This is a genomic window from Lachnotalea glycerini (assembly GCF_003201285.1).
In the GTDB taxonomy this organism is placed as follows: domain Bacteria; phylum Bacillota; class Clostridia; order Lachnospirales; family Lachnospiraceae; genus Lachnotalea; species Lachnotalea glycerini.
Genome location: NZ_QICS01000005.1, coordinates 57,473 through 115,143 on the forward strand (window position 1 = coordinate 57,473; position 57,671 = coordinate 115,143).

A 57,671-nucleotide genomic window follows, 5' to 3' on the forward strand; every position below is an offset into this window, starting at 1 on the left:
AGAGGTACTAATTCTTCATCATTTTCAATTTTTATCGTGTCATTTTGATGCGATAAATCAAAAGTAATTGAATCATTTGCATGAAAAATAGCACTTTGATTATAGCCAAAGCACTCAATTAAGAAAGCTATTAATATAATAGCTGTTACAACAATACCATTTCTCTTCCAATTCGTATTCCTTCTATTCATAATGCTTAATCACTTTCTGCTTCTTCTTACTTTCCAATGTGAAAAATACACTAACAAAAATTGCCAGCATTACTTTTAAGTCAAAAACAAGCGGATAGGTATGATAAAAATAAATATAGCTAGACTTTAAATTTCCCTCAATTCTTTTACCGTTCACGCTCGTACTGGCATATTCATCCTTTATTTCTACTTCCTTGTTAGCAATCAAAGCCGGATATGCATTCTCGCTTCCCGTGAAATAGAATTTTATTGTCAAAACGCCATTGCATTCCGACATATTGGTAAATGGCAAGTATACATATTGGGGATCATCGACATCCTTTAATAATTGCTCTCCTGTTCCCAATAAAGTTCCATTACTGTCATATACCTCATATATCACCTTACCATCCGTAAACTCAGCACCTTGTTTAGATATCCATACCTGTATTCCATTTAAAGGCTTTGTACCTGAGTTGCATTGATATTCAACAAAGCTGTTTGGCGGTAATGGAATGGAAAATTCTGAGCCTTCTATTACATTAATATCAGTTGTATTGATTACTGTATTAGGAAATACATAGCTGACAGCAAGCCCTAATGCTGCAATCACAATGCCTGATATAACTATTAATTTCCCATAGCTTTCTAATAACCCAATTATTCTATCTTTCATATTTTTTCCTAATCTCTTAGTTCATTTCAACATTTATTGCATTAAGCCATTATTCTCCTAAGCCACTTTCCACTGCTTCCACTAAGGCCTTTAATGCTTCTTCTTCATCTTCACCGTCGCAATTAATTTCTATTTCATCACCACATTTCACACATGCTCCAAGCACGCTTAGAACACTTTTCGCATTTGCTGTATTCCCCCAATAGCTAAATGTAATAAGTGATTTAAACTGCATCGCTTCCTTGCATAAAATTCCAGCCGGTCTTAAATGTAATCCTGTTGGATTCTTAATAACCACTTTTTGACTTACCATTATGCCTTACCTCCATAATAAGATGTTTTAACACAATTCTCTCTTAGATATCTTATTCTTATAACATAGTTTTAGTTATCAATTCAGCCAATTTATGAGCCTCTTTTTCAATTACTTTTTGATTCTTACCCTCAATCATAACTCGAACCAATGGCTCGGTTCCAGAAGGTCTTATTAATACTCTTCCCTCACCAGCAAACATTTTCTCAATTTCTTGTATTTCTTCTGCAATTTCAGCATATTCCATATACTTATCTTTTTTATGATTCGGAACTTTTGCATTAACTAGAGCTTGAGGCATTACTTCCATTATTTGAGCAAGCTCAGACAACGGTTTCTTCGTTTTCACAACTACCTCTAATAAATGCAAGGCACTAATTAATCCATCTCCCGTTGTATTTTCATCCAGAAATATTATATGGCCTGATTGTTCGCCACCAAGATTTGCCCCAATTTCTATCATTCTCTCTAAAACGTAGCGATCTCCCACTTTAGTCTGTTCAATCCGAAGACCATTCTTCGTTCCCATAAGCATAAATCCAAGATTGCTCATAACAGTAGCAACAATGGTATCTTTTTTCAGTCTTCTATTTTCTTTCAAATAATATCCACATATTGCCATCAACTCGTCGCCATCCACTAATTTACCGTTTTCATCCACTGCTAGCAAACGATCCGCATCTCCATCAAATGCAAGACCTAGCGCCGCCTTTTCATAGACAACTCTTGCCATTAATTCCTCCATATGCGTAGAACCACAATTTGAATTAATGTTAGTTCCATCCGGGTTGGTATGTATCGCTACTACGTCAGCTCCCAATTCAGTTAGAGTCCTTATCGCAGTATAATAGGCAGCACCCTCTGCGCAGTCAGCTACAATTCGAACACCTGTCAAATCCACATCAACTACTGACTTTACAAATTTCACATAATCTTCTTTTGCATCCGTTTTATACTCTATTTTTCCAATTTCTGCACCAATTGGCATATTAACGTTATTCATATTATTATGAATCAACTCTTCAATTTCATCTTCTAAGGCATCAGATAGTTTATAGCCTTCTGCATTAAAAAATTTAATTCCATTGAATTCCATTGGATTATGTGATGCCGATATAACAACTCCTGCGTCCACTTTGTATTTTCTTGTTAGATAAGCAACAGCAGGTGTCGGAAGTACACCAAGATAAATTGCATTTGCTCCAACCGAACAAATACCTGCCATCAAAGCATTTGCAAGCATACCACCTGAAATTCTGGTATCACAACCTACTATAATAGTTGGCTTATGTGCATTTTCTTTCGTTAGTACATAGGCTCCTGCCTGTCCAAGCTTCATAGCAAGCTCTATCGTGAGCTCACTATTTGCAATACCCCTTACTCCATCAGTTCCGAATAATCTACCCATTTTATCTCCATCCATTTCTTCCTCTAAGATTTTGCTCCACTGGCATTTGTTGCACTTTTTGTTACAACAATATTTACTGTTACCTCTCCAACCACTGATGCTTCAATTCCGTCTGTTAATGAAACGGCAACAGTAACTACTTTTGTACCTGTTTCTTTAAGTCCTGATAAATCCAAGCTGGCTGTAATATTGCCTGCCGTAATATCATTTAAAACCTCCGCTAAACCTTTTATCGTTACTACTATATTGTCATTATTTGCATAATTAACGCTATACTTCGACGGAATGTTTTGCAGCGCAATGCTACTTTTTGCCACTTCAATACTCTTCGTCTCTAATTTCTCCATGATTGCAGTAACTAAAACTGAAGCCTCACTGGAATCTACCAATCGAACTGCACTAGGCAGATAACCTGTTATATCGATAATCTGCTGTACGTTGTCAGTTGCATCGCTGATATCTATCAGATCATTATTTATATCTAACTCATTAAGATCCGCCAGATCCTCATCCTCACCAGCAACGGTAATCTTATCAGGTGAGCATACTAATCCTACACATTGATAATCATCTCCCGGTGTCCCCTTTGTCAAAAAATTAAGTTCAATTTCTTTCGTCTTTAACAAATCAACTGTTACTGCTATATCATCACTCTTATATTCCAGACTAGTAGACTCTATCACATCTCCGTCACTGTCATAAAATTTAGGAGTATAGGATGCATTAATTGTCGTTGTCATATCTTCTACATCTACGGTAATTGCAACCTTACTAATCTTATTTACTACAGATGCTGCTCCTGTTACCTTTAATACACTTGGATTACAAGTAATATCACCGACTGCATACCCATCTCCGGGTGTTCCACTGATTATTGTATTAATTGCAAATTGCTTTGTGGCAGAATCCTCAATACTGATTTTTAACGTTCTTGTTTTTGGTGAAATATCCTGAATTTTATCATTGTATTTAGAAGCAGTTACATCGATAGGAACCGAATCTTTAACTATCATTTCTTTCATGTCAGCAATTGCAACAAGGTCGGTAGATTTTAATGCTTCCAAAGCCGATCTTCTTCCCTTTACACTTACACTTATAGTATCACTATTATCCGTAATATCATATACTTTTCCCTGATCCTTAATAACGGATTCATTTTCAACCGTAACATGAACATTATTAAATGTTTTTGTTTCAACAGGATCAACAATATTAACTACAATAAGCCATAAAACGATTGCAAATAGGACCGAAATGATTTTAAGACCCCAATTATGAGTTAACTTTTTTCTCATTCTTTACCCTGCCTTTCGTTTTTCTGAATCTGCCTGATTCTGGACTCTTATTTTGTAGTTCATAAAGCTTACTTCTCAAATAGTCAGAATCCACATTACGAGTTAATTCTCCTCCTGTAGCAACGGAAACCTTGCCAGTCTCCTCCGAAACAATAATAGTCAATGAGTCTGATACTTCACTGATACCAACCCCGGCTCTATGTCTCGTCCCAAGTTCCTTACTAAGTCCCATATTATCGGACAATGGCAAATAACAGGTTGCTGCTGCCACACGATTGCCGCGTACTATAATTGCTCCATCATGTAACGGAGTGTTGTGTTCAAATATATTAATCAATAATTGACTTGATATCAATGAATCTACTTCTATGCCAGTATTTTCATAATCGGTCAGACTAATATCTCTCTCAATTACGATAAGAGCACCCGTTCTTACACTACCCATTTCAAATACTGCTCTAGTTATTTCATTTACTGTCTTATCACTAAATCTCTCTTCTCCAAAGCGTTGACTGTCAATCGGAAACAAAGTGGTAAGTATGTTTTTTCTTCCTAACTGCTCAAGCGCCTTTCTAAGTTCCGGCTGGAATATAATAATAACCGCAATGATTCCAACATTGATTGTTTTACTTGCTATCCAAAGTATTGTATTCATTTCAAAAATAGATGCAAATAATATGAATGCAAGTAAAAATAAAATACCTTTAAAAAGCATCCATGCTCTTGTATTTTTAACCCATAGCATAATCTGGTAAATGATAAATGCTATAATGATAATTTCCACCAAATCTGTAATTTTTATATTTGGAAGGGATAAGCCAAACAAATAACTCGTTAAAAAGTTTTCTATATTACTCATCTCATCACACCCTTTCCATGATTGGTCTTTACTTCAAATTTTTTAACTCATTTTCTAAATCAATTTCTTCCGTCATTGACAATGGAGTTTTTCTTGTCATTTTTTTCTGTGGATTAATTCTCTTTACTTTCTTCTCTCTGGTCGTAATGCTTACTTTAGGTATCGCTTTTACGTAGTAATAATATTCGTCATCCTCGAATTGAACATGCTCTGCTCTTGTATAATCTAGATTAAAGCTCATAAATTGAACAAAAAAGGCAATTGCAACTGAAATTATCATACCGATTAAGAGTCCTATAATTTGAAATGACACATTAAACATGTAGTCGCTGATTAACATAATAAGTAAGTTAGTTAAGGCTCCTAATATAATTGCTATACTCCATGAATGATCCACGGACATTCTTCTTATTAAATATACTACTAAAATTGTTGCCGAAAATGCCAGAATGCAAACAAACATATCCTTATTATTTATTACATTATCAATTAAATAGGTATAAGTCTGAAGCATATTACTTGCTTCAGAATTATTGATAACAGATGAATTTAGTTTAACAGAGTACATCAAGTAATATAAAATAATCCCAAAAACTACCGGTACTGTGGATAGTGGTGTTCCAACCAGTCCGGCTACAATTGGCACTACATATGGAATTTTTAATATAAATGCAATTGGTGTCAATAAAACCAGATAACTTTCCTTTGGGGAAAACCGATAATACATTAAAAACATAAGCACAATCAAAACCAATGCTACCAAAGCTACAGGCAATGAAACCGCGTAAAAATGCAAAACCATATAAAGTGCAGCTAAAACTAAAGTTGCATTTAACGGTAAAAAAGTGGATGCAAGTGCAAATATGACCACTAATGCCGGATTTTTAAGCTTAGTCATAAAACCAATATTTGAATTTATTATGGAAAGCGTTAAAAATGCCATAATACATTTTGTAAATGGTCTAATATAAATTTCATATTTTCCATAAAACATTTTCAGCTTCTCTCTAAATTCTAGTAATATGGTCATTATCTGTTCTACCTCCTAAGCTTTTTCTGCTGCTATTCTTATTGTCATCTTTTTCATAGAGCTTACTAAGCCTTTTAAGCTGTCCGTAGTACCTTTTAACTCCATGCCTTGCATGGCTATATTTAATCATATACACAAAATATGCTAAAATCATATAGACTAGCATAAAAATTGCATAATATTTAAAAAAAGACTTTCCTAATAAAATTAAATTTATTTTGTGAATATTCTCCATAAAATATTCGGCTTTATATACTCCCCACATTCCCACAAACAAGCAAAATGCTATCGTAATACTTACAGCTGTTTTTAGCATGTGGTATGTAATATAATCAATACGATAATACTTGGAAATTGGTATTTCTTTCTTTCCCTGTTTCATCTCATAAGCCGCCATTTTAGTCATTAATTTAATTCTATCCTCATTTAACATATGTCACCTCTTATAACGTTTCTTATAAGCATCAGCTTGATTATATCATATCTAACACTTTATGGAAAGTTTTTTATTCCATGTACAAATCTCCTTGTAGAACAAAACTACTTGTCATAGAACCCTATGTTCCCACTTTCCAGATACATAATTGTCCTTTATATAAATTGCACCAATACATATCCTAAAAATATAAATAGACAAATGTCCCCACAATTATAAAATAATTGCAGGGACGATTTTATAGCTTATCTAAAAAGCGCATTCTTTCTTTTTCACGAGTTGGTTTCTTATCTTTAGCCAATATTGCTGTTGGCTTTTTGATTGCCTCATTCATATTATTTGCTATCTTATCCTTACATTGTTTACAATATCTGCCGGTTCTTATCATCGTACCACAATTTTCACATTCAATTGCAACCGGTGAATCATCCGTAAAGGATAATCTTTCTTCTCTTATCCATTGCTTGATTTGTTGAACACTAACCTCATTATCCTCTGCAATCATTACCATGGTCGCCTTTGGATTTTCTCTCAAATAAACCTTCACCTTTTGAAATTCGTCTTCCAAATCTGCTAAACATGAGGGACAGATTGGTTGTCCGCCTATGTAATTAAATAATTTTCTACATTTTTTACAATTTCTAACATCCATAATTTGTTCCTCCTATAACCCATCACCAGTACTTACAGTAACAAAATATGTATCGGAGACGCCAGTCTCCCTAAGTACTTCTGCTACACCATCCATTGTTACTCCCGTAGTATAAATATCGTCTATCAATAATACTTTATTTAATTTTACATCAAAATTAACTATTTTAAAAGCATTTTTAAGATTATTTATTCTTTGTTTATTATTAAGACCCTTTTGAGGTAAAGTTTTTCTAATTCTCTTAACACAGTTAGTATAAACCGGAGCACCAATATAAGTTGACAACTCCTTTGCCAAAATCTCTGCCTGATTATATCCTCTGCTTCTTAATTTGGATTTATGAAGTGGTACAGGGATTATTGCATCTACATTCCAACTCATGATCTTTTCTCCATATTTATGCATGATTTCATTAGCATATACTTTTGCATACTCACGCTTATTATTATATTTAAAGCGATAAAGTGAGCCTTTTATCCTATCATCATAAACCCATAAAGCAATTCCTTTATTAAATAAATGTTCCTTTTTGCTACAATCATAGCAATACTCTTGCTCCTCAAGCATTAATGGCTTTCCGCACTTTTTACACATTGGTTCACCTATATATGGAAGACTCTTCTTACATGTATCACAAATCTGAATATAATTAACTTTTAAGACTTCCTGACATACCGGACATGTCAATGGAAAAATAATATTTATAACTTCCTCTGTAAACTTTTTTAACTTTCTCGTATTACTCCGCACAAAAATTCTTTCTCCCCAAATCTCTCCAACGTAACTGCACCTAAATCAAGTGATCCAATTCTAAAATTCTATCCGCCAAACCAGAATATCTTTTTTGTTCGCTTTCATTTTCTATCATCATTTGAAATGTTTCTTCGTTTCCTACAATTGTTACACATTTTTTGGCTCTTGTAACCGCTGTATATAATAAATTACGGTTCATCAGCATTCTAGGTCCTGTGAGAAGTGGGATTACCACCGCAGGATATTCACTTCCCTGTGACTTGTGTATTGTAATAGCATAGGAAAGCTCTAATTCATCTAGTTGCTTAAAGGAATAGCTTACCGTTTTCCCTTCGTCAAATTCAACTACCAGCTCTTCTGTAAAATGATTAATTTCTTTAATCACACCCATATCACCATTAAATACGCCCATCCCCTTATTTAGCATGATTCCGTATCGGTTTCTAACCTCCCATTCGATCTGGTAATTATTTTTAATCTGCATGACCTTATCGCCTTCACGAAACAAACCTTGACCATATTCCTTTTCCTGCTTTGAGGCTGCCTTAGGATTTAGATATTCCTGTAAGACCTCATTTAATCTTTCTACCCCCAGATTTCCCTTTCTCATAGGTGTAAGAACCTGAATATCATAAGAACTCGCATCAACATAAGGAGGAAGCTTTTTTTGAATCAAAGTCAACAAAACACGAATAATTACATTAGAATCTTCTCTTTTTAGCAAAAAAAAGTCTTTGCTTTTATTATCTGCATTCACCCGCTCACCCTTGTTTATCTTATGGGCATTCAAAATTATGTCACTTTGCACAGCCTGTCTGAATATTTTATTTAACATGACGACTTTAAATTTCTCTGAATGAATTATATCCTTTAATACACTCCCCGGTCCGACAGACGGAAGCTGATCCACATCCCCTACCAAAATAAGACGGGTTCCGACCACAATTGCCTTTAGCAAAGCATTTATCAAATAAATATCTACCATCGACATTTCATCAATAATAACAACATCAGCATCTAGTGGATTTTCTTCATTTCTGTCAAATCCTCCTGTCGTTTCACTATCCGGTACACCTGAGACTTCCAATAATCTATGGATCGTCTGTGCTTCATATCCAGTTGCTTCCGTCATTCTTTTCGCCGCACGACCCGTTGGTGCTGCCAGTTGTATACTTAATTCCTCTGATTCAAAATATTTAATAATTGCATTTATAGTTGTTGTTTTTCCTGTTCCAGGACCACCTGTTATTATAAGAAGTCCATTCCTAACCGCCTCGATAATAGCCTGTTGTTGCAGCTCATCCAGTTCGATTTCCGAATTTAGCTCAATCCTTTTTAATTTTTGATAAATTTCTTTTTGATCTACATCGCATTGTATATTCAGGTCATGAAGCATTTTTGCGGTATTTAGTTCCATATAATAATAACGTGCCGCATAGATATTTTTTATTTCTTCTTGTGCTTTTACAATCAGCTTTTTATCTATCACCATATCCATAATGTGTTTTTGAATATTTAACTGTTCTACTTTTAACAAATCCTCTGCTCTACATAGAAGCAATGCTTCCGGCAAATAAGTATGTCCTTCATTAATAGCTTGTAAAAGTACGTATAATATACCACTTTTAATGCGAAAATCAGAATCAGTATGTATACCAACTCTGCTTGCAATCTCATCTGCTATTTTAAAACCTATTCCGCTTATATCATCTGCCAGTCGATAGGGATTTTCTTTTATTATATTATAAATATTTTGACCATATTGGTTATATATTTTTACCGCCAGCGTAGTTGATATTCCGTATTGTTGTAAAAAAATCATGGCTTTACGAAGATCCTTTTTATCCTCTAGCTGATCAGATATTTCTCTGGCTTTTTTCTCACTGATACCCTTAACTTCCACGAGTCGCTCGGGCTCTTCTTCAATAATTCGAAATGTATCCTCTTTAAATCTTCTTACAATTCGAGAAGCAAGTGCAACTCCAAGCCCCTTAATAGCTCCGGAACCCAGATATCTTTCAATTGCGATCATGTCCTGTGGTGCTTTTATCTTATATTGTTTAATCTGAAATTGCTTTCCATAATTAGGATGATCTATATAATTACCTTCCGCTTCGATTAACTCTCCCTCTCCAATATAGTGAAACATGCCGACACAAGTAATTTCTTCTCCATCGCTTATGATGTTTAGTACTGTATAACCATTATCATCATTACGATAAATAATATGTTCAATATATCCTTCTATCACTTCCACCCTTTCACCTCCTCAAGCTTATTTCCTCATTACTTAAGTAAATCGAACGGATATATCTGGGAAATAAAAATGATCTCCCAGAATATATCCGTCCAAATACGAAACCTGTATTAAGTTATTGATACTGATGCTTCGCTCTATGTTTAATTTCTATAAATTATAATTTATTTTCATTTGGTCATACAGTGTCTGGGCAATACCAAGTTCATTCTTTTCTGTTACCATAGAGGCATATTCCTGTGTCAGAGTATCCTCAAAATAATCCAGAGTACTTACCCCACTCGTGGAATCATCTTCCTCTTCCGGAATCATTTTTTTCATCTCTTTAAAAACCTGTTCTACAAAATATTGCTCAAACTGCTTGCACACATTCATCAATTCATCATCCGACGAAGTAGAATAATCTTTTGAAAGACTATCCTCAACTTTATCTGAGGCCGTCGTATTATTTAGATATTGCGCACCATATATAGAAGAAATTCCATCCATTCTTATTAACCCCTTTCAAGATATACTTATTATACTTATCTTAAATTGTTAGCCTGTTGCATCATATCATCTGCCGCTTGAACTGCTTTTGAATTCATTTCATATGCTCTTTGTGCAACTATTAGATTAACCATCTCGTCTGCAACCTGCACATTAGACGCTTCTAAATAGCCCTGATAAATTTTGCTTTTTGTTACTGCAGTATTTGTTGATTCATTGATAGCAGCTCCAGAAGCATCACTGACTGCATATAAGCTGTCAGACTGCTTCAATAAGCCAGCCGGGTTATTAAATTGGTACATACCTATTGTCTTTCCAAGCGCCGTCGTAGTTCCATCGGCATTTGTATAATAAAGCTGACCAGATGAGTTTACCGTTACATTGGAAGAATTGTATGTCGTTGGAATGGTAATTTGATTACCGCTTGTATCAAGCACCGGATATCCTTCACTCGTAGCCAGAACCAAACCATTCGTTCCTGCCGTAAACTGAAAAACTCCATTACGCGTATAATAAGTTTTGCCATCTTCTGCCTTAACAGCAAAAAAACCATTTCCACTGACTGCAAAATTTGTATAAATTCCTGTTTCTGTCAAAGTACCCTGTGTGTAATGAGAGGTAATAGAAGAGTTTCTAACACCTAAACCAACCTGAGCACCAATAGGCTTATTTTCTCCATTTTTTGATGTAGTCTTTGTCTGTAATGTCTGATAGAGCAAAGACTTAAATTCTGCCGTTTCATTTTTATAGCCTGTTGTATTAACATTTGCAAGATTATTTGCAATTGTATCAACTGCAGTTTGCTGCGCGATCATACCACTGGCTGCTGTCCATAATGTTCTTACCATTCCTTATACACCTCTCTATTCCTCTTAAGCATCATCAATTATAATTTACCCACTGTATTGACAGCTTTATCTAATGTGCCGTCAATCGTTGTGATTACTTTTTGATTCGTTTCATATGCTCGTGTTGTCTGAATCATATTAACCATCTCTGATACTACATTTACATTTGAATACTCTATGTAACCTTGCTGAACCCTTGCAGTAGACGCCTGTGTGGTGCCTCCATCAACCAGATTGTACATGTTCTCACCGTATTTTTCCAAGTAATCATAATTGGTAACATCGGTTATTGCCAACTTATTAACTAAGGTTCCATCCTGATATATATTACCTAACGTGTCAATTTTAACGGTTGTATTTGTGTCGATCTTAATTGGAGAGTTTCCGTTCCCCAGAACATAATCTCCGTCCTTAGTAACTAAATAGCCTTGCGTGTTTACTGTAAACGAACCATCACGAGTATACTTGGTAGATGTCTGTCCTGCTTTATTAGTAAAAGAAATACTAAAAAAGCCTTTTCCATCCAAAGCTAAATCATATGTATTTGAGGTCTCCTTAAAAGACCCCTGTGAATAATCAGTATAGGTTTCTCCTATTTGAGCACCCATACTCATTGTTCCTAATCTTTTATTTACATAGTATTCTGATGCATCCTTGATTTTAACTGCATATACATCTGCAAAAGACTGCGCCGTTGCGCCCTCAGCCTTATATCCATAGGTAGATGCATTAGCCATGTTATTCGTAATTACATCCATTCTGTTTTGTTCATTAATCATGCCTGTATAGGCTGTGTATAACCCCTTTACCATATACTTGCCTCCTTAACTAATTGTCTCTTTTCCCACTAAGGAATTCAACAAATTTACCTGTGCCAATTGCTACAGCTGTCATCGGATCCTCAGCGGTCATTGTATTAATTCCGGTTTTTTCTTCAATTAATTCCTCTAAACCTCTTAAAAGACTTCCGCCTCCTGTTAAAACGATACCTCGATCAGCAACATCTGCTGCCAATTCCGGTGGTGTCTTTTCCAATACGCTGTGAACAGCTTCCACAATCTGTGCTGTTGTTTCCTTTAGTGCCTCTTCGGTTTCTTCCGACGTTACTGTAACCGTCTTAGGAAGTCCTGTCACAAGATTACGTCCTCTTACATCCATCGAGTCCACTTCTGCCCTTCTATAAGCAGAGCCTATCTTAATCTTTATGTCCTCAGCAGTTCTTTCACCGATTAGAAGATTATGCTTTTTACGCATATATCGAACAATCGCCTCATCGAAATCATCGCCTGCAATCTTAATAGACGTACTAACTACAGTACCTCCAAGTGAAATAACTGCGATATCAGAAGTTCCACCGCCAATATCAACTATCATATTACCACAAGGTCTGGAAATATCAATGCCTGCTCCAATTGCTGCTGCAATTGGTTCTTCTATAATAGAAACTTCCCTTGCTCCTGCCTGATAAGTAGCATCCTCTACGGCTTTTTTCTCAACCTCTGTCACACCACTAGGTACACAGACACTTATTCGCGGCTTACGAAAAGTTTTCTTTCCCAATGCCTTTTGAATAAAATATTTAAGCATTTTCTCTGTTACCGTATAATCCGAAATAACACCTTGTCTAAGAGGTCTTACTGCCACTATATTTCCTGGTGTTCTTCCAAGCATTAATCTTGCTTCTTCGCCAATCGCTTTAATCTTGTTTGTATCACGGTCAAACGCAACTACAGATGGCTCTTTTAAAACAACACCTTTTCCTTTTATATATACCAATATACTTGCGGTTCCTAAATCAATACCAATATCCGTACCTAACATAATTTTCCCCTTTCGAATAAGCTATATCTATTTCAAAATAAACAAAAATTATTTTGTCTGCTAAATATAATGTAATATTTATAAATAAGTGAAACATTGAAGAATATACTTACTCATCAATATCCATAGTATTTCACATACTCGTTTACATTATAAACAATAATTTCAATTTTTTAAAGTCTTTTCTTATATTTTTCCTATTTTTCTATTCTAGCTTAAATTTATGAAAGTTTTTTGTTCATATTTATTTCATTTTTATTAAGATGATTCAATAAATACTATTTTTCACCTTTTTTTTAATGTTTCGTCAAGAAATGAACACATTTCATGTTTATACTGATATTGTATTAGCAAATAGCTAATATGATTTTTCATAACTCATGCACTGCAGTTGCCGGTAAATTACTGCAGTGCACTCCCTCAGAAAACACACATAATGTGTGTTATTTTTATTTATAAGAATAAAGGAGAAAAGTTAAACACGCAGTTGATTTTTATAAATACAATAACTTGATAAACTGCAAAACATATTTCTCATATTTAAGTAAAAAAGCTTATTCGGGAAATGGAAATTTATAAATATCCTTTATATTATATCGACTTAATTTATTTTTTTATTAGTCTTTTACGATAAATATTTTTTAATGTACTTTCCTGTATAAGACTTCTTATTATGCGCTATGTCCTCCGGCGTTCCTGTTGCTACAACTATTCCGCCTCCATCTCCGCCTTCTGGTCCAATATCAATAATATAATCTGCCGTTTTAATGACATCTAAATTGTGCTCTATGACTAAAACAGAATTACCTCCTTCAGAAAGTCTTCTTAAAATTTCAATCAACTTATGAACATCTGCAAAGTGAAGACCCGTTGTCGGCTCATCTAAAATATAGATAGTTTTTCCAGTACTTCTTTTGCTAAGCTCTGTTGCAAGTTTGATCCTTTGTGCCTCCCCGCCTGATAAAGTCGTAGATGGTTGTCCTAATCGAATATAGGAAAGCCCTACATCATTTAAGGTTTCAATTTTTCTGCGAATGGAGGGAACATTTTCAAAAAATTGGAGAGCTTCCTCCACCGTCATATTAAGTATATCATAAATATTCTTGCCTTTATATTTTACCTCAAGAGTCTCTCGATTATACCTCTTACCCTGACATACCTCACAAGGAACATAAACATCCGGTAAAAAATGCATCTCAATCTTAATAATTCCATCACCGCCACAGGCTTCACAGCGTCCGCCTTTCACATTAAAGCTAAAACGTCCCTTTTGATATCCCCTTGCTTTTGCATCCTGTGTTGTCGCAAACAAATCACGTATCTGGTCAAAGACTCCTGTATAAGTTGCCGGATTAGATCGTGGTGTTCTTCCAATCGGAGACTGATCAATATCAATTACCTTATCAAGCTGTTCAATGCCTTCTATTTTTTTATGCTTTCCCGCAATGGTTCTGGCACGGTTTAGCTTTCTTGCCAACTCTTTATAAAGTATTTCATTTACTAATGAACTTTTTCCTGAGCCTGAAACGCCTGTTACGCAAGTCATAATTCCAAGTGGGATTTCAACATTGATATTCTTTAAGTTATTTTCTTGGGCTCCTATTATCTTCAGACAACCAGTCGGTACCCTTCTTTCCTTTGGCACAGGAATTTTAATTCTGCCACTTAGATAAGCTCCAGTTATCGATTTCATATTCTCCATAATTTCCTTGGCTGTACCCTGGGCAACCAACTCACCACCGTGCTCTCCCGCACCTGGTCCGATATCTACAATATGGTCTGCTGCCAACATTGTATCTTCATCATGCTCTACCACTAAAAGAGTGTTTCCTAATTCCTTGAGATGTATTAGAGTCTTGAGCAATTTGTCGTTATCTCTTTGATGAAGTCCAATACTTGGTTCATCCAAAATGTAAGCTACTCCTACCAATCCCGATCCTATTTGAGTAGCAAGACGAATTCTTTGAGCCTCTCCACCTGATAACGTGCCAGTTGCTCTGGCCAATGTCAAATAATCAAGTCCAACATCAATCAGGAAACCAACTCTAGCCTTGATTTCTTTTAATACCTGCTGACCAATCAGCTCCTGTGTCTTAGTTAACTGCATATTGTCCATAAACTCTTTTAGCTTCTTAATAGACATTGATGTAACTTCATGAATATTTTTATCACAAATAGTGACTGCTAAAGATTCTTTTTTTAATCTCTGTCCATTGCATTCCTTACAAGGCGTGATTCTCATAAATGTCTCATATTCCTGCTTCATGGCATCAGAAGAAGTTTCACGGTATCGTCTCTCGACATTTTTAATAATACCCTCAAAGGAAACATCGTATACTCCTTCTCCTCTTTGTCCCTTATAATAAACTTTTACTTCTCTTCCCTTGGTACCATGAACTAATATATCCTGTACTTCATCTGACAATTTCTCAAAGGGCATTTCTAAATCAAATTTGTATTCCTTTGCTAATGCATCCAATATAGCTCGTGTATAGCTTGTTTTATCTGTGCTCGACTGCCATCCCATTACAGTAATAGCGCCTTGTGCAATACTAAGACTTTTATCCGGTATAATTAAGTCTATGTTAAATTCCATCTTGTAGCCAAGACCATAACAGTCCGGGCATGCTCCAAAGGGATTGTTAAAAGAAAAACTCCTGGGTTCTATTTCATCAACGCTGATTCCACAGTCCGGACAAGAGAAGCTCTGACTGAAATTGATTGGATTAGCATCGGCTACATCTACAATTAATAGTCCCTCAGCTAACTCCAAAACTGTTTCTATTGAATCTGTAAGTCTCTTTTCAATACCCTGTTTCACCACAAGGCGGTCAACAATAATTTCAATATTATGCTTTTTATTCTTATCCAGCTTAATATCCTCAGCCAGCTCATATAGATTACCATCTACTCTCACTCGAACATAGCCACTTTTTTTTGCCTGTTCAAATAATTTATTATGCTCACCTTTTCTTCCTCTCACAACTGGGGCTAAAAGCTGTATCTTGGTTCTCTCTGGAAGAAGCATAATCTGATCAACCATTTGATCGACTGTTTGTCTTTTTATTTCTTTACCACAACTCGGGCAATGAGGTATACCAATTCTTGCATATAGCAAACGAAAATAATCATATATCTCTGTTACCGTTCCTACGGTTGATCTGGGATTTCGATTGGTTGATTTTTGATCAATCGATATGGCCGGACTTAACCCCTCTATACTTTCTACATTTGGTTTTTCCATCTGTCCTAGAAATTGCCTTGCATAAGAAGACAGTGATTCCATATATCGCCTTTGTCCTTCTGCATATATCGTATCAAACGCAAGGGAGGACTTTCCTGATCCGCTAAGACCTGTTAATACAACGAATTCGTTACGTGGAATATCCACGTCTATATTTTTTAGATTATGCTCATTTGCTCCTCTAATTTTAATATATTGTCTGTTTTTTTTTGTCATTTTGCACCTCTTAAGTTTTCATCTGCCCAAAGTACCTGATATAACATTGTTCGTCATTTTTATTACTGCTATGCTATAATATCAAAAAACTTTCTGATATTCTTTTGATAAGTTATATTATATCATTTATTATTCTTTTTGCAAACATTTGTTCTATTATTTTATAAAATAGTCTTAAGAGTTCTTGTTTTTATATTTTAATCACTGTCGAGACAGTTTTTTTACCTTTATTACCGTTTTTAAAAAGTATATAAGAGCAAATAAAATAGCAGCCATAATAAGAAGAAGTAAGAGCATAGCAAGTATCAAACGAAGCATTTTATATGGATAAACATAATTAGAATATACTCCATTTACACCCATAAATCGTAATTCTAATACACTTTTTCTGCTATCAATTGTATGTACAAAAACTGTTATTCCGTTTTTCTTTAGTTTTTTACATATTTCTTTGGTTATGTATTTTTGGGGAATCGTTAACACCTTTATATTTTTTTCTACACAAAAGTCTAAAATATTGTCAATACCATTTTCTCTAAGCTCACTTTTCATATGATACAACGTAAATATGTAATTTTCAAAGGAAAATCTTTCCCTTATCTGCTCGTAATTTTCATAATTATAAAACTGAATAACAAATTGCCTTTTATAATCAGTATAGCCTATTTTTTCAGCTGCTTCTTCAATGCTCTCAAGTATTGCAATGACTTGGCCAGCTTCTAGTTTTGTGTCTGTAATAAAATAGACATCAGGATTATCTCTGGCGAATTGCAATACTGCCTCTAGATCAAGTGGTGTGTATATTCCATATATTTTAGATGACATAAATGTCTCATAATCCGGTATATTTTCATTTGAAAAACCATCTTTGAAATCATCGCTCCACTTATGTCTGCACACCAGTTTACCATCACTTGTATATAAAAAATCAATTTCCATTAATCGATTTCCCATTGAATATGAATACTCCAAAGCTTCTTTTGAATTCGTATATTCTAATCCGTCTATACCTCCAAGAGCATGAGCTACATAATGATATTTCTTATAATAAGGCTGTCTCACCCAAAACATCCCTGTAACAAATGCAATTACCAATATTCCAATAACAAATAATACTAACTTTTTTCTATATTTTTTCATTAGACCCTATCCTTTAACAAATTCAATATCTATCTATTATTTCAAAATATAAGATAGTTATCTTTCATTGTTTTATTCGTCTAATGTGTAATCCATGTGAAATTGATCTTTATTCGGGAATCCAAAATGAAAATTCAACTCCATCATCTCTGTTTTCTACTCCTACTTTACCTCCATGTAAAATAATATTGGCTTTTACGATTGCTAATCCAACACCGTAATTATTACTATCTCTCGTTCTCGATTGATCTGTTTTATAAAATACTTTCCATATATTTTTCATTTCTTCGTGCGGAATGAAGCTTCCATAGTTATATACCTTGAACAAAAAGCCCTTGTCACACTCTGCTATATTCACTTTAATAATGCCATATTGACTCGTATAATGGATTGCATTTTCTATATAGTTAAAAGCAGCTCGTTCTATTAAGTGATAATCTCCATGGATTCTACAATCAACATCTCCCTCTATACTAAAAAGTATTTGACGCTTTTTTATCTGCTCAGAAAAGCACATTTCTATTCCATCAATAAGCTGCTTTGCCTGGAAATCTGTTTTTCTAATTTGCCAATCTACTCGTTCCATAATAGAAAGCTCTAGCATCTCTTTAACCAGATAGTCCATTTTATTGCATTCCATAATAATGACATCGCAATATTTATTCATTTTTTCCGGTGTATCCGCCACTGCATACTTTAGTCCTTCTGCGTACCCTTTTACGGCAGATATAGGTGTCTTTAGTTCATGAGACATATTTCTTACAAGTGCTTTCCTGTCATTAATATCCTGCCTTAACCCATCTATGCTTATGCTTAATTGATCTGATATCTCATTAATAGTTTCAGCCAACGCTCCTATTTCATTGTTAGACTTAATTGAAAGCTTATTATTAAAATTAAGCTTAGAGATTTCTTTAGCATGCTTACTGATTTCCAGAATTGGCCTTGTGATACTTTTGGAAAAAAAGAAAATAAACAGAAAACCGATTATTAACAGAATCAATGCTGTTACTTCCACAAGCCTGTTAGCGGTCCCTATATTTTCATATACGCTTTGAACAGACCTCGTCAAAATAATATATTTGATACCATTCTCGTCCTGAAAGTTGGTTACACACACCAATCGCACAATATTATCATCATCTCTGTTAATTTGTGAATAAAAAATCCCTTGTTCTTCCAACGCACTTTTACCATTTTCAATAACGCTGCTTGTCCTTTTTGATAGCTTTGACTTTGTATTTTTATCAGTCTTAGAGGTATATAAAAGATTGTAATTTTCATCTGCAATACGAACCCATATTCCCCACGTACCATCTATCATTTCAATAAAATTTTCAACTGTATCTTGACTTTCGCAATAAACTCTTTCAATTTCTGCACTGGTATCTTTCATCCTCTTTTGCGTTTGTCTTAGATAATGCTCTTTAATCAGTGAGATATTAATAATCACATTTCCTGCCACTAATATAAGCATAAAGAGAGTAAATATCATAAAAAGACTTTTTCTAATAGATTTCAAAGCTGTATCCCTGCCCTCTCATCGTTTTTATATAGTCACCGCATTCACCTAGTTTAGATCTTATCATTTTAATATGAGTATCCACAGTTCTTTCGCTTCCTTCGTAATCATAACCCCATATAGTGGTAACAATCTGGTAACGATTTAAAACGATACCTTTATTTTTAACTAAATATATTAGCAATTGATATTCCTTGTTATTCAGTCTGACAAATTTAGCATTGACATAAACCTTCTGCTTTAGCTGATTGATAGATATATTTCCTGCTATAAGCGGCTCTGTCTGCTCTATATTATTTCTCCTGAATTGCGTATTTACTCTGGCCAGAAGAACCTCATAACTGAAAGGCTTCGCAATATAGTCATCGGCACCATTTGTTAACCCTTCAACTTCATCCTTACTCTCACTTAAAGCAGTCAGCATAATGATGGGTACATTGGAATACTCACGTATTTCCTCTAATACTTTCCATCCATCCACTTTAGGCATCAGCACATCCAAAATAACCAAATCAATATCTTCTGATTCAAAATATAGTTCCAACGCTTCTTCGCCATCCCTTGCCTTTAGCACATAGTAGCCTTCCTTTTCCAAAATGTCCTGCAACAAATCTCCTAATACTATTTCATCATCCGCAATTAAAATTTTTCCTTTCATCATTTGCTCCTCCATTACTGCAAAATCTATTTTTATTATCGTCAATGTCTTATTTTTGTTACAATATCCCATTATATATATCACATAGAAATGTGTAATGAATGTGAATTAATTTTGTATCAGTTAGCCCTTTTTCTATGTATGAAGTTCTTTTCAATATAAATTTCTAAAGAAACAAAAAATATCCTCTCTGTTATGACGATTAACGTCTATAATAGAAAAGATACTCTTTGAAAATTCAACTTTTTATTCCAATCCCAAAAGCATCTGTTTTAGCTCTGTCATCTTATCTCTAAGCTCTGCTGCTGCTTCAAAATTAAGTTCTGCTGCCGCCTGCTTCATTTGCTTGGTAATCTTATTTATAATCTTTTCAAGCTCTTCCTTGCTCATTGATTCAGGATCTTTCATAATCTGCATTTCCTGTTTAGCAACTGCTTTAGAAATGCTGATTAATTCACGTACTGCCTTTTGAATAGTCTTAGGTGTGATACCATGCTCTTTGTTATATTGTTTCTGAATTTCTCTTCTCCTATTTGTTTCTCCAATGGCAGTCTGCATAGAGTCTGTAATATGATCTGCATACATTATTACTCTACCCTCTGAATTTCTTGCAGCTCGTCCAACTGTCTGTATCAGAGATGTAGCGGATCGTAAAAATCCCTCTTTATCTGCATCTAAAATAGCCACTAGTGTAATTTCTGGTATATCAAGACCTTCTCTAAGAAGGTTGATACCAACCAACACATCAAACACATCAAGCCTCATATCCCGAATAATTTCAGAGCGCTCCAACGTATCAATATCTGAATGCAAATATTTTACTCTAATACCAACCTCTCTCATATAATTGGTTAAATCTTCAGCCATTTTCTTGGTAAGAGTCGTAATCAAAATTTTATTTTTGTTTTTTGTTTCTTTATTGACTTCGCTAATCAAATCGTCAATCTGACCTTCAATTGGTCTTACTTCAATCTTTGGATCTAACAGGCCTGTCGGTCGGATGATTTGTTCTGTTCGAAGCAGTTCATGCTCTCTCTCGTATATAGATGGTGTAGCAGATACAAAAAGCATTTGATTGATTTTACTTTCAAATTCTGTAAAATTAAGTGGTCTGTTATCCTTAGCAGAGGGTAAACGAAACCCATAGTCTACAAGTGTGGTTTTTCTAGACTGATCACCTGCATACATGCCTCGTACCTGTGGGATGGTAATATGTGATTCGTCAACGATAATCAAAAAGTCTTCCGGAAAATAATCAATTAAAGTATGTGGAGGCTGTCCCGGTTTTAGACCTGACATTTGTCTGGAATAATTCTCAATGCCAGAACAAAAACCTGTTTCCTTCAGCATTTCAATATCAAAATTTGTACGTTCTGAGATTCTTTGAGCCTCTAAGAGTTTGTCCTGACTTTTAAAATATTTGGCTCTTTCCTCTAACTCCTCTTCTATCTCCATTGTTGCCTTTTTTATTTTCTCTTGTGGTACCACATAATGTGAAGCCGGAAAAATTCCTATATGTTCAAGGGTTCCTTTAATCTCACCCGTTAATACATCGACCTGCGTGATTCGGTCAATTTCATCTCCGAAAAATTCTATTCTGACAGCCAAATCACTATAATCTGCCGGAATTACCTCCAAAACATCTCCGCGTACACGAAAAGTGCCTCGCTTAAAATCCATATCATTTCTTGTATACTGAATATCAATTAATCTTCGGATCACTTCATCTCTGTCCTTATTCATTCCCGGTCTCAATGATATCATCATCTTCTCATAATCAACCGGTGAACCAAGACCATAGATACAAGAAACACTCGAAATGATAATAACATCTTTACGTTCAATCAGTGAAGCGGTTGCCGATAATCTTAATTTATCTATTTCATCATTAATAGCAGAATCCTTTGCAATATAGGTATCCGTCGACGGAACATATGCCTCCGGCTGATAATAGTCATAGTAGCTCACAAAATATTCCACGGCATTTTCCGGAAAAAACTCCTTGAATTCACTGTATAACTGACCTGCCAAGGTCTTATTATGTGCGATAATCAAGGTAGGGCGATTCAATTGCTGTATGACATTAGCCATAGTAAAGGTCTTCCCTGAACCTGTAACACCAAGCAATGTCTGAAATTGATTCCCTTCCTTAAAGCCTGTAACTAATTCAGAAATCGCCTGTGGTTGGTCACCCGTTGGCTGATATTCCGATACTAATTTGAAATGCCCCATATGCTTTGATACCTCCATTTTAAAACATCTTACAATTCATACTATTTCTGCAATAATCATTAATCATTATATCACAACGCATATATTTTATCAAACAAATGTTCGCTTGCTTCTAGATTTTATAAACTTGTATCATCGTTTGGCATTAATCACAACATCTTTTTTTAATTAAATTCTGATACCAGTACGCAGAATCTTTCCAAATTCTATTTTGAGATTCATAATCAACATAAATCAAACCAAAGCGTTGGGAATATCCTTGATTCCATTCGAAATTATCCAACAGCGACCATTGAAAATAACCTCGTATATCAACCCCATCTGATATCGCTCGTTCCATCTCCTTTAAATATCTTTGAAGAAAGTTAATTCTGTCAAAATCATGCACTTTTTTGTCTAACGATATAACGTCACGGCAAGAGACTCCATTTTCTGTAATGTATATTGGCATGTGATAACGCTCCTGTAAAAATCTTGGTCCCCAATACAAGCATTCTGGCGTAACTGGCCAGCCTGCTGCTGTTGTAGGAAAACCTTCGTATCGCTTTACCTCCTCTGGTTTTCCATTCTTTCCCATATAAATACATTTTCCGTTATAAATATTCTGTCCATACATATCAATGGGCTGTGATATCAGTTTCATATCTTCATCAGTTATTTTAGGCAAATATCTTTCATAGAGTTTTAAACCTTCTTCCGGATAATGTCCAAGCAAAACTGGATCTGACCACCATGCTACATTCCATGTCCAATTGCTGATTTCCTGCATGGAAAATAAATGTTGTCTGGCAGCCTCAATATCTTCCGGCTTTTTTGTTTTTGGATAGCTCATAGCTCCTGTCGGTGCATAACCTACCCAAATTTGCTGCTTGGCTTTCTGGCGTAGCATCTGTACTGCTCGTCCATGTGCCTTTAATGCATTGTGTGCCATTAAAAAAGTATCCTGTATTGGAGCTTTGAGCCCAGGTGCATGCTCACCATTTAAGTAGCCAAGCCCAATAAAGCACTGTGGCTCATTGAGTGTAAAAAAATGAGTCACTCGATCGCTGAAACGTTCCGAAATAAGTCCTGCATACTCACCAAACCATTCTACAATATCTTTATTCATAAAACCGCCCATTTTATATAACTCATAAGGTAGCTCCCAATGGTATAATGTTATATAAGGCTCAATGCCAGACTTTAATAATTCATCAACCAACTCACTATAGAACAAAATTCCCCTCTCATTGACCTTTCCCGTTCCCATCGGAAGCACTCTAGACCAATCTATGGAAAAACGATATCCATTTAGTCCAAGCTCTTTCATTATTTTCACATCATCTCTAAACCGATGATAATGATCACATGCAATCTCGCCTGTATGACCTTCGTAAATTCTTCCCTCTTCCTTTGTAAATACATCCCATATATGCTTTCCTTTTCCATCTTCTTGCGTTGCTCCCTCTATCTGATAAGCGCTAGTCGCCGTTCCCCAGATAAAATTCTTTTGAAACATAATTTACCTCCTATTCACTTTAAGGATTTCTGTGAAATTTTCTTAACCCCTATAATTTTGATATGTCTCAATAATGCACATCCGTTACCTTAGTTTCAAACTAATTTTAAATAAATGGAATAGAAGTACCTAGCAGCTTAACACTTTCTCTCTTGATAAAATGTCCTGCAATCATTGATACTCCAGCATAATACTGCGGATTTTCAAGCTTTAAGATCAACAAATCCACTGTTTTGTTTGCCATTTCTTTGATATTAATTGCATAGGTCGTAATACCAATATCAATCAACTGTGTGCATAGAAAATTGTCAAAACCTGCAACGGATATATCATCAGGTACCTGATATCCTTCTTTCATTAATTTCCGAATCAGTAAACTTGCTGTTAAATCACAATTACACAAAAATGCTGTAGGCATCTCCATTGGAAGTTGAAAATATTTATCTAAATCACATCTTCCTATCTCTTTATCTCTGTCATCAATAATCCAATCTTTTCTAGATTCTATACCATGCTCCATGAGTGATTTTAAATAACCGAAAAAACGATTGTCAATGCTTGTGGTTGCAAGTCTTGTTCCAACAAATCCAATCTTAGAATGTCCCATTTCAAATAAATGATTTGTCATACAATAGGCTCCCATCATATTATCGGTTACCACACTTTCCCCATTTTCAGACGGATCCATTGTGTCCATAAAAATAAGTGGAATTTTAATATTATTTTTTAAAAATATAGCATAATCTGTCTTAAACGCTCCCATTATAATAATGGCATCCACTCTTTGTTCTGAAACTATTTTAGGTACAAAGCTTCCCTTTTCATCTTCATACGTAATAACCTCCAATATGGTAAATCCATTTTTGTGAATAGCATTTTGTGAAACATCCTGATAAAGCTGCCAATAGAAAGATTGATTTTTTTCAAGATAACGCTCTGCTACTATAATACCAAAGGTATAGCTTTTTCTATTTTGCTCTTTTGAAACTCCATGGCTTTTAACATATCCCATCTCGTCTGCAATTCTTTTAATTTCTTCTCGCATCTTTAGACTTACACCCTTTTGTCCTGCAAGTGCTTTTGAAACAGTTACCGTACTAACTCTAGCCTTTTGAGCAATATCTGATAATTTTACTGTTTTTGCCATAATAAACTCCATTCTAAGCTAAATTTAAATAATTTAGCTTTATTTTAGCTTTAGTCTAATTAATTATAAAATATATTTTATTTCTTTTTTATTACTTTGTCAACGCATACCCAATAACAGAACAAGACTCGAACAAGTTAAATCCCTCCCTAATCTCTCACTCATGAGGACTTGACCGCTTTACAGCGCCTAATGCAGTCACGCAGTGACATTTTCCACTTGCATTCGTGCGCTTTGAATTTTTATTTCATAGGATCAAAACTTATATGTTACCACAACAAGGTCTTTCCAATGAAATAAAAAAGCTAAATAAGTAATTTCTAATGCCTTACTTATTTAGCCTCATATTTTAAATTTATCTTCCTTTTTGATTAATAAATATTACTGCTTAATGATTTCAAATTCATCATAAACTTCCCATGAGTCTGAATTATAAGTAGTCACCTTTAAGCTGCTAGCTGTCACGTCAACTCTTGATGCCTGTGGATGTCCCGGTGCTTCTGAAATAACAGCATATGCATTTCCTATCGCTTCATGGAATAGATTTCCACTGCTTGAACTCAATGTAAAATATACAATTCCGTCAGGATTTGTTACTGAATTACCGCTTACTTTTTGCGATATAGCGTTTCCTTTCATAACATTGGTTCTCGTATATAGCTGATCATGCCCGTTAAACACAACATCAACTCCTATATCTTCTAAAAACGGAGTCAATTCCTGTACCGCCGCTGCATCATCCAAATTCTTTGCCACACTGCTATACGGTGGTTGATGAAATACTGCTACTTTCCATTTCGCATCTGGATATTGTGCTGATGCTTCCTCAATAAATTTCTTATGATAGTCATCAAAGTCACTTCCATTATTCGTATTTATCATAAGAAACAAAACTCCATTATAGGAGAAATAGTAATCATCATTTGTTACATCTGCATCAGGTTTTATTTTATTCATATTTGGCAAATTAAAGTGTTCACCAAAATAATTTCCTCCAACATCATGATTACCGATTGTCGGAGCAAAGGCCAGTGAGTAAAGTCCTAAATGACTCAAGAGTGAAGCATAATCATCATTACTGTCATTTATACCTACTTGATCACCTGTACTTAGTAAAAATGCTACATCCTGGATTTGTTCATTAATTTGGTTGATCGTATTGTCAAAAATACCTACCTGATCCAACCCTTCATCATCGGTTCCAATTCCAATTTCTGGATCCCCAATTGCAGCAAAGCTAAAGCTTGTATCAAATGAAGATGTTTTGTATGTGTAAATCGGAGACCACCCATCGCTGTTTCCTACGACGTAATAATATGTTGTATTTGCCTTTAAATTTGCTACAGTTGCCTTGTTTACATAATATCCATTTTCTGTACTCGACTCTTTGGTTTTTGCTGTAGTTGCATTCGAAGCATAGAAAGTATTCATTTCCATAGATGAAGCCTCTTGCATTAAAACAGTTCCTTCATTTGCACTTTTAGAGTACCATACAAAGTTTCTTTCTGTTTCACTTGTACCTACCTCTATCGAAAGATATTTCATCCCTGTCGTCTCAAGGCTTTCATTTGATACATTTGGTACAGTAATAATTTCACCTGAGCCTACTTCCGATGTCTGGGAAACATTCTCGCTTGTTCCCTCTTTGGAAACATCTTGTGATTGAGATGGTGAAACCTCGACTTCCTGTTGCTGGGTATCTTCCGCTTGATTCTCCTCCGTCTGCTGGACTTCAGTATTCTCCTGCGTATCTGAAACCTCAGCTTTTTTTGAACATCCTGCTGTAAATAACAAAATAAAGCACAGAATGATTGCCATTAATCTGTTTTTCTTCATAATATAATCTCCTATTTCTTAATGATTAACTTATACTTAGCATATTCCAAGTATACCTCTACTTATTCATATTTGCAAAGATTTCAGAACTTGTATAACTACATATTACTATATAGTATCCTGACAACTATAGCAATATGTTTAAGATATTATTAAGAAATATGAAAATATTCCTTGAATAAGGGTTCCTATCTTTTCATAACATGTTAAGATTGTATCTTGAATCACATCTGCAACATCTGAATCATATTTCATATAAGCTTTTGCCACTTTATACATTCTTTGCATATTTTTATTCATTAATTCAACAAATGCATAGCATCTATCTTTCGTGCTTTCCTCATTAATACATCCATGTATTTCCTCTTCTAATTTATTAAGAATCATTCTTATTTATTCATTAGACGGTTCGTTTCAAAAAAAGCCTTCAATAATACAAAATATTTGAGGGTTTTATATCAATTAAGTATTGATGAAGTTAAAGCATTCATTAATCTTTCAAAAAGGGTGATAATCATATCACCCTCCACAAAATGTAAGTACATAATTGATGAGTCTTTACCATTTAATTGCATTTTATACCTTTACTTTACTTTAACCTCAACTTGTTTTTCCCCTAACAAAATACTTTCTATCTGATCAATATCTATTACCTCTGAAAATCTTCCCTTAGAATAATATAGACCATCATCAAAACCTGCTTGCATTTCATTTCCATCTTCTGTAATGACAGTTCCATCTTTATATTTTATAGCATTTATAATTAATGGAGTTAATATGTCTAACTGATCTAAGGATAAATCATCTGCCTTTTCTAATTCTTTTACACCTTCTGCATCTATATAAAGCTGATAGGATAATGGTGATAATACAATTTTCGTAACTTGAATTTCGCAGCCATCTATTGTAACTGTTTGGTTGATATCACGAGTTACTACGTCATTTGATTCTGCATTAATAACAAAATTCCATTTACCTTCAGTAGTTATGATATCTGGTCCTGCTTTTGGTGAGCTTTTACCAAATCCAGTAAATTGAATGTCTAAAGTTTTAGAATTAAAATCATCACTTTTTTGAATCCATACTTCAAACTCTCTGCTATGAGTCACTTCTGTCTGCGAAAACTGATCTACAAATCCCCAAAACATACTAGAGTATTGCTCTGTGTCAAAATTTGCATTCTCCTCAAAAAATTGTATTTTTAGATTCATACAATTATCTTCTGTTATATCCTCTTGACCTGTTACATTAAATAGTAAATAAATAAAGTTACTGTCTTGTATTGTTTGTTTTAGTGTGATAGTAATGTTGTTATCTGTAATCGACTGTTCCTCTTGGTTTGAAAATTTGTCTTGATTTAATACAGTCTGCATTGTTTCGTCTGCTTTAAAGTTCTCAACTACTCTGCTATTCCATTTGATTGCTGCATAAGCGGAAATCGAACCAACCAAAAATACTATAGCAGCTACCAGTACAATATATTTTTTCTTTTTCATCCTAAAGTCTTCCTTTTCTTCTGGCAAATTTTCGAGTATATTTATTAATTTATTATGAAATTCTTTTGTTTCTTTTGGAAAAGCATTACCCCAATCCAGTTTCATCTTAATCCCTCACTTTCTAAAAATTGTTTTATTTCTTTTCGTCCATTTGCTAATCTACTTTTTACAGTACCACTTGGTATGTGTAAAATTTGAGCTATATCAGTGAGTGAATAACCTTCAATATAATATAGGATAATTGGTAATCTCTTTTTATCATCCAATCTTTGTATCGCTATATGCAAATCTGTATATGGCTCGTCACAACTTTCTTGGTTTTGTATATAATACTCATAAGATATTTCATTTTTATGCTTTCGTTTATAACTATAACATTCATTAATCGTGATTCGGACCAACCAAGTTTTAAAATAGCTTTCATTCTTCAAAGAATTTCGACTCCTATACGCTTTTAAAATAGCCTCTTGGACTACATCTTCGCAATCTACTTCATTAATTAAGATAGATTTTGATATATGATACAGGGTCTGTTCTGCTTCCAGAACCTTATCTGTAAATTCTTTCTTTGTCATAAGTTTCTTTGCCTTTCTTAAAAATTAGTGCTGCAGCTTTTATTTACATTAATTAGACGCTTATCAACATACATTGGTTCATATTATATCAAATTTTTATAATTGTTGCAGTCTATAACCAATATATTACCTTTTTACAATAGTATCCGTTATGTGTTGCCATAGTAACGTAAATTTTTGAAACTGCTTTTTACTATTATTTGTTATTTCAAAAAATAGGCATCAAAAAATCCTCAGAAACTTAAGTTTCTGAGGATTTAATATGATATGTTATGATAAACAAATCAATAATTATTTAATGATTGTAGCAACACGTCCTGAACCTACAGTACGTCCACCTTCACGGATAGCGAATGTAAGACCCTGATCCATAGCAATTGGATGAATAAGTTCAATGGTCATTTCTACGTTATCACCAGGCATGCACATTTCTACACCTTCTGGTAAGTTACAAATACCAGTTACGTCAGTTGTTCTAAAATAGAACTGTGGTCTGTAGTTGTTAAAGAATGGAGTATGACGTCCACCTTCATCTTTAGTTAATACATATACCTGTGCTGTAAATTTTGTATGGCAAGTAATTGTACCAGGTTTAGAAAGAACCTGTCCTCTTTCGATTTCATCTCTTTGAACACCACGAAGTAATGCTCCGATGTTATCTCCAGCCTGAGCCTCATCAAGAAGCTTTCTGAACATTTCAATACCAGTTACAACAACCTTACGAGTTTCTTCTTTGATACCAACGATTTCAACTTCTTCTGATACATGAAGAACACCACGCTCAACTCTACCAGTTGCAACAGTTCCACGTCCAGTGATTGAGAAAATATCCTCGATTGGCATTAAGAAAGGTTGATCGGTTGCTCTTACTGGATCTGGAACCCATGAGTCAACAGCTGCCATTAATTCCATGATTTTGTCTCCCCATTCACTTTTTGGATCCTCAAGTGCTTTAAGAGCTGAACCTTGGATAACTGGAGTATCATCACCTGGGAATTCATACTCACTTAGTAAGTCTCTGATTTCCATTTCTACTAATTCAAGTAATTCTTCATCATCAACCATATCACATTTGTTCATAAATACTACGATGTAAGGAACACCAACCTGTCTTGAAAGAAGGATATGTTCTTTAGTCTGAGCCATAACACCATCAGTAGCTGCAACAACTAAGATTGCACCATCCATCTGAGCAGCACCAGTAATCATGTTCTTAACATAGTCAGCATGTCCTGGGCAGTCAACGTGTGCATAATGTCTGTTTTCAGTTGAATACTCAACGTGAGAAGTTGAGATAGTAATACCTCTTTCTCTTTCTTCTGGAGCTTTATCGATATTAGCAAAATCAACGGCTGCGTTTCCTGCAACTCTTTCAGATAAAGTCTTAGTAATAGCTGCTGTTAAAGTTGTTTTACCATGGTCAACGTGACCAATTGTTCCAATGTTACAATGTGGTTTATTTCTCTCAAATTTAGATTTAGCCATTTTAAAATGTCCTCCTTATAAATATACGTGCCCTTCGGGCATTATTATTTAGTTTATTCTATCAATAACATAGACTACCTTAGATTATATTTCAAATCCAAGAGTTTTTCAAGCCTATTTTATTTTTTTATATAGTTATTTCTATCTATTACAATGTCTATAATTATTTTGAACGACTTGCAATTATTTTTTCCTGAACAGACTTTGGTACCTGCTCATAATTGTTGAAGAACATGGAATAATTTCCACGACCTTGCGTCTTGGAACGTAAGTCAGTTGAATATCCAAACATTTCAGACAATGGAACGAAAGCTTTTACCATCTTTCCTCCACCAATATCTTCCATACCTTCAATACGTCCACGACGTGAATTAATATCTCCAATAACATCGCCCATATATTCCTCTGGCATCGTAACTTCTACTCTCATGATAGGCTCAAGAAGCACTGCTCCACCCTTATTCATCGCTTCCTTAAATGCTAAGGAACCTGCAATATGGAATGCCATTTCACTTGAATCGACTTCATGGTAAGAACCATCGTATACAGTAGCTTTAATACCTAATACTGGGAAGCCAGCAAGAACACCCGCCTTAGTAGCTTCTTCAATACCTGCACCAACTGCTGGAATATATTCTTTAGGAATCGCTCCACCAACAACAGTTGATTCAAATCTAAATACTTCCTCTGCATTGGCATCCATAGGCTCAAAGCGAACCTTACAGTGTCCGTACTGACCACGTCCACCTGACTGTTTTGCATATTTACTGTCAACTTCAACAGTCTGCGTAAAGGTTTCCTTGTAAGCTACCTGCGGAGCGCCGACATTTGCTTCTACCTTAAATTCGCGAAGAAGTCTGTCTACAATAATTTCAAGATGAAGTTCACCCATACCTGCAATGATAGTCTGACCTGTTTCCTGATTGGTATGAGCTCTGAAAGTAGGATCTTCTTCAGAAAGCTTTGCTAAAGCCTCACCCATCTTACCCTGTCCAGCCTTTGTCTTTGGCTCAATAGCCAATTCAATAACCGGTTCCGGAAATTCCATAGACTCTAATATAACAGGATGTTGTTCATCACAGATTGTATCACCAGTTGTTGTAAATTTAAAACCTACAGCAGCTGCAATATCTCCTGAATATACTTTATCTAATTCTTCTCTCTTATTTGCATGCATCTGAAGAATACGTCCAACACGCTCTTTCTTTCCTTTTGTTGCATTTAATACGTAAGACCCTGCATTCATTGTTCCAGAGTAAACTCTGAAGAAAGCAAGCTTACCAACAAATGGGTCAGCCATAATCTTAAATGCTAAAGCTGAAAAAGGCTCTTCGTCTGATGAATGTCTGACAACTGCATTTCCATCCTCGTCCACACCATCGATTGCTGGGATGTCGGTTGGGGCAGGCATAAACATAAGAATCGCATCAAGCAGCTTTTGAACACCTTTATTTCTATATGCAGTGCCACAGCAAACGGGAATTGCTTTACATTCGCAAGTTCCTTTTCTTAATACTTTCTTTAATTCTTCATCAGATGGCTCTTCGCCCTCCAAATACATCATCATTAAGTCATCATCCAGCTCACAGATTTTCTCTATTAATTCTTGTCTGTAGAGCTCGGCATCATCTTTCATATCATCAGGGATTTCAGTAACAGTAATATTATCACCCTTATCATCATTGTAGATATATGCCTGCATTTCAAATAAATCGACGATTCCTTTAAAATTATCTTCTTTACCGATAGGTAATTGTAACATAATTGCATTTTTACCTAATCTGTTTTTAATTTGATCTACTGCACCAAAGAAATTAGCACCTAAGATATCCATCTTATTTATAAATGCCATTCTTGGTACATTATAAGTGTCAGCCTGACGCCATACATTTTCTGACTGAGGCTCAACTCCACCCTTTGCACAGAATACACCTACTGCGCCATCTAGTACACGTAGTGACCGCTCAACCTCAACTGTAAAGTCAACGTGTCCCGGTGTATCAATGATATTGATACGATGTTCAAGAGCTCCTGGCATAGCCTTTGTCTCTTTTTGCATTGTCCAATGACATGTTGTAGCGGCTGAAGTAATTGTAATACCTCTTTCTTGTTCCTGCTCCATCCAGTCCATTGTAGCAGTACCTTCATGAGTATCACCAATTTTATAGTTTACACCGGTATAGTAAAGAATACGCTCAGTAAGTGTAGTCTTTCCAGCATCTATATGAGCCATAATACCAATGTTTCTGGTTCTGTCTAACGGATATTCTCTTCCAGCCAACGGATTTTCCTCCTTAATTCGTATATAGATTGTTAATCAAAATAAAGTCTAAAATATTTGCTTAGACTTTACTGTTTTATGCAACAATACGCCAAGTAAGTAATTTTAAATTTTTACTTGACGAATTTTGCATAATGGATACAAAAAAGAACAAGCTGTTCCTTTTTTATCAAAACACAAGCTTTGCAAAACTTTGCACAGCAGATTAGAATCTGTAGTGTGCGAAAGCCTTATTTGCTTCTGCCATTTTGTGCATATCTTCTTTTTTCTTAACTGATGCTCCAGTATTGTTAGCAGCATCTAAGATTTCATTAGCCAGTCTTTCTTCCTGAGTCTTTTCACCTCTAGCTCGTGAATAAGCTGTTAACCAACGAAGTGCTAAAGCCTGTCTTCTTTCTGTTCTAACTTCGATTGGAACCTGATATGTTGCTCCACCGATACGTCTTGCCTTTACTTCTAGTACTGGCATGATGTTATTCATAGCTTCTTCAAATACATCAAGAGCTGGTCTTTCTGTTTTTGCAGTAACTCTTTCAAAAGCTCCATATACAATTTTTTGTGATACCCCTTTCTTACCATCTAACATAATGTTATTGATAAGCTTGGTAACTACTTTATTATTGTATAATGGATCTGCTAATACGTCTCTTTTTTGAGTATGTCCTTTACGTGGCACGGTACTTCCCTCCTTAATTCTTGCTTGTCATATAACAAGATTTTTAATTAAATCATCGGTACTCACATGTGTCGTTCTACTGTGTTCGTGCTGGTTCTTCTATATTTAATCCTGCAACCTACAGGGGTAATCCTAGAACGCCGGCACTTAATAGTTCTGTTTGTGATATACAATAATTCTATTTAGCGTCTTTTGGTCTCTTAGCTCCATATTTTGAACGAGCCTGTCTTCTGTTGGCAACACCTGCTGTATCAAGTGTACCTCTAACAATATGATATCTTGTACCTGGTAAGTCTTTTACTCTACCACCTCTGATAAGAACAACGCTATGCTCTTGAAGGTTATGTCCTTCTCCTGGAATATAGCTTGTTACTTCAATACCGTTAGATAAACGAACTCTGGCAATTTTTCTAAGAGCTGAGTTAGGTTTTTTAGGAGTAGCTGTCTTAACTGCTGTACAAACACCTCTTTTTTGTGGTGATGAAATCTCAGTAGGCTTCTTTCTTAAAGAGTTGTAACCCTTTTGAAGAGCTGGTGCTGTTGATTTCTTTTCTGATGTTTGTCTTCCTTTTCTAACTAACTGATTAAATGTTGGCATTCTTTTCACCTCCTGTGATTTTACATCTGCGGTTGCTGTTTTATTTCAGCTAAAATTGGCATACATAATAAAGCATTTTCATGCATGCTAGTTTAGTATACGGTCAAATTGGCTCTCTGTCAAGCAATTTGTTTTAAAAACAACATTTTTTTTGCAATTTAGTTTACAGTATGATTTTCTTATATTAAAATGTATAAGTAATATTATACATAAGGAGGGAGCTTATTAATGAATATTTTATTGTGCTCATGGGCAAACATCTTTGAACCAGATATTATTGATGCATTACAATCAATGGGTCATCAGATATACAAGATTACCCTTCCCATATCAGACCCTTTTTCAGATAGTTATTATATGACTCATTTATCCAGACAAATGATTGATATGAAATGTGATTTTGTATTTTCTGTTAACTATATTCCGGTTGTATCAATGGCATGTTCGATTCATCAAATGAAATATGTATCATGGATTGCTGACAGTCCTTGTTTTGAATTAAACTCATATACCATATCAAATACCTGCAATTATATTTTTATTTTTGACAAAATACTTTATCAGTCTTGTTATAAAGAGTCACCACAAACTGTTTATTATTTACCTTTGGGAAGTAATACAAAACGTTTGGATAACATTCGTTTATACAAGCATGAACTAGATAAATATCAATCTGATATCTCATTTGTTGGCTCATTATATACCTTTCGTTCTAAATACAACAAAGTAATGCTTCCAGCCTATTGGAAAGGTTATTTTGAGGGTATAATAGAATCACAGCTGCTTATCTACGGATATAATTTAATACATGACACTCTTTCAGACGATGCCGTAAATGCATTTGCCAAGGCTGCTGATTGGAATGACCAGCCAGGCTTAATGGAATCCGGCAAACTTTGCAGACTTGATATAAGAAGCATTATTGCAGATAATTATATAGGAAGAGAATGTTCCCGCCGTGAAAGGTTTCGTGCTTTTAATGAGATTTCCAAACTTTTTCATTTTGATTTATATACCAACGAGAGCACAAGTGAATTACCACTTGTAAACAGTAAAGGTACCATTGAACCCTTTGAGGATGCATTCAAAATATATAAGGCAAGTAAAATCAATTTGAATATTACAAGTAAAACAATTCAATCTGGTTTGCCTCTTAGGATTTTCGACATATTAGGTGCAGGCGGCTTTTTAATTACGAACTTTCAGACTGAGCTTCCTGAATATTTTGAAATAGATAAGGATTTGGTAGTCTATGAAAATTTGAATGACTTAATTCATAAAATTTCCTACTATCTTTCCCATGAAGAAGAACGCCTGACAATTGCACAGAATGGATATCAAAAGGTTAAGAAATATTATCAATTTCAATTTCAAATTCAAAAAATGCTTGCAGTGGTGTTTGAAAGCAATTAACTTTGTTTTCAAAACCGCTTTCTATCTTCCATTCATTTGCTATTCATTTGCAAACTCTCCAAATATTTTTAAAACATCTGCATCAAATATACTTTCCTCTTCTTCTATTTTTTTACGATAGGCATCAAACTCTCTTTTGTGACTCTCAAAGTTCTGATAGATATCATTAATTAAATAAACAATATTTTCTCCGCTTTTGTATATATCTTCGAATTTATATTTCTCCGGTATCGGAACATCTTCTTCATAGGCTGCGCTCCCTGCCTTATTGGTTATAACACAACATCCTCGCATGGCAGCCTCACGAGGAATTCTGTCTTTTCCCGGATGATTTCCAAAATCTACATATACCTTAGCTTCTGACATTAAATCAACTACCTGCTTCGGAGTCATATTTTCAATTGGAAGCCAGATTATTTTAGGATTTTTACTCATTATATGAAGTACTTTATCAAATCCTTTCTGCGGATTGTAAAGGCAGTAATCCTTCCGGCTCATTATATCCTTTTTTACTTCAAAATCTTTTCTTAAATAATCCGATAAATAGTATACCTTTTCCTTAGCTATTCCCAGACGTTTTTCAACAAAATCCATCGCATAACAAGATTGTACTAAATGGAGTATATTAGAATCTTTTAGTTTAAAAATATCTACATTTTCCTCTTTTCGAATATCCTTTTTATACATAATATCAACATACCCATAGAAATTATCAACACTAAGCCACCATATCATGTTTTGGCTTTTCTTTATATGATTGATTAAGTCAATTGCTAATTCAGGAATTATCACAATTGCCTCTTCACTATTTGCTTCCTCAAAGGAAATGGTATAGGGATTTTTATAGACCTCATAATGGGGATGAATCGGATTCTCAATAGAGCTTTTTCCTTCTCCATAAGTATAATAGAGCATTTGTGCACAAAAGCCAAATTTATTTAATTTGTAACACAATTGATGTAACAGCTCTGGTCCACCAGACGCGGTGTAAGCGGGTGCAGCTATATAAATTTTTTTTTGCATACTGAATTGCCTCACTTTTAATAATTCTTTACAAAATATAAATTCTTCATTTAAAATAAGCAATACCAGAAAGCATTTCACTTACTGACACTGCTTATTTTTATTCATTTTACCATAGAATCTGTCATTACTGCAACTACTACCTTACTAAGCATCCTGTAAATCTATCGGTTCATTTCGCTTTGCTCTCCGATATTTTTATGACTTGCTATAATTCGATCCAATTCATTCAAATCCGTAGACGGCAAATCACCTGATATAGTGTTTTTTATTGCACTTGATGCATTACCATATTCTAATGCTTTTTGACAATCATCATATTGCAGCAACCCATATAAGGCACCTGCCACATAAGCATCGCCGCTGCCAATTCTATCCACTACCTCGATTTTTTCATATGCCTCCTCTACATAATATTTATCTTCCTTTGCGTTGTAAATCGTAGAAGAGAACGTATGTTTTTTCGGACTAATTACTTTACGTTCTGTGGATGCAACAACCTTAATACTATAATCCTGTGTAAAAGACTTCATTATTGCCTTTAAATCACCGTTCTTTTTAAAGGTTCTTCTGGAAGTTTCTTCTGAAACAAATAAAACATCTACATATGGAAGCACTTCTTCAATGTATTTTTTTGCTTCTTCCTCTGACCAAAGATTTGCTCTGAAATTTACATCAAAGGAAATCATAGCTCCCGCTTTTTTGAAACGTTTAATCATTTCTAGTGCAACGCTTCTGGATTGATCCGATAACGCCAATGTAATTCCGCTGGTGTGAAATAATCTTGTGCTAGAATATGCTTCCTCTGGTATTTCTTCTAGCTGAATGTTGTTAATTGATGTATATTTTCTGTCATAAACCACTGAAGCTTTGCGTGGATATGCTCCGTTTTCATAATAATAAATGCCAAGACGAGCTGCTTTTGTTTCATCATATATTAAATAGTCGTCGCTCACATTGCAGAATCGTATTCGGTTCTTTGCATATGTCCCGATAGCAGTTGCTGGTATCTTTGAAATAATTCCAGTTCTAAGTCCTAACAATGAAATACCCGAAACAACATTAAGCTCTGCACCGCCTACACATTTTTGAAAAGAATCTCCTCTGACTATTCTTTCATTATCCGGTGCTGACAATCGTAATAAAATTTCTCCTAATGCCAATGCATCAAATTCTTTTTTCTTTGAGCTCATAATATCTCTCCTTTTCTAGAAGCACATATAGTGTTATCTATGTTTTGTACTTTAATGTAAAATTAGTTTCACATAATGATACTCGTTTTATAATGTGATACTGTTATAAAAATTATAGAATGTTCCTTTTTATATGTCAAGAAATAAAAAATTAACAATGTGTACTGTATGATCCAAATATGATAATGTCCTAGTGTACCGGGTGGTTTTTTGCCTTCGCACGCTTTGCGTACTCAGCCAGGCTAAAGCCATAATAAAAAAACAGACCTTTACTTATGTGCAACGCACATGTAAAGACCTGTTTAAAACAATTTTTATTTATTCTTCCTCTGATATTGCAAGCAATTCCTCATCAAATTCTTCTATAATATCAAAGTCCTCGGATATCGATATTTCATCGGATTGATTTACATCAGTATCCAGTTTAACAGAACGATAACGCTTCATTCCTGTTCCTGCCGGAATTAATTTACCAATAATAACATTTTCCTTCAAACCAATTAATGGATCAATCTTACCTTTAATTGCAGCTTCGGTAAGCACCTTGGTCGTCTCTTGGAAAGATGCTGCTGAAAGGAATGAATTAGTAGCAAGAGATGCCTTTGTGATACCAAGCATAACTTGTTTTCCCTCGGCAAGTTCTTTTCCCTGAGCAGTTAACTCTTCATTAATATCATCAAGCTCCAATGTATCTACCAATGTACCCGGCAATAATTCAGAATCTCCATTATTCTCAATTCTTATCTTCTTAAGCATCTGACGAACAATTACCTCAATATGCTTATCATTAATTTCTACACCTTGTAAACGATAAACTCTTTGAACCTCTTGAATCATGTAGTCCTGAACTGCACGAACTCCCTTAATCTTAAGAATATCATGTGGGTTAACACTACCTTCAGTCAATTCATCTCCTGCTTCAAGAGTTGCTCCGTCTTGTATCTTAATTCTTGAACCATAAGGAATTAAATATGCCTTTGACTCCCCTGTTTCATTATTTGTTATGATAACTTCACGTTTTTTCTTTGTGTCCTGTAACACAGCAGTTCCGCCAAACTCAGCAATAATTGCAAGTCCCTTTGGTTTTCTTGCCTCAAAAAGCTCCTCAACACGAGGAAGACCTTGTGTAATATCGTCTCCTGCAACACCACCAGTATGGAAAGTACGCATAGTAAGCTGTGTTCCTGGTTCACCAATTGACTGGGCAGCTATGATACCTACCGATTCACCTACCTGCACTGGTTCACCAGTAGCCATGTTTGCTCCATAACATTTAGCACAAATACCAATATGAGAACGACAAGATAATACTGTTCTTATTTTAATCTTCTCAAGCGGCTTGCCCTTTTTGTCAACGCCCTTAGACATAACTAACGCAGCACGCTTTGGCGTAACCATATGATTCGCTTTAACAAGAATATTACCCTCTATATCATAAATGTTTTCTGCCAGATATCTTCCAGTAATTCTTTCCTGTAAGCTTTCTATTTCTTCCTTACCATCTGTAAATGCAGTTACTACCATTCCAGGAATTTCTTTTCCTTCACAGCAATCTGTTTCTCTTACAATTAAATCCTGTGATACATCAACAAGACGTCTTGTCAAATAACCTGAATCCGCTGTTCTAAGAGCTGTATCTGAAAGACCTTTACGCGCTCCATGTGCTGACATAAAGTATTCCAATACGTCAAGACCTTCACGGAAGTTTGATTTAATAGGCAACTCAATTGTACGACCAGTTGTATCTGCCATCAATCCACGCATACCTGCAAGCTGCTTAATCTGCTTGTCAGAACCACGGGCTCCTGAATCAGCCATCATAAATATATTGTTATATTTGTCAAGCCCTGACAACAGCTTCTCTGTCAAAACATCATCCGTAGCTTTCCAAGTTTCAACAACTTCCTTATATCTTTCTTCCTCAGTTATAAGACCACGCTTAAAGTTCTTAGTAATTTTATCAACCGTATTTTGAGCTTCTTGAATCAGCTCTGGCTTCTCAGGCGGTACTGTCATATCAGAAATTGAAACCGTCATTGCAGCTCTTGTTGAGAATTTATATCCCATTGATTTTATATCATCTAGAACTTCTGCACTTTTTGTTGCTCCATGTGTGTTAATAACCTTTTCCAATATCTGCTTTAAGCCTTTTTTGCCGACATGGAAATCTATCTCAAGCTTCATATCGTTTTCCGGAAGGGAACGGTCAACAAAACCTAAATCCTGTGAAATAATTTCATTAAAAATAAATCTTCCTAAAGTTGACTCAACAATATCGGTTTTATCCGTTCCATTCAAAAGTCTCTTAGTGATTCTAACCTTAATTCTAGAATGGAGTGTAACCGCACCATTTTCATATGCAAGTATTGCCTCGTTTACACTTTTAAAGAATTTACCTTCTCCTATTGCACCTGGTCTTTCCTGTGTAAGATAATATATACCAAGTACCATATCCTGTGACGGAACAGCAACGGGACCACCATCAGATGGTTTTAGCAGATTATTTGGAGACAATAGTAAAAATCTGCATTCTGCCTGTGCTTCTACAGACAAAGGTAAATGAACAGCCATCTGGTCACCATCAAAATCCGCATTAAAAGCTGTACAAACCAATGGATGAAGCTTAATTGCCTTACCCTCTACCAAAATAGGTTCAAATGCCTGAATTCCCAGTCTATGAAGAGTAGGGGCACGGTTTAACATAACCGGATGTTCCTTAATTACTTCTTCAAGCACGTCCCAAACCTCTGGCTGTAGTCTTTCAACCATTTTTTTAGCATTTTTAATATTATGGGATGTGCCGTTTGCCACAAGCTCTTTCATAACAAAAGGCTTAAATAATTCAATTGCCATCTCTTTTGGCAAACCACACTGATAAATTTTAAGCTCTGGTCCGACAACGATAACAGATCTTCCCGAATAGTCAACACGCTTACCAAGCAAGTTCTGACGGAAACGTCCAGACTTACCTTTTAGCATATCAGATAACGATTTTAAGGCTCTGTTACCCGGTCCAGTTACAGGACGGCCACGTCTTCCGTTATCTATTAGTGCATCAACTGCCTCTTGAAGCATTCTTTTTTCATTTCTAACAATGATATCTGGTGCACCTAATTCAAGAAGTCTTTTTAAACGATTGTTTCTGTTAATAATTCTTCTATATAAATCATTTAAATCCGACGTAGCAAATCGACCACCATCTAGCTGTACCATTGGACGCAAATCCGGTGGAATAACTGGAATTACAGTCATTATCATCCACTCTGGCTTATTTCCGGATTCTCTAAAAGCTTCTACCACTTCAAGTCTTTTGATAATTCTTGCACGTTTTTGTCCGGTGGCATCCTTTAATCCACGTTTTAATTCAACAGATTCCTTTTCAAGATCAATAGCATGCAAAAGCTCCTGAATAGCTTCTGCACCCATACCAACTCTTACTCTTGTGCCAAATTTTTCTTTTACATCCTGATACTCTTTTTCAGTCAGAACCTGTTTGTATTGTAACTCTGTTTCACCCTTATCAAGAACAATATAAGAAGCAAAATATAATACTTTTTCTAAAATCCTAGGCGATAGATCAAGGATTAGTCCCATACGACTTGGAATACCCTTAAAATACCAAATGTGTGAAACCGGTGCGGCAAGCTCTATACGCCCCATACGCTCTCTACGAACATTTGCTTTTGTAACTTCTACTCCGCATCGATCACAAACTACACCTTTATATCTTATTTTCTTATACTTACCACAATGACATTCCCAGTCTTTACTAGGTCCAAAGATTTTCTCACAAAACAGTCCATCCTTTTCAGGCTTAAGAGTTCTATAATTAATTGTCTCCGGTTTCTTAACTTCACCTCGTGACCATTCTCTAATCTTCTCCGGTGATGCCAAACCAATTTTAATTGCGTCAAAGGTCATTGGTTGATAAGTTTCATTATTTGTTATTTCTGGCATTAAATGGCACTCCTCTCTACATATCGTCGTCAAGAACTTCTTCAAATTCTAGAAGATCGTCGTCATCCAAATCCTCTTCCTCTTCGTCAATATCTATAAGTTCATTTTTCTTGGAATCAAATTCTTGTCTTGTAAATCCCATATCGCCAAGTGATTCTGAATCAGAATCAAAGTCCTTATCGCCTTCAATTATTAAATGTAAATCAGTATCGCCATAATCCGTGGTTTCCATAATCTCCACTTCTGTCTGATCTTCTTTTAGAACTCTTACATCAAGTCCTAATGATTGAAGCTCTTTAAGAAGCACCTTAAATGATTCCGGAATACCCGGTTCAGGAATATTTTCACCCTTAATAATCGCTTCATAAGTCTTAACACGCCCAACCACATCATCCGATTTCACTGTTAAGATTTCTTGCAATGTATAAGATGCACCATAAGCTTCTAGTGCCCAAACTTCCATTTCTCCAAATCTCTGACCACCAAATTGTGCTTTACCACCCAGTGGTTGCTGGGTTACTAATGAATAAGGACCTGTAGAACGTGCATGAATCTTATCATCAACCAAATGATGAAGCTTCAAATAATGCATGTGTCCAATTGTAACTGAGCTGTCAAAATACTCACCTGTCCTACCGTCACGCAAGCGCACTTTCCCATCTCTTGTCAATGGTACGCCTTTCCACAATTCTCTGTTGTCCTTATTTTCATCTAAATATCGAAGCACTTCAGGTAACAATTCCTCACCATGCTTTGCTACAAATTCATCCCAGCCAAGATTAACATAATCATTCGCCAAGTCAAGTGTGTCCATAATATCATCTTCTCTAGCGCCATCAAATACAGGTGTTGCAATATTAAAGCCTAATGCTCTGGCTGCCAGACTTAAATGTATTTCAAGTACCTGTCCGATGTTCATACGAGATGGTACGCCTAAAGGATTAAGTACAATATCCAAAGGACGCCCATTTGGAAGAAATGGCATATCTTCTACTGGTAATACGCGAGAAACAACACCTTTGTTTCCATGACGTCCAGCCATTTTATCACCAACAGAAATTTTTCTTTTCTGTGCAATATAAATACGAACAGCCTGATTCACACCCGGTGATAATTCATCCCCATTTTCCCTAGTAAATACCTTGGCATCTACTACAATACCGTATTCACCATGAGGTACCTTTAAGGAAGTATCTCTTACTTCCCTCGCCTTTTCACCAAAAATTGCACGAAGTAATCTTTCTTCAGCGGTAAGCTCAGTTTCTCCTTTTGGAGTAACCTTACCAACTAAAATATCACCCGCACGAACCTCAGCCCCTATACGAATAATACCTCTTTCATCAAGGTCTTTTAAGGCATCATCACCCACACCCGGAACATCTCTTGTAATTTCTTCCGGTCCAAGCTTGGTATCTCTGGCCTCTGCCTCATATTCTTCTATATGAACAGATGTATAAACATCTTCTTGAACTAATCTTTCACTTAATAATACAGCATCCTCATAATTATAGCCTTCCCAAGTCATAAATCCAATTAACGGGTTCTTGCCTAACGCAATTTCACCATTAGCTGTCGATGGTCCGTCTGCAATCACCTGTCCCTTTTCAACATGCTCTCCTTTGAAAACAATAGGCTTTTGATTGTAACAGTTACTCTGATTACTTCGGGAAAATTTGGTTAAACGGTAAACGTCTCTTGTTCCATCATCATTTTTCATCGTAATTTCTTTTGACGTAGAACGCTCAATGATACCAGATTTTCTGGCAATCACACAAACACCTGAATCAACAGCAGCTTTTACTTCCATTCCTGTACCTACTACAGGTGCCTCGGTTGTTAATAACGGAACAGCCTGACGCTGCATGTTGGATCCCATAAGAGCACGATTGGCATCATCATTTTCAAGAAAAGGAATTAATGCTGTTGCAACTGAAAATACCATTTTAGGTGAAACGTCCATGTATTCAAACATATGTTTTTCATATTCCTGTGTTTCATCCCTATAACGTCCTGAAACACTATTATGAATAAAATGACCTTCTTCATCCAATGGCTCATTTGCTTGCGCTACATGAATATCATCTTCCTCATCTGCCGTCATATAGACAACTTCCTCTGTAACAATCGGATTCTTTATATCTGTTTTGTCAATCTTTCTATATGGTGCCTCAATAAACCCATACTCATTTATTCTTGCATAGGTAGCCAAAGAGTTAATCAAACCAATGTTAGGACCTTCCGGCGTCTCAATCGGGCACATTCTTCCATAGTGGGAATAATGAACATCTCGAACCTCAAAACCAGCTCTGTCTCTAGATAAACCGCCCGGTCCAAGTGCTGACAAACGCCTCTTGTGTGTAAGCTCTCCAAGAGGGTTATTTTGATCCATGAACTGTGAAAGCTGTGACGAGCCAAAAAACTCTTTCACCGCTGCTGTAACCGGCTTAATATTGATTAATGACTGTGGCGATATCCCATCTAAATCCTGTGTGGTCATTCTTTCTCTGACTACGCGCTCTAATCTTGATAATCCGATACGATATTGGTTTTGTAGTAATTCACCGACTGCACGAATACGTCTGTTACCCAAATGATCAATATCGTCCTCTTTACCGATACCATATTCTAAATGTATATTGTAATTAATAGAAGATAAAATATCTTCTTTTGTAATATGTTTCGGAATTAGTTCCGGAATATTTTTAACTATTGCCTCTTCTATATCTTTTATATCGTCATTTTCTTCCAGTATTTTTTTCAGTGTAGGATAATATACTAATTCTGTAACACCCAGTTCCTTTGGATTTACATCAACAAAATTAGTAATATCTACCATCATATTTGAAAGTACTTTTACATTTTTTTCTTCAGTTTGAATTAAAACATATGGTACCGCAGCATTTTGAATTGCATCAGCTAACTCCGCCGTAACCGCTTTGCCTGCCTGTGCAAGAATTTCACCTGTAGTTATATCCACTACATCTTCTGCAAGAATATGATTGCGGATTCTATTTTTGAAAGCAAGCTTTTTATTAAATTTATATCTGCCAACTTTAGCAAGGTCATATCTTCTTGGATCAAAAAACATACTTGTGATAAGACTTTCAGCACTATCTACGGATAAAGGCTCACCCGGCCGGATTTTCTTATACAGCTCCAAAAGACCTTCTTGATAGCTTTCCGAAGTATCTTTTGTAATACTTGCCATAATCTTAGGCTCTTCGCCAAACAACTCTATAATTTCTGCATTTGTTCCAAGACCAAGTGCTCTGATCAGTACGGTAATAGGAACCTTTCTAGTTCTGTCAACGCGTACATAAAACACATCATTTGAATCAGTTTCATATTCTAACCAGGCACCTCTATTTGGAATCACCGTAGACGAATATAATGTTTTACCGATTTTATCATGTGCGATTGCATAATAGATTCCTGGTGAACGTACTAACTGACTAACTATAACACGTTCAGCACCATTAATAACAAATGTTCCTGTTGCTGTCATCAATGGCAAGTCGCCCATAAAAATCTCATGCTCGTTGATTTCATCTTTTTCTTTATTGTAAAGACGAACACGTACTTTAAGAGGAGCTGCATAGGTTGCATCTCTATCTTTACATTCTTCTATAGAATATTTTACATCATCTTCACATAACACAAAATCCACGAATTCAAGACTTAAATGTCCGCTATAATCCGCAATCGGAGATATGTCCGCAAAAACTTCCTTCAAGCCTTCATCTAAAAACCATTGATATGAATCTTTCTGAACCTCAATCAAATTTGGCATTTCAAGTACCTCTTTTTGTCTTGAGTAACTCATACGGACGCTTTTGCCACCTATAACTGGACGTATTCTATTTTTCTCCATTAGACGTTTCACCCCTTGTTTTTAATAAGATGTTCTTTTACATTTCTTAATTTCATAATTCAGTTTCAAACCACTTTGTACTGATATTTGTCTGATTTCTCATGCCAATCCTGCAAATTCATTGAAAATATAGTGCATCATTGATTCAAAACTGAATTATAAAATTAAAAAGCCATTGCCGTATAGGCATATGACACCACAATAGTGCATTTTCCATAATAACATTCTACATAGATTATGTCAATACTAATTACTAGAAATATTTTTGCATTTTTTCTTGTACACAAAAAGCAAAACCTAATTTTCCCATTACCCTTATTCCTATTATCAACACGATTTTGCAATACTAAACAGTTCACTGCAAATATTTATAATCCAAATATAACGCCTAATGTTTTTACACTCTAACTCATACGCCTCTCTCACTTGTGTGCATTGTTGGCTTGAGTATTGTCCTTATAGAAAATTCTTCTATTTGATAGAACAAAAGACTCCCATTTTCCGGGAGTCTTTTGTATAATTGCTCTATCTTCTTATTTAAGAGTAACTTTCGCACCTTCAGCTTCAAGTTTTGCTTTGATTTCATCAGCTTCTGCTTTAGCAGCAGCTTCTTTAAGAACCTTAGGAGCTCCGTCAACTAATTCTTTAGCTTCTTTTAAGCCTAAACCAGTTGCTTCACGAACAACCTTGATTACTTTAACCTTGTTTGGTCCTACTTCTGTTAATTCAATATCAAACTCAGTTTTTTCTTCTGCTTCTGCTGCTGGACCTGCCGCTGCTGCAACTACAACACCTGCTGCTGCTGATACACCAAATTCTTCTTCACAAGCTTTTACTAATTCATTTAATTCTAATACTGATAATTCTTTAATTGCTTCAATCATTTCTGCTGTTGTTAATTTTGCCATTTTATTTACCTCCAATTATTTTCGTTAAATTTAATTTACCACTAACTACGCTTCTGCTTCTTTAGATTCTGCAATCTGTTTAATAACACGAGCAAAGTTCGTGATAGGTGACTGTATACTTCCAAGGAATTTCGAAAGAAGTTCTTCTCTTGATGGAATTGTTGCAATCTGATTCATCGCTGCTGAATCATAATAATTGTCTTCTACAATACCTGCTACAATTTCTAATGCCGGAGCTTCTTTTGCAAATTTTGCTAAAATTCTAGCTGGAGCAGTTGCATCTGTTTTTGAAATTGCAATCGCATTTGGTCCTTCTAAATGCTTATCCAAAGCTTCACAAGAAGTTCCTTGAAAAGCTAATCTCATCATAGTATTTTTACAAACCTTGTAAGTAACCCCTGCTTCTCTTAACTGTTTACGAAGTTTTGTATCCTGCTCAACAGAGATTCCACGATAGTTAACTAATACAACTGTCTGTGCGTCCTTAATACTTTCCGAAATCTGTTCTACGACTGGTTTTTTAAGTTCTACCTTTGCCATTAACCTTGCACCTCCTTATAATATTTGAGCTCTTAATTCTCTTCTCGGCAAATGGTTGCTCTGCCATCAGCCTGATGCATCGCTGCTAAAGTACATATTCCATAGGAAAGAACAGAGCGTCTGCTTGCAGACACTCTCGCGAGACACGTTTGTGAAGCAATTACTTCCTTATCTGTGTCTCTGCGATCCCCATGAGGGTTTATATACTAGGAAATTCATCAAAATTTCTAGTATATAAAAAAATCTCCTTGTTCGAAAACAAAGAGATTATATAATAAGTCAATGTAATTATATAAGCATCCTCGGTAGGCATTGTTATTTTACGCCTTACGGCACCTACTGTCTTCGGCAGTCAATTGCTTATATAGAATACCAACTGTTATTGAGTTTGTCAAGCACTTTCTTCACATTTTTGATTTTTTTCTACATATCGATAAACGCCCATTCCAATATCAAAGATTAAGAACAAAGTGGCAAAACTGTAAATAATAACAGGTACATTTACATATGCAGATAAAATAATAGAGTATGCACTAAACGAGATTAGTATCTGCAATAATGGAACATAAAATTTTTTAATATAGATAAAACCATAAATAACTGCTGTCACATCTGCTACATAGGCATATCTTTCATGCATGAAAGGCAAAAAGCACATGGATATCAGAACAAACAACAAAAATAGCTGTACTATAAATTCCTTTGATAGATTTACTCTGCTTCTTGCAACATAATACATTACTATCATCATAAAACCTAACGTAAGCCAAATAGCTGCTGACGAATATACCTCTAAAAAATCGGTTGTTCCAACAATTTGATAAATGTTCGGATATCCCAGGCTTAATTGCGGTGATTTATCCGCCTGAACAGCGTAAATTAAAATCAATTCCTTTAACGGTCTTCCCGCTATCCATGCTGGAAAAATACCAAAGAAATACATTAAGGGCATAAACAGGAAATGCTTTAAATCCACCTTTTTTAACGCCCACAGCACGATAAGTGCCGGAAATACAAAAAGTGACTGAAGCTTTAATGCAAATGCAATACCATAGAAAAGCATTCCCTTTGCAGGTCTATCATTCATAAGATGATAAATGGCACATAAAATGGCAGTAGTGTAGATTACATCACATTGTCCCCATAGGGCACTGTTATTTGCCACCGTTGGAGCAAGCATCATAATACTATAAATTCCAATCGCTTTCGTACGGTTCTTAGTAATATCATATATGATAACTCCACTCATAATCGACATAATAATATCAAATAGTACTGAAACCATTTTAATACTGTATAATAATTTCACCGGCAAATAGCTTAGCATCAATACAATAAATACATATGCTGGAGTATAATCGTAAAAATCACCAGATAACCCTTTAAATCCCCCCATTTCTTTCATTTTCGCTATCCATGGTTCCCAACTTGCAAAATAGTCCCATGTTTCATTGTCCCTCATGCAATATCTCATCATAAGTGTTACATATGTAATTCCAACAATAAGCAGAATATGCAAAAAGGTTAATTTCATTTTTCCTATTTTAAATTCTTTATGAAGTAAATTAATCAAATATTGATCCACTTCTACACCTCCTTATAGCTTATTGAATTGGCGTTTACATATTTGAATATATAAATTCCAAAGTCCAGAATTAAAAATAATAACATAAAAGAATAAATCCAAAATGGTGCCATTCTGTTATCTGATAAGCAGGATTGATATGCCCCATAAGAAACAAGAACATGTATTATCGGTATATATAGCTTTCTTATATTTACCAGTCCCACTATAATCGTTAAAATTCCGGCTATATAGCCATATCTCTCATGCATATATGGTAAAAAGTACACCGTAACCATAGAAATATATAAGAATATATCAATCATATGAGCCTTGCTGACATGATAAATTTTGTAAGCTAAATAAAACATAATGCACATTAAAATTCCAAGTGTAAACCACATAGCCGCTGGGCCATAATAATCATAATATGGCTCAATACCAATTAATTCATACAAGCCTGGCCAATTCATTTCAAGGTAAACCTGTTCTTTCGCTTGTACCATATAAATTCCAAGCGTTGCTGCAAAACTTTTTCCAGTAATAACAGCCGGAAGAAGGCTGATAAAATAAATAATTGGAATGCACAGAAAATGCCTGATTTTCACCTTTCCTTTTGCCCACAATATAATATATGCTGGCAGTATGAAGAGTGCCTGCATTTTAAAAGCAAATGCAATACCAAGAAGTATCATAGACAGTAACGACTTATCATTTAGTATACAATAAATTGATAATATCACAAAGAATGCATAAATTGCATCACATTGTCCCCACATGGAGCCATTTGCAACAATGGTAGGAAGTATCCATGCAGCCGCATAGGCAATCATAGTACGAAATTTGCTTTTTGTCAGATTAAATACAATTATTGCAACTGTAATTGCTATTAAAATATCAAAAATCACTGATACAAGTTTAATTCCAGTCAATGGATTTATTTTAGACAGCGCAATCAAATACAAAACTATCATATAGGGTGGATTGTAATTATAAAAGTCACCCTTTAAAGCACCAAACCCATTAGCTTTAAATTCATTAATCCATGGCTCCAAAAACACAGTGAAATCGCCAGTAACTACAGATTTAAGACTCATACGCATCATGAATCCACTAATGCTAATTCCAAGTAAAAAAATCATGTCTATTATCGTAAATTCTACAGATCCAATTTTATATTTCTTAAAAATCATATTTCTTAAAAATTTATCCATTCTAACCTCCATTACAATTTTAAATATTAAATGCTTCCTAATTTAACCAGAGCATTATTTCATTATAACATTTTTTAATTAATTGTAAATTCCATTATTTAACGAAAATGTAAAAAGAACTTTTTCTTTAAATTAGCAAAATTATTTTACTGGCTTGTAACAAGTTTGGATATTTGATTTTTTTTCACATATCGGCAAACATCTTTCCCTATATCAAAAACTAAATAAAGGGTAAGAAAGCTGTGTACAATAATTGGAACATTAATATATTCCGCCAGCACAAGTGAATATGCACTAAAAGAAATGAAAATTTGCAATATCGGAATGTAAAACTTTTCTTTTTTTGTAAAAGCAAACAGGACTGCTATTATATCAACTATATAGGCATAGCTTTCTTTCATAAATGGTAAAAAACATACCGAAATCAATAAAAATATCAAAAACAGTTGTACTACAAATTCTTTTGTCACATTGATTCTGCTTCCGCTGACATAAAACATAATCCCCATCATAATTCCAAGCGTAAGCCAAATTCCTGAGACAGAATAAACCTCTACAAAATCATTTGTTCCCAATATTTGATAAATATTCGGATAGGAAAGACTAAGCGTTGGCAATTTTGTTATTTTTAGAATTTCTGTCAGAACTAATTTTGAAAATGGAATACCTGAAATTATAGCAGGCAATATCCCAATGAAATACATCAATGGTATAAACAAAAAATGTTTTAAATTAATTTTCTTTAAAAGCCCTAAGACCATCAGCGCAGGAAACACAAATAAAGACTGCAGATTCATCATAAAAGCGATACCGTAAAAAAACATACCCTTAGCAGGCTTGCCCTTATTAATAAAATAAATAGTACAAAGTATAGCAACTGCACATACTACTTCAAATCTACTGCACATAGCGCTGTTAATTACCACCGTGGGGATAAACAGCATAATACTGTAGATTCCTATTGTCTTTGTGTTATTTTTAGTTATGTCATAAATAATTGCCCCACTCATAATTGCCATAATGAAATCAAATATAATCAAAATAGCCTTGACTGAATATAGTAATTTAACTGGCAGATAGCTTAATAAATAAAAGGCTATAATATAAATAGGGATATAATCGTTTAAGCTTTTTATAAAGTCATTCAAGCTATTTGCATCTTTCATTGCGGCAATTATTGGTGACCAATATTCATTAAATCCACTTTCCTGATAATCAATAAAACAAAATCTCATAACCAGACCAACAACCGAAACGCCCAAAATCAGCAAAAGATGTAAAAAAGTTACTTGCATTTTACCAAATCTGTATTCTTTATGAAGCAAGTCAATTAAACATTGATCAAATGTCTTTGACTCATTGCTTTGATATGCCAGCTTCTCTTTATTTATATCCTTAAATATATAAATCCCATAATCAATAATAATATAAAACAACATAAACGAATACACCCAAAAAGGTACTATTCTATGATCAGACAGCCACGCCTGATAAGCTCCATAAGAAGCTATCACATGCAGAACCGGTATATAAAGCTTCTTCGTATTAATTACTCCAACAATGATTGCTATTATTCCTCCAACGTAACCATATCTTTCGTGCATATGAGGAAGAAAATATAAAGCAACCATTGCTATATAAAAGAATGTATCTATCATTCTTCTTTTAGTCACTTCATAATTCTTATAGGCCAGATAAAACATAACACACATTAGTATTCCAACTACAAAGCACATTGCTGCAATGCCATAATGTTCATAAAAAGAGTCCACTCCAAAGATTTCGTATAGTCCCGGCCAGTTATAAGATAACTCACTTCCATCCTTTGTCTGACCCACGTATAAGCCTATCGTATCGAGAAAGCTTTTTCCCGCAAAAACGGCTGGCAACAGGCTGATAAAATACATGAGAGGGATGTTAAGAAAATGAATTAATTTAACCTTTCTTTTAGACCATAATATTAAAAATGCGGGCAAAATAAATAAGCTCTGCATTTTAAAGCCAAATGCAATACCATAAAAAATCATTGACTTACCTGGTTTTTCTTTCAATATATAGTAAATAGCCAACATAATAAAGGAGGTGTATATGGAATCACATTGCCCCCACATAGCTCCATTTGCTACTACGGTAGGCAGCATCCACGCCGCTCCAAATGCAATCATAGTATGTTGCTTGCTTTTTGTTATGTTCTTAACGATTGCAGCAACTGTAACTGCTATTATAATATCAAAAAAGCAGGATACTACCTTTATTCCAGTGAGTGGATTGACTTTCAGAACCGAAATGAAATACAAAATTACCATGTACGGTGGATTATAATTATAAAAATCTTCCTTCAAAGCACCAAATCCATTGATTTTTAACTCTCCTACCCACCGTTCCAGAAAATAGGAATAATCTACTGTAACCACTGATTTAAGACTAATACGCATCATAAAGCCGCTCAAAATAATTCCTGCCAAAAATATTAAATCAAGAATACGATATTCCATCCCTGCCAGCTTTATCTTCTTATATAAAAAGTTCCTTAGTTTCTTATCCATTCTATTTCTCCTTTGTAAAGCACTTGCCATATAATAAATTGAGCAACGTTCTAATTATATAATAATATCTCCTCATTTGTAAATCTTATATTTCCTATTTTTTACTTTTTAATTGTATTGTAAGATTTATTTATGATATGATACTCTATATTAAATTAATACAAGGAGATTTATTATGCATAAGTTAAAATATAATTCAAAACATAATTTTAAATTTAGCTATCTGATAACAAACTATAATTTATTACTAATTTTGGTTTTAATCATCGGGTTCGTAGTACGCTTATATCACCTTGGCTCTCTTCCTATCGGACTGAATCAAGACGAGGCCTATGCTGGTTACGAAGCCTATTCACTTTTAAATTACGGCATGGACTCTCACGGATATGTAAATCCTGTTTATTTTATTTCTTGGGGAAGTGGCATGAATGTATTATATAGCTATCTTACGATTCCTTTTTTATTATTAACAGGGAATCATCTTACTGTATTTGCCATTCGTCTGCCTCAGGCAGTTTTTTCATGTCTGGCCTTAATCGCTTTTTACTTTTTATTAAAAAAACTATTTTCTAACAAATGGAAAGCACTCTTGGGGCTTTTTGTATTCGCCGTTACGCCTTGGCATATCATGCTGTCTCATTGGGGTCTTGAATCCAATATTGCTCCATCTTTTTTACTATTTGGACTTTTATTTTGGATTATGGGTATGGAAAATTCCAAATTTTTTATATTATCTGCCCTCATGTACGGCTTGTCCCTTTATGCATATGCTCCTTTATGGATGGCTGTTCCTGTTATTTTGTTGCTTCAATTTTCATATAGTGTCTATTGCAAAAAATTCAAGTGGGATAAATTGTTTTTTCTTGCTGTTGTTCTGTTGTTTATTTTAGCATTGCCACTGATACTCTTCTTATTAATTAACAATGGATTTTTGCCCGAAATTAAAACGGGACTGATATCTATACCTAAATTGCTTGAGTATCGGGGTGGAGAAATTTCATTGAGCAATATCCAACTATCTGCTTATAATTTTTATAATTTACTTGCAACACAAAATGATAATTTAATTTGGAATTCTACCACTGAATTTGGCTTGTATTACAAATTCAGTATAGTTTTTATTGTAATTGGACTCTGTTCAATTTCAAAAACGGCCATTCGCAGTATAAAAGCCAAAAGCTATAATCCGCGCACCTTTATATTTTGCAATGTTTTGGTGAGCATTATTTTTGCTTTGCTAATCAGCAATATTAACGTTAACAAAATAAATATGATACATATTCCACTGCTTATATGCTGTGTGCAAGGTATAATTACAGCCTCCTCTTTCTTAAAAAGACCTATTTACTCTTATGTAATATTCGCCTATTTGGTATGTTTTATTGCATTTTTTTCTTTTTATAATACAATATATAATGTCTACATACAGGAACCATTTCAATATGGAGTAGAAGATTCTGTAAATGCTGCCCTATCCAGAACAACTTCCAAAATCTATATAAACAGTAATATATTTTATTCCAATGTGCTGTTTGCTACCAAAATACCTGTTACTGACTATTTAGCAACCGTAAAGTATAATCCTGAATTGTCTGTAGATTCTACACCGGTTTCTTTTGATAAATTTGTATTTGGATATAATGTTGAATTCTTGGATAATAATTATGTTTATATCATTAGTAATGACGATATCAGTTATTTTACTGAAAAAGGTTTTGTTATTGAAAGCTACGGCAACTATTCTGTTGCCTATTATGAAAATTAATGAAAGGATTTTTTACATGAGAAAAGATAAGATTAGACAAATACTATACTTGATATCTCTTTCAATATTAACATTACTCACCTGCACAATAATTTTTATGTCAATAAATTTAAATAATGCTGAATTTTTCAGTACCTTTTTATATGGCTATAAGGTTTTTTTCTGTATAATTTTTTGTGCTTGTTTTGTATTTATTATGTTATACATACTAAATAGTGCGTTTTCCAAATACCATCTGGATAGCAAAGTGATTTTTCCTTATTTCATACTATTTATTATTTTCTCACTTCAGGCTTTATTTGTTGTAAAAATGAAAGTCTCACTTAGATACGATACGTTAAAGGTATTTGATGAAGCGGTTGCACTATTAAACGGAGGTACCCTTTCCCCTGAATATTCTTCCGGATATTTTGCTAAATATCCTAACAATATACCAATTTGTATTGTTACCTGCCTGTTACTCAAGCTGCCTAAACTTTTCGGTATCGTTTCAAGTAACTATATGTTTTATGTACAATTAGTGAATGTATTATTGATGGATATATCTTTCTTATTTTCTTTTAAGTTGCTTTGCAAAATTAAAAATCAAAAATTGGGAATTATGTTTTTATTGCTTTTATTATTCAATCCATTAACCTATTGCATTGCACCATTCTATTACACACATACTTTCTCCATGGTGTTTTCTACTGGTGCCATCTACTTTTTTGTATGCTGCATCCAAGAAAACAATTGTTTGAGTAAACGCTTGTTTTATGCCTCCTTAACTGGTCTGCTTCTAAGTATAGGTTTTAAAATCAGAGCAACTGTTTTCATTGTGGCAATTGCTTTATTACTTTATTTAATACTTAATTTAAAGAATTTTAATAAGAAATCTTTTATTGCGCTGACCGCTTTTCTTGGAGCCGTAATAGTAGGCTTTTCAAGCTATTACTTAGTAGAGCAGCATTATGTAAAGTTCAATTATAACCAAACAGGGTATCCCGCATCGCATTGGATTATGCTTGGATTGCAGGGAACTGGTGGCTACAATGCTGCAGATGACGCTTATACCGAATGTTTTTCTACAAAAGCAGAAAAGACCAAGGCAACTGAGGGTGTTATTATCCAGCGTGTAAAGGCTATGGGACTTACCGGCCTACTTAAGCTTTGGCGTGATAAGCTCGAAATCACTTGGAGCGACGGTACGGATGACTTTATTGATAACATTAGTATGACGGCCGATTATAGTGCCAAAAACGATTATATCTCAGGAAGTAATAATGATATATTGGTTTCTTATTGTCATATATATTATTTTATGATACTTTTTCTAATGTTAATTAGTATTATTCGTGCCTTTATGGCGAAACCTGAGCATTACCTTTACATCGTATGTCTCAACTTATTAGGAGGTATCCTGTTTCATATTTTTTGGGAAGCCGGTGAGGTATACAGCATTTCCTTTACCTGTTCCATTTTTGTACTAGCTGCAAATGGTTTTGATCAATGCGTTACTTACTTAAGTTCCATAAAGAAAACTAAGTTTCATAGTGCCATCATAGCTTCTAGTACTATACTAACTATATTTTGCATTGCATATGTGGGAAGCAAACTGACAAGTATATCCTATACACATTATAACTATGCTATGAAGCAGGATTTGGCAGAACCAGACACGACACTTCCTCTGCTTGAGAATACCCTCTTTCAGACATTTAAAACCTCCCGTTCCTTTAATACAATAGGAGTTAAGGTACGTAATACTCTGGGAACAGATAATTGTTCTTCTTATAAATTTGAACTTTTAAATAGTAAAGATGAGGTTTTATATGTCGCTGATATCATAGGTGCATGGGCTTTTGATAAAGATTATTACCGAATAGAATTTGATAGAATAGTGCCAAATGATTGTGAGGAGTTTAAAATCAAAATTACTCCTAATATTGTAAGTGATGCTCATTTTTTAACATTCCAATCCTATGATACAGGAAATTATGACATATATCAAAATGGGGCTTTGTATATAAACGATGCGAAAACAAATTCCGATTTAACCTTTATAGTATTGGATAAAATAGAACAACCTTTTTGGGCTAACTAAAGCATACTAAATTTTAATAATATAGTATTTTTCTATATATAAAAACGGAAATTGCAGTTTTGCAATTTCCGTTTTTATTCTTATTCGCTGCTTATTTTTAAGCTAATTTAGCAACGTTTATTCTTACACCAGGTCCCATTGTAGCAGTAACAGTAACACTCTTTAGATACTGTCCCTTTACGGTACTTGGTTTTGCTTTTATAATTGCATCAAGAAGCGCGTGGAAGTTGTCCGCTAATTGTTCTTCTGTAAAAGAAGCTTTTCCGATTGGCACATGGATAATATTAGTTTTATCTAATCTATACTCAACTTTACCAGCTTTGATGTCGTTAACAGCTTTTGTTACATCCATAGTAACTGTACCAGCTTTTGGGTTTGGCATTAAGCCTTTTGGTCCAAGTACACGTCCTAATCGACCAACTACACCCATCATATCCGGAGTAGCAACTACAACGTCAAAATCAAACCATCCTTCGTTCTGAATCTTGGGGATTAATTCTTCTCCACCAACAAACTCTGCACCAGCAGCCTCTGCCTCAGCAACTTTATCGCCTTTTGCAAAAACTAAAACCTTTACAGACTTACCAGTTCCATGTGGCAATACAACTGCGCCACGAATTTGTTGATCGGCATGACGTCCATCACAGCCAGTTCTAATATGAGCTTCGATTGTTTCATCAAATTTAGCTCCAGCAGATTTTTTTACTACTGTTATTGCTTCTGCTGTTTCATAAAGATTTGCGCGGTCTACTAATTTAGCAGCCTCAACGTATCTTTTTCCTCTTTTCATTTAAATAACCTCCTAGTGGTATTATCGGGAGTTCACCCTCCCACAATTCTATTGTTAACAGTTTACAATTAGTCTTCTACAGTGATACCCATAGAACGAGCTGTTCCTTCAATCATACTCATTGCTGATTCAACGCTGGATGCATTCAAATCCGGCATCTTAAGCTCTGCAATTTTCTGAATCTCAGCCTTAGAAATCTTAGCAACTTTAGTTTTATTAGGAACACCTGATCCTGATTTAAGGTTACAAGCTTTCTTTAATAATACAGCAGCTGGAGGAGTCTTAGTTATAAAACTAAAGCTTCTGTCTGCATAAACAGTGATTACTACAGGAATAATTAAATCTCCCTGATCAGCTGTTCTTGCATTAAATTCTTTTGTAAACTGAACAATATTTACACCATGCTGTCCTAATGCCGGACCAACTGGTGGAGCTGGTGTAGCCTTCCCAGCAGGAATTTGTAATTTAATGTAACCTGATACTTTTTTTGCCATATCGGCACCTCCTAAAATCTTTTCAATTTTGCTTGCTAAATTCTGAGTTTAACATCACAATAATGAAAGTGTTGTGGTAATTGCGGGGGATTCCCTCCCACTTGTTACAATTTCTTCACCTCTGTGAAACTTATTTCTACTGGTGTTTCACGACCAAACAAATCAACATTGATTATAACAATTTGCTTATGAGGGTTCATAGCCTGAATAACGCCAACTGTATCTTTCCACACACCTCCAGTGACAACAATGCTGTCACCTTCTACAAAGTCTACAACCAAGTCTTCAGATTTGATTCCCAATGGTCTCATCTCAGCTTCAGTAAGGGGTACAGGCTTAGAACCCGGACCGACGAACCCTGTAACACCTCTGGTATTTCTAACAACATACCATGTGTCATCATTCATCACCATATTGATAAGTACATACCCTGGAAACAGCTTTTTTTGAACGTTTTTCTTAGCACCGTTCTTAAGCTCAACTACATCTTGCATAGGCACTCTAACTTCTAAAATCTGATCCTCAAGATGTCTGTTTTCAATTGTTTTTTCAATGTTGGCTTTTACTTTGTTTTCATAACCTGAATAGGTATGCACAACATACCAATTTGCTTCTGACATAAAATCACCTTTGCCTTAATAAGATTATTCTTTTCCTATTGATATTGACAATTCAATATTATTTTACAAGGAAATCAAT

46 protein-coding genes and 1 other annotated feature (2 of these 47 running past the window's edge) are annotated in these 57,671 nt (G+C 34.8%); of the genes, 3 read left to right on the forward strand and 43 right to left on the reverse strand.

Going from position 1 to position 57,671, the window contains the following annotated elements:
• From C8E03_RS11275 to rpsL, 30 genes are all read right to left on the reverse strand, one after another.
• Nucleotides 1-191, reverse strand: partial view of a DUF2142 domain-containing protein gene (locus C8E03_RS11275; protein WP_110291098.1) — the beginning only. The gene continues 1,858 nt to the left of window position 1, outside the view; the window shows 191 of its 2,049 coding nt (coding positions 1-191); its start codon is at nucleotides 189-191; the stop codon falls past the left edge of the window.
• Nucleotides 184-846, reverse strand: coding sequence for a hypothetical protein (locus C8E03_RS11280; protein WP_110291099.1), 663 nt, complete (start codon nucleotides 844-846; stop codon nucleotides 184-186). The genes C8E03_RS11275 and C8E03_RS11280 overlap by 8 nt, the downstream gene beginning before the upstream one ends.
• A 49-nt stretch (nucleotides 847-895) precedes the next feature.
• Entirely contained in the window at nucleotides 896-1,159 is a 264-nt protein-coding gene (locus C8E03_RS11285) for an HPr family phosphocarrier protein (RefSeq protein WP_094377201.1), read from the reverse strand.
• A gap of 58 nt (nucleotides 1,160-1,217) precedes the next feature.
• Nucleotides 1,218-2,567, reverse strand: coding sequence for a phosphoglucosamine mutase (gene glmM / locus C8E03_RS11290; RefSeq protein ID WP_110291161.1), 1,350 nt, complete (start codon nucleotides 2,565-2,567; stop codon nucleotides 1,218-1,220).
• A 23-nt stretch (nucleotides 2,568-2,590) separates the two neighbouring features.
• Nucleotides 2,591-3,862 carry a CdaR family protein gene (locus C8E03_RS11295; RefSeq protein WP_110291100.1) on the reverse strand — a complete coding sequence of 424 codons (1,272 nt, stop codon included), beginning with the start codon at nucleotides 3,860-3,862 and terminating at the stop codon, nucleotides 2,591-2,593.
• A complete protein-coding gene (gene cdaA / locus C8E03_RS11300) occupies nucleotides 3,840-4,721 on the reverse strand; it encodes a diadenylate cyclase CdaA (protein ID WP_094377203.1) in 882 nt (293 codons plus the stop codon). The genes C8E03_RS11295 and cdaA overlap by 23 nt, the downstream gene beginning before the upstream one ends.
• Before the next feature lie 28 nt (nucleotides 4,722-4,749).
• Nucleotides 4,750-5,751: a hypothetical protein gene (locus C8E03_RS11305; protein WP_094377204.1), complete on the reverse strand. Its 1,002-nt coding sequence runs from the start codon at nucleotides 5,749-5,751 to the stop codon at nucleotides 4,750-4,752.
• Nucleotides 5,729-6,184, reverse strand: coding sequence for a hypothetical protein (locus tag C8E03_RS11310; RefSeq protein WP_094377205.1), 456 nt, complete (start codon nucleotides 6,182-6,184; stop codon nucleotides 5,729-5,731). Before C8E03_RS11310 ends, C8E03_RS11305 begins: the two co-directional genes overlap by 23 nt.
• 241 nt (nucleotides 6,185-6,425) lie before the next feature.
• On the reverse strand, nucleotides 6,426-6,839 hold the full coding sequence (locus C8E03_RS11315) for a class I tRNA ligase family protein (protein ID WP_094377206.1): 414 nt from the start codon (nucleotides 6,837-6,839) through the stop codon (nucleotides 6,426-6,428).
• Nucleotides 6,840-6,851: 12 nt separating this feature from the next.
• Entirely contained in the window at nucleotides 6,852-7,589 is a 738-nt protein-coding gene (locus C8E03_RS11320) for a ComF family protein (protein ID WP_242993498.1), read from the reverse strand.
• 40 nt (nucleotides 7,590-7,629) lie between these two features.
• Nucleotides 7,630-9,849, reverse strand: a complete 2,220-nt coding sequence (gene recD2, locus C8E03_RS11325) for an SF1B family DNA helicase RecD2 (protein WP_094377208.1) — start codon at nucleotides 9,847-9,849, stop codon at nucleotides 7,630-7,632.
• 150 nt (nucleotides 9,850-9,999) lie between these two features.
• On the reverse strand, nucleotides 10,000-10,338 hold the full coding sequence (locus C8E03_RS11330; RefSeq protein WP_094377209.1) for a rod-binding protein: 339 nt from the start codon (nucleotides 10,336-10,338) through the stop codon (nucleotides 10,000-10,002).
• A 35-nt stretch (nucleotides 10,339-10,373) separates the two neighbouring features.
• Complete coding sequence (gene flgG, locus C8E03_RS11335) at nucleotides 10,374-11,186, reverse strand: flagellar basal-body rod protein FlgG (RefSeq protein WP_094377210.1); 813 nt, start codon at nucleotides 11,184-11,186, stop codon at nucleotides 10,374-10,376.
• Nucleotides 11,187-11,224: 38 nt separating this feature from the next.
• On the reverse strand, nucleotides 11,225-11,998 hold the full coding sequence (locus tag C8E03_RS11340; protein WP_094377211.1) for a flagellar hook-basal body protein: 774 nt from the start codon (nucleotides 11,996-11,998) through the stop codon (nucleotides 11,225-11,227).
• Nucleotides 11,999-12,014: 16 nt separating this feature from the next.
• Complete coding sequence (gene mreB / locus C8E03_RS11345) at nucleotides 12,015-13,007, reverse strand: rod shape-determining protein (RefSeq protein WP_094377212.1); 993 nt, start codon at nucleotides 13,005-13,007, stop codon at nucleotides 12,015-12,017.
• Nucleotides 13,008-13,632: 625 nt separating this feature from the next.
• A complete protein-coding gene (gene uvrA, locus C8E03_RS11350) occupies nucleotides 13,633-16,467 on the reverse strand; it encodes an excinuclease ABC subunit UvrA (RefSeq protein ID WP_094377213.1) in 2,835 nt (944 codons plus the stop codon).
• Between the two features lie 201 nt (nucleotides 16,468-16,668).
• Nucleotides 16,669-17,607 (reverse strand): glycerophosphodiester phosphodiesterase family protein, encoded by a 939-nt coding sequence (locus C8E03_RS11355; protein WP_094377214.1) that lies wholly within the window; start codon nucleotides 17,605-17,607, stop codon nucleotides 16,669-16,671.
• Nucleotides 17,608-17,716: 109 nt separating this feature from the next.
• Entirely contained in the window at nucleotides 17,717-19,129 is a 1,413-nt protein-coding gene (locus tag C8E03_RS11360) for a sensor histidine kinase (RefSeq protein WP_094377215.1), read from the reverse strand.
• A complete protein-coding gene (locus tag C8E03_RS11365; RefSeq protein WP_094377216.1) occupies nucleotides 19,116-19,790 on the reverse strand; it encodes a response regulator transcription factor in 675 nt (224 codons plus the stop codon). Before C8E03_RS11365 ends, C8E03_RS11360 begins: the two co-directional genes overlap by 14 nt.
• A 243-nt stretch (nucleotides 19,791-20,033) precedes the next feature.
• The gene (uvrB, locus tag C8E03_RS11370; protein WP_094377217.1) at nucleotides 20,034-22,019 is read right to left on the reverse strand and encodes an excinuclease ABC subunit UvrB; all 1,986 of its coding nucleotides are present in this window, start codon (nucleotides 22,017-22,019) and stop codon (nucleotides 20,034-20,036) included.
• A 145-nt stretch (nucleotides 22,020-22,164) separates the two neighbouring features.
• Nucleotides 22,165-23,517 carry a GH1 family beta-glucosidase gene (locus tag C8E03_RS11375; protein ID WP_094377218.1) on the reverse strand — a complete coding sequence of 451 codons (1,353 nt, stop codon included), beginning with the start codon at nucleotides 23,515-23,517 and terminating at the stop codon, nucleotides 22,165-22,167.
• Nucleotides 23,518-23,623: 106 nt separating this feature from the next.
• Nucleotides 23,624-24,664, reverse strand: coding sequence for a LacI family DNA-binding transcriptional regulator (locus tag C8E03_RS11380; RefSeq protein ID WP_110291101.1), 1,041 nt, complete (start codon nucleotides 24,662-24,664; stop codon nucleotides 23,624-23,626).
• A gap of 381 nt (nucleotides 24,665-25,045) precedes the next feature.
• The gene (locus C8E03_RS11385) at nucleotides 25,046-26,500 is read right to left on the reverse strand and encodes a purple acid phosphatase family protein (protein WP_110291102.1); all 1,455 of its coding nucleotides are present in this window, start codon (nucleotides 26,498-26,500) and stop codon (nucleotides 25,046-25,048) included.
• A 141-nt stretch (nucleotides 26,501-26,641) separates the two neighbouring features.
• Nucleotides 26,642-26,887 (reverse strand): hypothetical protein, encoded by a 246-nt coding sequence (locus tag C8E03_RS11390; protein ID WP_094377221.1) that lies wholly within the window; start codon nucleotides 26,885-26,887, stop codon nucleotides 26,642-26,644.
• A gap of 197 nt (nucleotides 26,888-27,084) precedes the next feature.
• The gene (locus C8E03_RS11395; protein WP_094377222.1) at nucleotides 27,085-28,101 is read right to left on the reverse strand and encodes a DUF4179 domain-containing protein; all 1,017 of its coding nucleotides are present in this window, start codon (nucleotides 28,099-28,101) and stop codon (nucleotides 27,085-27,087) included.
• Nucleotides 28,098-28,571: an RNA polymerase sigma factor gene (locus C8E03_RS11400; RefSeq protein WP_094377223.1), complete on the reverse strand. Its 474-nt coding sequence runs from the start codon at nucleotides 28,569-28,571 to the stop codon at nucleotides 28,098-28,100. Before C8E03_RS11400 ends, C8E03_RS11395 begins: the two co-directional genes overlap by 4 nt.
• Nucleotides 28,572-28,862: 291 nt before the next feature.
• Complete coding sequence (tuf, locus tag C8E03_RS11405) at nucleotides 28,863-30,056, reverse strand: elongation factor Tu (protein ID WP_094377224.1); 1,194 nt, start codon at nucleotides 30,054-30,056, stop codon at nucleotides 28,863-28,865.
• A gap of 163 nt (nucleotides 30,057-30,219) precedes the next feature.
• Nucleotides 30,220-32,337 (reverse strand): elongation factor G, encoded by a 2,118-nt coding sequence (fusA, locus tag C8E03_RS11410; protein ID WP_110291103.1) that lies wholly within the window; start codon nucleotides 32,335-32,337, stop codon nucleotides 30,220-30,222.
• A 205-nt stretch (nucleotides 32,338-32,542) separates the two neighbouring features.
• A complete protein-coding gene (rpsG, locus tag C8E03_RS11415) occupies nucleotides 32,543-33,013 on the reverse strand; it encodes a 30S ribosomal protein S7 (protein ID WP_181899221.1) in 471 nt (156 codons plus the stop codon).
• Between the two features lie 178 nt (nucleotides 33,014-33,191).
• Nucleotides 33,192-33,611: a 30S ribosomal protein S12 gene (rpsL, locus tag C8E03_RS11420; RefSeq protein WP_110291105.1), complete on the reverse strand. Its 420-nt coding sequence runs from the start codon at nucleotides 33,609-33,611 to the stop codon at nucleotides 33,192-33,194.
• 228 nt (nucleotides 33,612-33,839) lie between these two features.
• Here rpsL and C8E03_RS11425 point away from each other — a divergent pair, with 228 nt between their 5' ends.
• On the forward strand, nucleotides 33,840-35,024 hold the full coding sequence (locus tag C8E03_RS11425; protein ID WP_110291106.1) for a CgeB family protein: 1,185 nt from the start codon (nucleotides 33,840-33,842) through the stop codon (nucleotides 35,022-35,024).
• 39 nt (nucleotides 35,025-35,063) lie between these two features.
• Here the strand turns inward: C8E03_RS11425 and C8E03_RS11430 are convergent, their stop codons facing one another.
• From C8E03_RS11430 to C8E03_RS11470, 9 genes are all read right to left on the reverse strand, one after another.
• Entirely contained in the window at nucleotides 35,064-36,047 is a 984-nt protein-coding gene (locus C8E03_RS11430) for a hypothetical protein (RefSeq protein WP_146212323.1), read from the reverse strand.
• Nucleotides 36,048-36,211: 164 nt separating this feature from the next.
• Entirely contained in the window at nucleotides 36,212-37,240 is a 1,029-nt protein-coding gene (locus C8E03_RS11435; protein ID WP_110291108.1) for a sugar kinase, read from the reverse strand.
• A gap of 318 nt (nucleotides 37,241-37,558) precedes the next feature.
• Complete coding sequence (gene rpoC / locus C8E03_RS11440) at nucleotides 37,559-41,197, reverse strand: DNA-directed RNA polymerase subunit beta' (RefSeq protein ID WP_110291109.1); 3,639 nt, start codon at nucleotides 41,195-41,197, stop codon at nucleotides 37,559-37,561.
• 16 nt (nucleotides 41,198-41,213) lie between these two features.
• Nucleotides 41,214-45,068 carry a DNA-directed RNA polymerase subunit beta gene (gene rpoB / locus C8E03_RS11445; RefSeq protein ID WP_110291110.1) on the reverse strand — a complete coding sequence of 1,285 codons (3,855 nt, stop codon included), beginning with the start codon at nucleotides 45,066-45,068 and terminating at the stop codon, nucleotides 41,214-41,216.
• 533 nt (nucleotides 45,069-45,601) lie between these two features.
• Nucleotides 45,602-45,976, reverse strand: coding sequence for a 50S ribosomal protein L7/L12 (gene rplL, locus C8E03_RS11450; protein ID WP_110291111.1), 375 nt, complete (start codon nucleotides 45,974-45,976; stop codon nucleotides 45,602-45,604).
• 45 nt (nucleotides 45,977-46,021) lie between these two features.
• Nucleotides 46,022-46,516 carry a 50S ribosomal protein L10 gene (gene rplJ, locus C8E03_RS11455; RefSeq protein WP_110291112.1) on the reverse strand — a complete coding sequence of 165 codons (495 nt, stop codon included), beginning with the start codon at nucleotides 46,514-46,516 and terminating at the stop codon, nucleotides 46,022-46,024.
• Between the two features lie 228 nt (nucleotides 46,517-46,744).
• Nucleotides 46,745-46,883 (reverse strand) — a sequence feature (ribosomal protein L10 leader region).
• 24 nt (nucleotides 46,884-46,907) lie between these two features.
• Nucleotides 46,908-48,101 carry a hypothetical protein gene (locus tag C8E03_RS11460; RefSeq protein ID WP_110291113.1) on the reverse strand — a complete coding sequence of 398 codons (1,194 nt, stop codon included), beginning with the start codon at nucleotides 48,099-48,101 and terminating at the stop codon, nucleotides 46,908-46,910.
• 2 nt (nucleotides 48,102-48,103) lie between these two features.
• A complete protein-coding gene (locus C8E03_RS11465) occupies nucleotides 48,104-49,294 on the reverse strand; it encodes a hypothetical protein (RefSeq protein WP_110291114.1) in 1,191 nt (396 codons plus the stop codon).
• 146 nt (nucleotides 49,295-49,440) lie between these two features.
• Entirely contained in the window at nucleotides 49,441-51,840 is a 2,400-nt protein-coding gene (locus C8E03_RS11470; RefSeq protein ID WP_110291115.1) for a hypothetical protein, read from the reverse strand.
• 175 nt (nucleotides 51,841-52,015) lie between these two features.
• Between C8E03_RS11470 and C8E03_RS11475 the strand changes: the two genes are divergently transcribed.
• The gene (locus tag C8E03_RS11475) at nucleotides 52,016-53,605 is read left to right on the forward strand and encodes an ArnT family glycosyltransferase (protein ID WP_110291116.1); all 1,590 of its coding nucleotides are present in this window, start codon (nucleotides 52,016-52,018) and stop codon (nucleotides 53,603-53,605) included.
• Between the two features lie 310 nt (nucleotides 53,606-53,915).
• A complete protein-coding gene (locus tag C8E03_RS11480; protein WP_170122981.1) occupies nucleotides 53,916-55,688 on the forward strand; it encodes a glycosyltransferase family 39 protein in 1,773 nt (590 codons plus the stop codon).
• A gap of 97 nt (nucleotides 55,689-55,785) precedes the next feature.
• Here C8E03_RS11480 and rplA read toward each other — a convergent pair whose 3' ends face one another.
• From rplA to secE, 4 genes are all read right to left on the reverse strand, one after another.
• Nucleotides 55,786-56,478 (reverse strand): 50S ribosomal protein L1, encoded by a 693-nt coding sequence (rplA, locus tag C8E03_RS11485; RefSeq protein ID WP_094377603.1) that lies wholly within the window; start codon nucleotides 56,476-56,478, stop codon nucleotides 55,786-55,788.
• 68 nt (nucleotides 56,479-56,546) lie between these two features.
• Nucleotides 56,547-56,972 (reverse strand): 50S ribosomal protein L11, encoded by a 426-nt coding sequence (rplK, locus tag C8E03_RS11490; protein WP_094377602.1) that lies wholly within the window; start codon nucleotides 56,970-56,972, stop codon nucleotides 56,547-56,549.
• 104 nt (nucleotides 56,973-57,076) lie between these two features.
• On the reverse strand, nucleotides 57,077-57,592 hold the full coding sequence (gene nusG, locus C8E03_RS11495; RefSeq protein ID WP_094377601.1) for a transcription termination/antitermination protein NusG: 516 nt from the start codon (nucleotides 57,590-57,592) through the stop codon (nucleotides 57,077-57,079).
• Nucleotides 57,593-57,650: 58 nt separating this feature from the next.
• Nucleotides 57,651-57,671, reverse strand: the 3' portion of a protein-coding gene (gene secE, locus C8E03_RS11500) for a preprotein translocase subunit SecE (protein ID WP_094377600.1). 186 nt of this gene lie beyond the right edge of the window; only the last 21 of its 207 coding nucleotides appear in the window; its start codon lies off the right edge, out of view; its stop codon occupies nucleotides 57,651-57,653.

Excerpts from the sequence above, each read along its gene's own strand:
- rplL (WP_110291111.1), bottom strand. The coding sequence starts at position 45,976 with ATGGCAAAATTAACAACAGCAGAAATGATTGAAGCAATTAAAGAATTA.
- C8E03_RS11470 (WP_110291115.1), bottom strand. The coding sequence starts at position 51,840 with ATGGATAAGAAACTAAGGAACTTTTTATATAAGAAGATAAAGCTGGCA.
- nusG (WP_094377601.1), bottom strand. The coding sequence starts at position 57,592 with ATGTCAGAAGCAAATTGGTATGTTGTGCATACCTATTCAGGTTATGAA.
- C8E03_RS11315 (WP_094377206.1), bottom strand. The coding sequence starts at position 6,839 with ATGGATGTTAGAAATTGTAAAAAATGTAGAAAATTATTTAATTACATA.
- C8E03_RS11395 (WP_094377222.1), bottom strand. The coding sequence starts at position 28,101 with ATGAAACTGGATTGGGGTAATGCTTTTCCAAAAGAAACAAAAGAATTT.
- C8E03_RS11435 (WP_110291108.1), bottom strand. The coding sequence starts at position 37,240 with ATGAGCTCAAAGAAAAAAGAATTTGATGCATTGGCATTAGGAGAAATT.
- glmM (WP_110291161.1), bottom strand. The coding sequence starts at position 2,567 with ATGGGTAGATTATTCGGAACTGATGGAGTAAGGGGTATTGCAAATAGT.
- C8E03_RS11430 (WP_146212323.1), bottom strand. The coding sequence starts at position 36,047 with ATGCAAAAAAAAATTTATATAGCTGCACCCGCTTACACCGCGTCTGGT.
- uvrB (WP_094377217.1), bottom strand. The coding sequence starts at position 22,019 with ATGGGGCATTTCAAATTAGTATCGGAATATCAGCCAACGGGTGACCAA.
- C8E03_RS11285 (WP_094377201.1), bottom strand. The coding sequence starts at position 1,159 with ATGGTAAGTCAAAAAGTGGTTATTAAGAATCCAACAGGATTACATTTA.
- C8E03_RS11385 (WP_110291102.1), bottom strand. The coding sequence starts at position 26,500 with ATGAAGAAAAACAGATTAATGGCAATCATTCTGTGCTTTATTTTGTTA.
- C8E03_RS11340 (WP_094377211.1), bottom strand. The coding sequence starts at position 11,998 with ATGGTAAAGGGGTTATACACAGCCTATACAGGCATGATTAATGAACAA.
- mreB (WP_094377212.1), bottom strand. The coding sequence starts at position 13,007 with ATGTTAGGTACGGATATTGGTATTGATTTAGGAACCGCAAGTATATTG.
- C8E03_RS11375 (WP_094377218.1), bottom strand. The coding sequence starts at position 23,517 with ATGTTTCAAAAGAATTTTATCTGGGGAACGGCGACTAGCGCTTATCAG.
- uvrA (WP_094377213.1), bottom strand. The coding sequence starts at position 16,467 with ATGACAAAAAAAAACAGACAATATATTAAAATTAGAGGAGCAAATGAG.
- C8E03_RS11475 (WP_110291116.1), top strand. The coding sequence starts at position 52,016 with ATGCATAAGTTAAAATATAATTCAAAACATAATTTTAAATTTAGCTAT.
- C8E03_RS11295 (WP_110291100.1), bottom strand. The coding sequence starts at position 3,862 with ATGAGAAAAAAGTTAACTCATAATTGGGGTCTTAAAATCATTTCGGTC.
- C8E03_RS11390 (WP_094377221.1), bottom strand. The coding sequence starts at position 26,887 with ATGATTCTTAATAAATTAGAAGAGGAAATACATGGATGTATTAATGAG.
- rplJ (WP_110291112.1), bottom strand. The coding sequence starts at position 46,516 with ATGGCAAAGGTAGAACTTAAAAAACCAGTCGTAGAACAGATTTCGGAA.
- C8E03_RS11355 (WP_094377214.1), bottom strand. The coding sequence starts at position 17,607 with ATGAAAAAATATAGAAAAAAGTTAGTATTATTTGTTATTGGAATATTG.
- C8E03_RS11305 (WP_094377204.1), bottom strand. The coding sequence starts at position 5,751 with ATGACCATATTACTAGAATTTAGAGAGAAGCTGAAAATGTTTTATGGA.
- C8E03_RS11310 (WP_094377205.1), bottom strand. The coding sequence starts at position 6,184 with ATGTTAAATGAGGATAGAATTAAATTAATGACTAAAATGGCGGCTTAT.
- tuf (WP_094377224.1), bottom strand. The coding sequence starts at position 30,056 with ATGGCTAAATCTAAATTTGAGAGAAATAAACCACATTGTAACATTGGA.
- C8E03_RS11280 (WP_110291099.1), bottom strand. The coding sequence starts at position 846 with ATGAAAGATAGAATAATTGGGTTATTAGAAAGCTATGGGAAATTAATA.
- rpoC (WP_110291109.1), bottom strand. The coding sequence starts at position 41,197 with ATGCCAGAAATAACAAATAATGAAACTTATCAACCAATGACCTTTGAC.
- C8E03_RS11465 (WP_110291114.1), bottom strand. The coding sequence starts at position 49,294 with ATGGATAAATTTTTAAGAAATATGATTTTTAAGAAATATAAAATTGGA.
- C8E03_RS11365 (WP_094377216.1), bottom strand. The coding sequence starts at position 19,790 with ATGATGAAAGGAAAAATTTTAATTGCGGATGATGAAATAGTATTAGGA.
- C8E03_RS11400 (WP_094377223.1), bottom strand. The coding sequence starts at position 28,571 with ATGACAAAGAAAGAATTTACAGATAAGGTTCTGGAAGCAGAACAGACC.
- C8E03_RS11330 (WP_094377209.1), bottom strand. The coding sequence starts at position 10,338 with ATGGATGGAATTTCTTCTATATATGGTGCGCAATATCTAAATAATACG.
- C8E03_RS11425 (WP_110291106.1), top strand. The coding sequence starts at position 33,840 with ATGAATATTTTATTGTGCTCATGGGCAAACATCTTTGAACCAGATATT.
- C8E03_RS11380 (WP_110291101.1), bottom strand. The coding sequence starts at position 24,664 with ATGGCAAAAACAGTAAAATTATCAGATATTGCTCAAAAGGCTAGAGTT.
- rplA (WP_094377603.1), bottom strand. The coding sequence starts at position 56,478 with ATGAAAAGAGGAAAAAGATACGTTGAGGCTGCTAAATTAGTAGACCGC.
- rplK (WP_094377602.1), bottom strand. The coding sequence starts at position 56,972 with ATGGCAAAAAAAGTATCAGGTTACATTAAATTACAAATTCCTGCTGGG.
- rpsL (WP_110291105.1), bottom strand. The coding sequence starts at position 33,611 with ATGCCAACATTTAATCAGTTAGTTAGAAAAGGAAGACAAACATCAGAA.
- rpoB (WP_110291110.1), bottom strand. The coding sequence starts at position 45,068 with ATGGAGAAAAATAGAATACGTCCAGTTATAGGTGGCAAAAGCGTCCGT.
- flgG (WP_094377210.1), bottom strand. The coding sequence starts at position 11,186 with ATGGTAAGAACATTATGGACAGCAGCCAGTGGTATGATCGCGCAGCAA.
- C8E03_RS11480 (WP_170122981.1), top strand. The coding sequence starts at position 53,916 with ATGAAAGTCTCACTTAGATACGATACGTTAAAGGTATTTGATGAAGCG.
- cdaA (WP_094377203.1), bottom strand. The coding sequence starts at position 4,721 with ATGAGTAATATAGAAAACTTTTTAACGAGTTATTTGTTTGGCTTATCC.